General features: G+C 60.4%; 49 protein-coding genes and 2 pseudogenes (1 of these 51 running past the window's edge). 30 read left to right on the forward strand and 21 right to left on the reverse strand.

Going from position 1 to position 57,443, the window contains the following annotated elements; all coding sequences use genetic code 11:
- Window positions 1-1,338: DUF6531 domain-containing protein (locus AC07V4_RS20530; RefSeq protein WP_492638107.1), on the reverse strand; the 1,338-nt coding region annotated here is incomplete at its 3' end.
- Between the two features lie 303 nt (window positions 1,339-1,641).
- Here AC07V4_RS20530 and AC07V4_RS20535 point away from each other — a divergent pair.
- The gene (locus tag AC07V4_RS20535; RefSeq protein WP_492638106.1) at window positions 1,642-2,727 is read left to right on the forward strand and encodes a DUF1615 domain-containing protein; all 1,086 of its coding nucleotides are present in this window, start codon (window positions 1,642-1,644) and stop codon (window positions 2,725-2,727) included.
- Here the strand turns inward: AC07V4_RS20535 and AC07V4_RS20540 are convergent, their stop codons facing one another.
- Entirely contained in the window at window positions 2,728-3,513 is a 786-nt protein-coding gene (locus AC07V4_RS20540; protein ID WP_492638105.1) for a DUF4349 domain-containing protein, read from the reverse strand.
- 157 nt (window positions 3,514-3,670) lie between these two features.
- Here AC07V4_RS20540 and AC07V4_RS20545 point away from each other — a divergent pair, with 157 nt between their 5' ends.
- On the forward strand, window positions 3,671-4,087 hold the full coding sequence (locus tag AC07V4_RS20545; RefSeq protein ID WP_492638104.1) for a PaaI family thioesterase: 417 nt from the start codon (window positions 3,671-3,673) through the stop codon (window positions 4,085-4,087).
- A 218-nt stretch (window positions 4,088-4,305) separates the two neighbouring features.
- Here the strand turns inward: AC07V4_RS20545 and AC07V4_RS20550 are convergent, their stop codons facing one another.
- The 3 genes from AC07V4_RS20550 to AC07V4_RS20560 are packed head-to-tail and all read right to left on the reverse strand — an operon-like array spanning window position 4,306 to window position 6,892.
- Window positions 4,306-5,487, reverse strand: coding sequence for an acetyl-CoA C-acetyltransferase (locus AC07V4_RS20550; protein ID WP_492638103.1), 1,182 nt, complete (start codon window positions 5,485-5,487; stop codon window positions 4,306-4,308).
- Window positions 5,488-5,498: 11 nt separating this feature from the next.
- Window positions 5,499-6,158 carry a CoA transferase subunit B gene (locus tag AC07V4_RS20555; protein ID WP_431751284.1) on the reverse strand — a complete coding sequence of 220 codons (660 nt, stop codon included), beginning with the start codon at window positions 6,156-6,158 and terminating at the stop codon, window positions 5,499-5,501.
- A 35-nt stretch (window positions 6,159-6,193) separates the two neighbouring features.
- A complete protein-coding gene (locus AC07V4_RS20560) occupies window positions 6,194-6,892 on the reverse strand; it encodes a CoA transferase subunit A (RefSeq protein ID WP_058425579.1) in 699 nt (232 codons plus the stop codon).
- 133 nt (window positions 6,893-7,025) lie between these two features.
- On the opposite strand from AC07V4_RS20560, the gene AC07V4_RS20565 reads away from it, so the two are divergent.
- Window positions 7,026-7,928, forward strand: coding sequence for a LysR family transcriptional regulator (locus AC07V4_RS20565; protein WP_431751283.1), 903 nt, complete (start codon window positions 7,026-7,028; stop codon window positions 7,926-7,928).
- Window positions 7,929-7,993: 65 nt separating this feature from the next.
- On the opposite strand, the gene AC07V4_RS20570 is transcribed toward AC07V4_RS20565, so the two are convergent.
- From AC07V4_RS20570 to AC07V4_RS20595, 6 genes are all read right to left on the reverse strand, one after another.
- The gene (locus AC07V4_RS20570) at window positions 7,994-8,323 is read right to left on the reverse strand and encodes a hypothetical protein (RefSeq protein WP_492638102.1); all 330 of its coding nucleotides are present in this window, start codon (window positions 8,321-8,323) and stop codon (window positions 7,994-7,996) included.
- Between the two features lie 432 nt (window positions 8,324-8,755).
- Entirely contained in the window at window positions 8,756-9,649 is an 894-nt protein-coding gene (locus tag AC07V4_RS20575; RefSeq protein ID WP_492638101.1) for an NAD-dependent protein deacetylase, read from the reverse strand.
- 8 nt (window positions 9,650-9,657) lie between these two features.
- Window positions 9,658-10,098 carry a CBS domain-containing protein gene (locus AC07V4_RS20580; RefSeq protein ID WP_492638100.1) on the reverse strand — a complete coding sequence of 147 codons (441 nt, stop codon included), beginning with the start codon at window positions 10,096-10,098 and terminating at the stop codon, window positions 9,658-9,660.
- A 132-nt stretch (window positions 10,099-10,230) separates the two neighbouring features.
- Complete coding sequence (locus AC07V4_RS20585) at window positions 10,231-12,180, reverse strand: DNA topoisomerase III (RefSeq protein WP_492638099.1); 1,950 nt, start codon at window positions 12,178-12,180, stop codon at window positions 10,231-10,233.
- A gap of 228 nt (window positions 12,181-12,408) precedes the next feature.
- Window positions 12,409-14,031 carry an MFS transporter gene (locus AC07V4_RS20590; RefSeq protein WP_492638098.1) on the reverse strand — a complete coding sequence of 541 codons (1,623 nt, stop codon included), beginning with the start codon at window positions 14,029-14,031 and terminating at the stop codon, window positions 12,409-12,411.
- 65 nt (window positions 14,032-14,096) lie between these two features.
- Complete coding sequence (locus tag AC07V4_RS20595) at window positions 14,097-15,743, reverse strand: GMC family oxidoreductase (protein WP_492638097.1); 1,647 nt, start codon at window positions 15,741-15,743, stop codon at window positions 14,097-14,099.
- Window positions 15,744-15,872: 129 nt separating this feature from the next.
- Between AC07V4_RS20595 and AC07V4_RS20600 the strand changes: the two genes are divergently transcribed.
- Window positions 15,873-16,766, forward strand: coding sequence for a LysR family transcriptional regulator (locus tag AC07V4_RS20600; RefSeq protein WP_492638096.1), 894 nt, complete (start codon window positions 15,873-15,875; stop codon window positions 16,764-16,766).
- 133 nt (window positions 16,767-16,899) lie between these two features.
- Here the strand turns inward: AC07V4_RS20600 and AC07V4_RS20605 are convergent, their stop codons facing one another.
- The 4 genes from AC07V4_RS20605 to AC07V4_RS20620 form a co-directional block, all read right to left on the reverse strand.
- Complete coding sequence (locus AC07V4_RS20605; RefSeq protein WP_492638112.1) at window positions 16,900-18,759, reverse strand: DUF3857 domain-containing transglutaminase family protein; 1,860 nt, start codon at window positions 18,757-18,759, stop codon at window positions 16,900-16,902.
- Between the two features lie 156 nt (window positions 18,760-18,915).
- A complete protein-coding gene (locus tag AC07V4_RS20610) occupies window positions 18,916-20,016 on the reverse strand; it encodes a DNA alkylation repair protein (protein WP_492638095.1) in 1,101 nt (366 codons plus the stop codon).
- A 25-nt stretch (window positions 20,017-20,041) separates the two neighbouring features.
- On the reverse strand, window positions 20,042-21,388 hold the full coding sequence (locus AC07V4_RS20615; RefSeq protein ID WP_492638094.1) for a glutamine synthetase family protein: 1,347 nt from the start codon (window positions 21,386-21,388) through the stop codon (window positions 20,042-20,044).
- Window positions 21,389-21,399: 11 nt separating this feature from the next.
- Entirely contained in the window at window positions 21,400-21,957 is a 558-nt protein-coding gene (locus AC07V4_RS20620) for a helix-turn-helix domain-containing protein (protein ID WP_492638093.1), read from the reverse strand.
- Window positions 21,958-22,199: 242 nt separating this feature from the next.
- Between AC07V4_RS20620 and AC07V4_RS20625 the strand changes: the two genes are divergently transcribed.
- Window positions 22,200-23,393 (forward strand): MFS transporter, encoded by a 1,194-nt coding sequence (locus AC07V4_RS20625; RefSeq protein WP_492638092.1) that lies wholly within the window; start codon window positions 22,200-22,202, stop codon window positions 23,391-23,393.
- Here AC07V4_RS20625 and AC07V4_RS20630 read toward each other — a convergent pair.
- Both AC07V4_RS20630 and AC07V4_RS20635 read right to left on the reverse strand, forming a co-directional pair.
- Window positions 23,356-23,628, reverse strand: a complete 273-nt coding sequence (locus AC07V4_RS20630) for a DUF1652 domain-containing protein (protein WP_431753266.1) — start codon at window positions 23,626-23,628, stop codon at window positions 23,356-23,358. The genes AC07V4_RS20625 and AC07V4_RS20630 overlap by 38 nt on opposite strands.
- A 100-nt stretch (window positions 23,629-23,728) precedes the next feature.
- Complete coding sequence (locus tag AC07V4_RS20635; protein WP_492638091.1) at window positions 23,729-25,225, reverse strand: PAS domain S-box protein; 1,497 nt, start codon at window positions 25,223-25,225, stop codon at window positions 23,729-23,731.
- Window positions 25,226-25,401: 176 nt separating this feature from the next.
- Between AC07V4_RS20635 and AC07V4_RS20640 the strand changes: the two genes are divergently transcribed.
- The 8 genes and pseudogenes from AC07V4_RS20640 to AC07V4_RS20675 all read left to right on the forward strand — a co-directional run bounded on the left by AC07V4_RS20640 (window position 25,402) and on the right by AC07V4_RS20675 (window position 34,390).
- Window positions 25,402-26,370: a hypothetical protein gene (locus AC07V4_RS20640; protein ID WP_492638090.1), complete on the forward strand. Its 969-nt coding sequence runs from the start codon at window positions 25,402-25,404 to the stop codon at window positions 26,368-26,370.
- A gap of 78 nt (window positions 26,371-26,448) precedes the next feature.
- Window positions 26,449-27,069 (forward strand): transglycosylase SLT domain-containing protein, encoded by a 621-nt coding sequence (locus tag AC07V4_RS20645; RefSeq protein WP_431753269.1) that lies wholly within the window; start codon window positions 26,449-26,451, stop codon window positions 27,067-27,069.
- A 70-nt stretch (window positions 27,070-27,139) separates the two neighbouring features.
- Window positions 27,140-27,484, forward strand: a complete 345-nt coding sequence (locus AC07V4_RS20650) for an FKBP-type peptidyl-prolyl cis-trans isomerase (RefSeq protein WP_104993266.1) — start codon at window positions 27,140-27,142, stop codon at window positions 27,482-27,484.
- 11 nt (window positions 27,485-27,495) lie between these two features.
- Complete coding sequence (locus AC07V4_RS20655; protein ID WP_492638089.1) at window positions 27,496-28,095, forward strand: GNAT family N-acetyltransferase; 600 nt, start codon at window positions 27,496-27,498, stop codon at window positions 28,093-28,095.
- Window positions 28,096-28,580: 485 nt separating this feature from the next.
- Window positions 28,581-29,297: an MgtC/SapB family protein gene (locus AC07V4_RS20660; RefSeq protein ID WP_431753274.1), complete on the forward strand. Its 717-nt coding sequence runs from the start codon at window positions 28,581-28,583 to the stop codon at window positions 29,295-29,297.
- 302 nt (window positions 29,298-29,599) lie between these two features.
- Complete coding sequence (locus AC07V4_RS20665) at window positions 29,600-30,226, forward strand: response regulator (RefSeq protein ID WP_431753275.1); 627 nt, start codon at window positions 29,600-29,602, stop codon at window positions 30,224-30,226.
- 1 nt (window position 30,227) lies between these two features.
- Window positions 30,228-33,833, forward strand: a pseudogene (locus AC07V4_RS20670) (transporter substrate-binding domain-containing protein).
- A gap of 134 nt (window positions 33,834-33,967) precedes the next feature.
- Window positions 33,968-34,390, forward strand: a complete 423-nt coding sequence (locus AC07V4_RS20675) for a chemotaxis protein CheY (protein WP_492638088.1) — start codon at window positions 33,968-33,970, stop codon at window positions 34,388-34,390.
- Here AC07V4_RS20675 and dkgB read toward each other — a convergent pair.
- The 3 genes from dkgB to AC07V4_RS20690 all read right to left on the reverse strand — a co-directional run bounded on the left by dkgB (window position 34,387) and on the right by AC07V4_RS20690 (window position 37,831).
- Window positions 34,387-35,205, reverse strand: a complete 819-nt coding sequence (dkgB, locus tag AC07V4_RS20680) for a 2,5-didehydrogluconate reductase DkgB (protein WP_492638087.1) — start codon at window positions 35,203-35,205, stop codon at window positions 34,387-34,389. The two genes, AC07V4_RS20675 and dkgB, sit on opposite strands and share 4 nt — an antisense overlap.
- Window positions 35,206-35,309: 104 nt before the next feature.
- Window positions 35,310-35,888, reverse strand: a complete 579-nt coding sequence (locus tag AC07V4_RS20685; protein ID WP_492638086.1) for a helix-turn-helix domain-containing protein — start codon at window positions 35,886-35,888, stop codon at window positions 35,310-35,312.
- On the reverse strand, window positions 35,876-37,831 hold the full coding sequence (locus tag AC07V4_RS20690) for an oxidoreductase (protein ID WP_492638085.1): 1,956 nt from the start codon (window positions 37,829-37,831) through the stop codon (window positions 35,876-35,878). The genes AC07V4_RS20685 and AC07V4_RS20690 overlap by 13 nt, the downstream gene beginning before the upstream one ends.
- 131 nt (window positions 37,832-37,962) lie before the next feature.
- On the opposite strand from AC07V4_RS20690, the gene AC07V4_RS20695 reads away from it, so the two are divergent.
- The 11 genes from AC07V4_RS20695 to AC07V4_RS20745 all read left to right on the forward strand — a co-directional run bounded on the left by AC07V4_RS20695 (window position 37,963) and on the right by AC07V4_RS20745 (window position 51,127).
- The gene (locus tag AC07V4_RS20695; protein WP_492638084.1) at window positions 37,963-38,721 is read left to right on the forward strand and encodes a class II aldolase/adducin family protein; all 759 of its coding nucleotides are present in this window, start codon (window positions 37,963-37,965) and stop codon (window positions 38,719-38,721) included.
- Window positions 38,722-38,763: 42 nt separating this feature from the next.
- Complete coding sequence (locus tag AC07V4_RS20700; protein WP_431753282.1) at window positions 38,764-39,402, forward strand: TetR family transcriptional regulator C-terminal domain-containing protein; 639 nt, start codon at window positions 38,764-38,766, stop codon at window positions 39,400-39,402.
- A 150-nt stretch (window positions 39,403-39,552) separates the two neighbouring features.
- Window positions 39,553-40,344 carry an enoyl-CoA hydratase/isomerase family protein gene (locus AC07V4_RS20705; protein ID WP_492638083.1) on the forward strand — a complete coding sequence of 264 codons (792 nt, stop codon included), beginning with the start codon at window positions 39,553-39,555 and terminating at the stop codon, window positions 40,342-40,344.
- A 21-nt stretch (window positions 40,345-40,365) separates the two neighbouring features.
- Complete coding sequence (locus AC07V4_RS20710; protein ID WP_492638082.1) at window positions 40,366-41,526, forward strand: acyl-CoA dehydrogenase family protein; 1,161 nt, start codon at window positions 40,366-40,368, stop codon at window positions 41,524-41,526.
- A gap of 18 nt (window positions 41,527-41,544) precedes the next feature.
- Window positions 41,545-43,653: an acetate--CoA ligase family protein gene (locus AC07V4_RS20715; RefSeq protein WP_492638081.1), complete on the forward strand. Its 2,109-nt coding sequence runs from the start codon at window positions 41,545-41,547 to the stop codon at window positions 43,651-43,653.
- On the forward strand, window positions 43,643-45,250 hold the full coding sequence (locus tag AC07V4_RS20720) for a 5-guanidino-2-oxopentanoate decarboxylase (protein WP_492638080.1): 1,608 nt from the start codon (window positions 43,643-43,645) through the stop codon (window positions 45,248-45,250). The genes AC07V4_RS20715 and AC07V4_RS20720 overlap by 11 nt, the downstream gene beginning before the upstream one ends.
- A gap of 19 nt (window positions 45,251-45,269) precedes the next feature.
- Entirely contained in the window at window positions 45,270-46,856 is a 1,587-nt protein-coding gene (locus tag AC07V4_RS20725; protein WP_492638079.1) for an ABC transporter substrate-binding protein, read from the forward strand.
- A 147-nt stretch (window positions 46,857-47,003) separates the two neighbouring features.
- On the forward strand, window positions 47,004-47,963 hold the full coding sequence (locus AC07V4_RS20730; protein ID WP_492638078.1) for an ABC transporter permease: 960 nt from the start codon (window positions 47,004-47,006) through the stop codon (window positions 47,961-47,963).
- Window positions 47,964-47,966: 3 nt separating this feature from the next.
- Window positions 47,967-48,794 (forward strand): ABC transporter permease, encoded by an 828-nt coding sequence (locus AC07V4_RS20735; protein ID WP_492638077.1) that lies wholly within the window; start codon window positions 47,967-47,969, stop codon window positions 48,792-48,794.
- Between the two features lie 2 nt (window positions 48,795-48,796).
- Window positions 48,797-50,416 (forward strand): ABC transporter ATP-binding protein, encoded by a 1,620-nt coding sequence (locus AC07V4_RS20740; RefSeq protein ID WP_492638076.1) that lies wholly within the window; start codon window positions 48,797-48,799, stop codon window positions 50,414-50,416.
- 9 nt (window positions 50,417-50,425) lie between these two features.
- On the forward strand, window positions 50,426-51,127 hold the full coding sequence (locus tag AC07V4_RS20745) for an NAD(P)H-dependent oxidoreductase (RefSeq protein WP_492638075.1): 702 nt from the start codon (window positions 50,426-50,428) through the stop codon (window positions 51,125-51,127).
- Window positions 51,128-51,245: 118 nt separating this feature from the next.
- On the opposite strand, the gene AC07V4_RS20750 is transcribed toward AC07V4_RS20745, so the two are convergent.
- The gene (locus AC07V4_RS20750; protein ID WP_492638074.1) at window positions 51,246-52,328 is read right to left on the reverse strand and encodes a 3-deoxy-7-phosphoheptulonate synthase; all 1,083 of its coding nucleotides are present in this window, start codon (window positions 52,326-52,328) and stop codon (window positions 51,246-51,248) included.
- A 610-nt stretch (window positions 52,329-52,938) separates the two neighbouring features.
- On the opposite strand from AC07V4_RS20750, the gene AC07V4_RS20755 reads away from it, so the two are divergent.
- From AC07V4_RS20755 to pgsA, 6 genes and pseudogenes are all read left to right on the forward strand, one after another.
- Window positions 52,939-53,688 carry a carbon-nitrogen hydrolase family protein gene (locus AC07V4_RS20755; protein WP_492638073.1) on the forward strand — a complete coding sequence of 250 codons (750 nt, stop codon included), beginning with the start codon at window positions 52,939-52,941 and terminating at the stop codon, window positions 53,686-53,688.
- Window positions 53,689-54,120, forward strand: a complete 432-nt coding sequence (locus tag AC07V4_RS20760) for a GNAT family N-acetyltransferase (RefSeq protein WP_492638072.1) — start codon at window positions 53,689-53,691, stop codon at window positions 54,118-54,120.
- A gap of 7 nt (window positions 54,121-54,127) precedes the next feature.
- Window positions 54,128-54,322: pseudogene (locus AC07V4_RS20765) on the forward strand (transcriptional regulator); the annotation flags it as partial.
- Between the two features lie 151 nt (window positions 54,323-54,473).
- Window positions 54,474-55,115 carry a response regulator transcription factor GacA gene (gene gacA / locus AC07V4_RS20770; RefSeq protein ID WP_003190387.1) on the forward strand — a complete coding sequence of 214 codons (642 nt, stop codon included), beginning with the start codon at window positions 54,474-54,476 and terminating at the stop codon, window positions 55,113-55,115.
- Window position 55,116: 1 nt separating this feature from the next.
- Window positions 55,117-56,940, forward strand: coding sequence for an excinuclease ABC subunit UvrC (gene uvrC, locus AC07V4_RS20775; protein WP_492638071.1), 1,824 nt, complete (start codon window positions 55,117-55,119; stop codon window positions 56,938-56,940).
- Window positions 56,941-56,972: 32 nt separating this feature from the next.
- Window positions 56,973-57,443, forward strand: the 5' portion of a protein-coding gene (gene pgsA, locus AC07V4_RS20780; protein WP_431752075.1) for a CDP-diacylglycerol--glycerol-3-phosphate 3-phosphatidyltransferase. 90 nt of this gene lie beyond the right edge of the window; only the first 471 of its 561 coding nucleotides appear in the window; the start codon lies at window positions 56,973-56,975; its stop codon lies off the right edge, out of view.

Here is a 57,443-nt window from a genome sequence, read left to right on the forward strand (position 1 = left end):
ATGACTCCAGCCAAACCCTAGCCCGCAATCCACTTCCACCGCACTGGTGCGATACAACCGCGTCCACTCAAACGGCAGCACGCCGTCCAACGTGCCATCGGTAAGGGTCAGCAGTTCCTCGCCGGTCACCATCGATACCGGGCAGCCGTTGGTAACGGTCTTGTCCGCACTGGCGGTGGCATCGCCATTCAGGTTCTTGCCCGAACCGGGCACATCGTCGACAGGCTCTTTCTGCTTCAGCACCGCGTTCTGCCGTGCCCGCCAGCGCATCTGCATCCGGCCTTGCTTCAGCCCGCCGACCACGCCGCGAACCGCCACTGCCTTGTAGCGATCCACGGCTTGCATAAATTTCTTCAGAATCGCAAGCAGGCTTTGAACAAAGCCAACAACGGCGTCAACGAGTCGCGCGCCGTACTTGGCCAGCCGCACACCCAGATAAGCCACACCCGCCGCTGGCAGTGCGATGGCCAACACCGCACCAATCACCAGATCGATCAACAACGAGACCAGAAAACCAGCAGCCACTTCGGCCATCTCGCCCGGAGGCAATGCGTCCAGCCAGATCATCGCCGTGCGCATCATCAGGTACAGCGCCGCCTCATCACTGGCCAGCAACATCGCCTGTTCCATGACCTTGGGGGCATCGGTGGCCACTTGTGCCAGCTTCGCCGCCTCGGCCCCCAGCTGTTCGGCAAATTTCAACGGGTCTTCGAGAATCGCCTGCACCAGCTTGATGCTGTCCCATGCGTCTCTGATCGCCGCCCAACTGCCCGCCAGCATGCCGCTGCCAATCGCACTGGCCGTTGATACCTCCCAATGGGGGCGGAACCCTGCCCACTGTGAGCGCAGCCATTGCTCCAGATCCGCCGTCAGCCCAGCATAGGAGGCGAACAACGCGTCGACCTGTTCGCCTGAAACCCCGCCTTGTACCCGCACCTGATAGCGCTCGCCTGCGGCGCAGTGGTGAGAGCCCTTGCCATGCTCATCCAGCATGACGACGGTAGAACTGCCGTCATCCAGCCCAATGACTTCAACCGGGATATCGCCGATCGGCACGTCATACACCGATTCGAATGTGCTCTCGATTTCCAGCACACCGCCTACCGGGCAACGAGCGACGGTAGAAAAATCCGCATCGGCAAGACTCACAGACTGCTGCGAGGCACCGACCCGCAACACCCGCTCCATCCCCAGCAGCGATGGCATATCCGCCGTATGGCTGACCGAATCCAGCGTCCGCGCATACCAGGCGTCCATCTGTTTTCGGTACTCCGCCAGACTCTGATGAAAGCTATCCAGCTCATGTTCGATATGAGCAATGTGTGCGGCGTGGGTCATCCGTGAGTTCTCCCCACGGAAGGTGCGTCTGAAGTTGCCCAATCAACCCACGCACAAAAAAGAAAAACCATCTGCAATCCCTCGCACTGTGTGATGAGGCGAAGGACTTTGCAGAGGTTTTTTAAGGCGGTATGCAGAGCTTATCTGGCTATAACGTGGGATGTTTCAGTGGCTTGCGTACTCCTCACGCAAACCGCTCGGCACACTCTGTAGTGAGGGGGCGCCCAGCAAATCAGCGAACCCCGGTTAGACTTACCTGTCGATATCCGCAATGCCCGGCCCGTCGCCGTTCAAGGAAGCCCCATGTATCCAAGCCGTCTGATCCTGTGTCTCACCACGTTGTTGGTGCTGGCCGGTTGCTCCACTACGCGCAACCCGCAACAGCCGCCACGCAGCGAGGCTGACGTGAAAGCGCAGATCGTGCGCCTGCTGCCGGCGTCGGTGCCGGACCGCAGTGGTTGGGCTCAAGACATCTACACGGCCTTCGACACCCAGAAGATCTACCCCAGTACCGAAAACATCTGTGCCGTGCTGGCGGTGACCGAACAGGAATCCACATATCAGGTCGACCCACCTGTGCCGAACATGGGCAAGATCGCCCAGGATGAAATCCTGCGTCGCGCCGGCAAGGTCCATGTGCCGGCATTCGTGATTCGCACCACGCTGCAATTGCGCTCGCCAACCGGCAAGTCCTACGCCGAGCGCCTGAGCGCCGCGCGTACTGAGAAGGACCTGAGCGGTATCTTCGATGACTTCATCAGCATGGTGCCGCTGGGCAACACATTGTTTGGCGGCTTCAACCCGGTACACACCGCCGGCCCGATGCAGGTGAGTATCGACTTTGCGCAGCAACATGCGCGGGGTTATCCCTACACGGTGGATGGCACGATTCGCCGGGAAGTCTTCACCCGACGTGGCGGCATGTATTTTGGCATCACTCATCTGCTCGGGTACCCGGTGAGCTACGACCAGCCGCTGTATCGCTTTGCCGATTTCAATGCCGGTTGGTATGCCAGTCGCAACGCCGCATTCCAGGCCGCCGTCAGCCGTGTTACGGGCACCGAACTGGCGTTGGACGGAGACTTGATTCGCTACGGGTCATTGCTGCCGGGCACCACCGAGCTGGCGGTGCGTTCGCTGGGTTCGAAGTTGGATATGCGCAACCCGAGCATTCGCAGCCAGTTGGAGCAGGGCGAGCAGCTGGATTTTGAAGACACCACGCTCTACAAGCGCGTGTTCACCCTGGCCGACAAGGCTGCCGGCAAGCCGGTGCCGCGGGCGATCCTGCCGGGCATCGTACTCAAGAGCCCGAAGATCACCCGCAACCTGACGACAGCGTGGTTTGCCAAGCGGGTGGATGAGCGATACCAGCGCTGTATGAAGCGCTGATCAAGCGCGGCGTTTGACGAACCGGCGCCACAACCCTACCCACAGCCATACGACCGGGAATGCCAGGATCACAAACGGCAGCACATAGCTGGCGCGTTCCAGGGCATCTGCCGTGCCGTTCACCAGATTGTCGCCCAGGTTGCTGAACATCCGGCTGAAGCGCGATTGCTGGTTCGCACCGTCGGAGGAACGGAAGTTGAGGGTGACGCGGTTGGTATCGAGGCGGCGCTGCTGACCGGCGGCGAGTTGGGCCAGTTCCTGCAGCTCGTTTTCGATGGACGCCTGTTCCTTGCTCAGGGCGATCAGGTCGCTGACGGTGATGTCTTTGCGTTTGGCCAGTTCATCAAGGCGCTGCTGCTGGGCTTGCAGGCGCTCTTGGCGGCGATGCACATCATTGACGGCATCGGCCAGGTCTTCGGCGGTGGTGATGCGCTGGCCGAGTTTGCCGCCTTCAGCCGCCATCGCGACCATTGGTTCCACACCCGTGGGCGCGATACGCAGGATGATCTCGCCGCCGTTGCCATCTTCGGTGATGCCCAGAATATTACAGGCACCAAAGCGGGCGGTTTCACAGGCTTCGCGGGTGGCTTGCATGCGCGGTGCGAGCAGGGCACCGGGCAGGGCCAGGGTCAGCTCATGTTCGTAGGCCAGTTGCGCGCCGGCCCGGCCTTGTTCGCCATTGATCACCGTGGCACGGGAGTGGTCCTTGGGCGAGCAGCCGGCCAGGGCCATCCCAGCCAGTAGGATCATGAACAACGGGCGAGATTTGCCGTCCAGATGGCGCATTGCAGTTCCTTGGGGTGTACAGGGGAAATGGACGGCGATTAAACCGGGTCTGGCGGATTAACGCAAAGCATCACGCTGGATTTGCACGGTGGATGTTGGTGGCCGCTGTGTGAGGTCTGGCGTACACCTCAAGCCTGACTCCAAGGATGAACTCGCCATGAACACGCCCGCCGTGCCCGAAGGTTTTGTTTCGTTACCACGCAGCAGCCCGTTGCTTGATTTGCTTGGCCCGGCCTATTGCCGGGGCGAAGGTCTGCAATTGGAAATCGGCCTGCGTGCCGATAACCGCCACGCCAACGGACGCGGCACGGTGCATGGCGGGGTGTTGGCGACCCTGGCGGATGTCGGCATGGGGTATGCGATGGCGTTTTCCAGCGAGCCGCCGCTGCCGTTGATTACGGCGAGCATGACCTTGGATTACTTGGGGGCGGTGCAGGTGGGAGAGTGGGTAGTGGTGCGCCTGGAGCATCATAAGCGCGGGCGGCAAATGGCGTTTGCCACGGTGAGTCTGCAAGTGGGGGAGAAGGTGGTGGCGCGGGCGAATGCGGTGTTTGCGGTGCCCAGAGTTGACTGAGTGCGCAAATCAATTGTGGGAGCGGGCTTGTGTGGGAGCCGGGCTTGCCCGCGATGCAGGCACCTCGGTGTGTGAGTCACACCGCGGTGATGCCATCGCAGCGGTGCGACGATTCGACAAGCCCGCTCCCACATGTGGACTGTGTTTTTTCAGGCATATCCCTTAAAGAAAAGGCCCGGTTTTCGTGGAACCGGGCCTTTTCCATGTTGCGCGTTGAATCAGTTGCGTTCGAGTGCGAGGGCGACGCCCTGGCCGCCACCGATGCACAGCGTCGCCAGGCCTTTCTTGGCATCGCGCTTGATCATTTCATGCAGCAGGGTCACCAACACGCGGCAGCCTGACGCGCCGATTGGATGGCCGATGGCGATGGCGCCGCCGTTGACGTTGACCTTGTCAGCGTCCCACTCCAGCTCTTTGCCCACCGCCAAGGATTGCGCGGCGAACGCTTCGTTGGCTTCGATCAGGTCCAGGTCACTCAGTTTCCAGCCGGCTTTGTCCAGGCAGCGGCGTGTCGCCGAGACCGGACCAATGCCCATGATGGCAGGGTCCACGCCCGCATTGGCGTAACTGGCGATACGTGCCAACACCGGCAGGCCGAGGGCCTTGGCCTTGTCGGCGCTCATCAGTAGCACCGCAGCGGCGCCGTCGTTGAGGCTTGAAGCGTTGCCGGCGGTCACGCTGCCGTCTTTCTTGAACGCGGGTTTGAGCTTGGCCAGGGATTCGGCAGTGGTGCCGGCGCGAGGTTGCTCATCCACGGCGAAGGCCACCGGGTCGCCTTTACGCTGAGGGATCAGGATCGGCGTGATTTCATCGACAAAACGCCCTGCTTCAATAGCAGCAGTGGCCTTTTGTTGCGAGGCAGCGGCGAACGCGTCCTGGGCTTCACGGCTGATGCCGTACTTGTCCACCAGGTTTTCGGCGGTGATGCCCATGTGGTAGTCGTTGAACGCATCCCACAGGCCGTCGGTGATCATGCTGTCGATCATCTTGGCATGGCCCATGCGCAAACCGGTGCGCGCGGCAGGCAAGACGTAGGGCGCCAGGCTCATGTTTTCCATGCCACCGGCAATGATCACGTCTGCGTCACCGCAACGGATGGCCTGGGCGCCCAAGTGCAGGGCCTTGAGGCCCGAGCCGCAGACCTTGTTCAGCGTCAGGCTTGGCACCGCGTGGGGCAGGCCCGCCAGGATCGAGGCCTGGCGGGCCGGGTTCTGGCCGCTGCCTGCGGTGAGTACCTGGCCGAGGATCACTTCATCCACCTGGGCCGGGTCCAGGCCGGTCTGCTCCAGCAGGCGACGGATCACTGCGGCGCCCAGTTCAGGTGCCGGGATATTGGCCAGCGAACCCTGGAAGCTGCCCACGGCGGTGCGGGTGGCAGCGACAATCACGACGTCTTGCATGGAATCTGTCCTCACTGGAATTGCATTTCTGGAACGTGGTCCGGGACGATCAGTTTACCGGCGGTCTTGCTCACAATCTCTTCAACGCTGACGCCAGGTGCGCGTTCCTTGAGGACAAAAGCGCCATTTTCAATTTCCAGGTAGGCCAGGTCCGTCAATACACGCTTGATGCAGTTCGCGCCGGTCAATGGCAGGCTGCATTGGCTGAGCAACTTGGACTCACCGTCCTTGGACGCGTGGGTCATGATCACGATGATGTTTTCCGCACCGGCCACCAGGTCCATGGCACCGCCCATGCCTTTCACCAGCTTGCCGGGGATCATCCACGAGGCGATGTTGCCCTGTACGTCCACTTCAAATGCACCGAGTACGGTGAGGTCGACGTGGCCGCCGCGAATCATCGCGAAGGACTCGGCGGAGGAGAAGATCGAGGCGCCGATGCGCGCGGTCACAGTCTGTTTGCCGGCATTGATCATGTCGGCATCGATGGTGTCTTCGGTCGGAAACGGGCCCATGCCCAGCAGGCCGTTTTCCGATTGCAGCATGACTTCCATGCCTTCAGGAATATAGTTGGCCACCAGGGTCGGAATGCCGATGCCGAGGTTGACGTAGTAACCGTCCTGCATTTCGCGGGCGACGCGTTGGGCCATTTGTTCGCGGGTAAGAGCCATGTTTTTTTCCTCTTATTGTCTGGGCTGGAGGCGGATTACTTGCGCACGGTGCGCTGTTCGATGCGCTTCTCGAACGTGCCGCAGATGATCCGGTCGACGTAGATACCAGGGGTGTGGATCTGCGCCGGGTCCAGCTCGCCCGGTTCGACGATTTCCTCGACTTCGACCACGGTGATCTTGCCCGCAGTGGCGGCCAGCGGGTTGAAGTTCTGGGCAGTGTGGCGATAAATGACGTTGCCGAAGTGGTCGGCTTTCCAGCCTTTGACGATGGCGAAGTCGCCGGTGATGGACTCTTCCATCAGGTACGGGCGACCGTTGAATTCGCGGGTTTCCTTGCCTTCGGCAACCGGAGTGCCGACGCCGGTGGCGGTAAAGAAGGCCGGGATACCGGCACCGCCTGCACGCATTTTTTCCGCCAGGGTGCCTTGGGGGGTCAGTACCACTTCGATTTCGCCGCTGAGCAGTTGCTTCTCGAACAGGGCGTTTTCACCCACGTAGGACGCGATCACTTTGCTGATCTGCTTTTGTTCCAGCAGAACGCCCAGGCCGAAACCGTCGACACCGCAGTTGTTGGAAACCACAGTCAGGTCGCGGGTGCCTTTGCGCTTGATCTCGGCGATGAGGTTTTCCGGAATGCCACACAGGCCAAAACCACCGGACAGCACGGTCATGCCGTCTTCCAGGCCTGCCAGCGCTTCTTCATAGGACGCCACGCGTTTATCGAAACCTGCCATATGCACCTCTTTTATTGTTTGTGGGCCAGCCAATGAACCGAGTGTTGCGCTGAAGCATTGATTTGTTAAGTTGTTTTTTAAGGTTGATTGATTTAAAAAACAGCATAGTTGCCTGGCCGTTTGGAGTCGCCTCATGACAGTTAAACAGATGCGTGCCTTTCTCGCTGTGGCCCAAACCTTGAGTTTTGCCGCGGCCTGCGAGCGCCTGCACCTTTCCCAATCGGCGCTGAGCCTGACCATCAAGGGGCTGGAGGAAGGGTTGGGCGGGCGCTTGTTCAGCCGCAACACCCGCAACGTTGCACTGACCCCTGAAGGCGAATCGCTGTTGCCCCTGGCTCGTCGTCTGATTGCCGACTGGGACAACGCCGAAGACGAACTGCGCCAGCGCTTCACCTTGCAGCGTGGACGGGTGACCGTCGCGGCGATGCCGTCGTTCGCAGGCAACCTGTTGCCGCCGATTCTCAAGATATTTCGCGAACGTTACCCCCACGTGAATGTGACGGTGCATGACCTGATCAATGAACAGGTGCTGGAGATGGTCCGCGACCGCCAAGTGGAGCTGGGCGTTGCGTTCGAGCCTTCAGAGGGGTCTTCGTTGGCGTTTACGCCGCTGTACCTGGACCGATTTATCGCGGTGGTGCCGGCTGATTCACCCTTGGCACAACGTACCGAGATCGATTGGAAAACCCTGCTGGAGCAGCCGTTCATTACCTTGCAGCGGCCTTCCACGGTGCGGGTCATGCTGGAGGAGCACCTGGGCGCCTTACAGATGAAACTGCCGGTAGCCCTGGAAAGCCATCAGTTGGCGACTGTGGGCAAAATGGTTGCCACTGGGTTGGGGGTCAGCGCCGTCCCCGCATTATGTGCGCGGCAGATGGAGGAGGCGGGCGCTCATTGCATCACTTTGAGTGACCCGGTGATCGAACGCCCCATTGGCGTGCTGACCAAGCCAGGGCATGAACTTTCAGCGGCGGCACAGGTGCTGTTTGATATTTTTCGGGATGAAGCCGGGAAGGGCAGGTTTCCGACTTTTTGATTGTGCCAGATACAAAAATGGGAGCTGGTAAACCAGCTCCCATATAAGTGAGTACTACTGAGTCGTTAGTAGTAACGGTCGATCACTTTAACTTGCGAGTTGTCTTTGAAAGACGCCCAGGCATTGTTAAGTGTGTCGAACACTTGCTCGATAAAGTTGCGATCAGCGGCAGCCTTCTTGCCGACATAACCCTGGCCACGGCGATACATCTTCAGGCGCGCCGCCAGTTCACGGTTATTGCGGTCGAACTCGGCTTCTTCGGTATGGGGCGCCAGGCAGTCGATTTTCACTTCGCCCGATTTACCCACCCACAGGATATGGTCGTCGAGTGTGTCTTTCTGCGCTGCGAACATCTCAGCCAATTCTTTGATAGTTGGTTGGTTGTTCAGATTCATGTGTAAGCCCCTTGACCAGTTGGCGATCTATCAATTGATTCGTGGTTAGTTGTCTCCGGTTCCGAAAACCGGGCGTCAGCGACTGTCTGCCGAATACGAGCAGGGTCTTGAACCTGATGCATGTAGTCTTGCTGATGAACTGCTACGCAATGGTTTCATAACGAAGACAAGCAGCGTTTTAGCTCCTTGTACCGAACCTTGCGGGTCGGTCAGCTTCATCAATCTGCCTTGTGGGCAGTGCACATCCGGAAAAAACAACTCGGCGGTCAGACGAGCTTGTTCAAAACACTGGTTACCAACGCTCCCGATCCGGGAGACGTCTCGATAATGCAAGGACAAAAAGGTTACGTCAACGGTTATGTAGTGATTTTTTTAAAGCACTACATAAATCGTTGTGGGGACGGGAGAATGCGGTAAAACGTGACTTGAGCGTCATTTTTTGGAAGGGAGGTCGAGGTCAACAGTGGCTGTAGTGAGCGGGCATTTCAGTCGTTCGGCCAGCAGGGGCAACAGGTGCTCGCATGAGGCTTCGATCTTTATCTGTAGAAGCTCATCACCACGGGTCTTGCCCAGGTTGATGGCAATCACTGGTTTGCCTTGCTCCACCATCGCCTTGCACAGGCGAAACGCTGAATAGGCCATCAGCGATGAGCCTACCACCAGCAACCCCTCGGCGTGTCCTACGGCAGCCATGGCTTTGGCAGCGGTGGCTTGGGCCACGTTCTCTCCAAAAAACACTACGTCTGGTTTCAGCCGTTCGCCATTGCAATGGGGGCAGTGGGGGACATGGAAGCGCTCCTCAAAGGCGGGGTCCAGCAGTGTGTCGCCGTCGGGAGCCTGTACGGCATCGACACTCGCCAGGTACGGGTTCTGATCCTCCATCACCCGCTGGATCACATCGCGCTCGCAGCGCTGCTGGCAATCGAGGCACAGCACACGACGCAGGCTGCCGTGCAGTTCAATCACATCATGGCTTCCAGCCTGATCATGCAGCGCGTCGACGTTTTGCGTGATCAAACCGCTGATGCGCTCGTCGCGCTGCAATGTGGCCAGCGCAAGATGGGCCTTGTTCGGCTGCGCAATACGTACCCGTGGCCAACCCAGCATGGCCCGCGCCCAATAACGACGTCGCGCCTGCGCAGTGGCCAGGAACTCCTGGTACATCATCGGCGGCTTGCCCCGGCGTACGCCTTCGCTGTCGCGATAATCGGGAATGCCCGACGACGTGCTGATCCCCGCACCGGTCAGTACCAGAAAGCGCCGTTCGGCCATGGCGCGGTGCAGGGGCTCGAGGTGGTCTTCTTGATGTTCCGGCGTGTCCAGCATGGGTTCCCCTATTCGCCGCGGATGTACTGCTCCAGCTGTCTGATCAGGTCCGCTTGGTCGGCAATGGCTTCTTTCACCAAGTCGCCGATGGACAGCAGACCCAGCAGTTTGCCGTCTTCGACCACAGGCAGGTGGCGCAGGTGACTGTCGGTCATGATGTTCATGCACTCATCGACCTTTTTATGAGTGTCGACGGTGATCACCGGAGAGCTCATTACCTCATGGACTTTCGTAGTCACCGACGACAGCCCCTTGAGCATGATTTTACGTGCGTAATCCCGTTCGCTGATGATCCCGACAACTGCGCCTTCCTTGACGACCGGCAAAGCCCCGACGTTTTTCTCCGACATGCGGACCAGTGCTTCAAATACGGTGTGGTCCCATTGGATGGTATGGACGTCCTGGTTTTTCTGGTCCTTGGCTTTCAGCACTTGTGCAACGGTTTTCATGGCGGCCACTCCGGTGTTGTTGTTAGGAAGTCAGCAGGTCCCCTACAGAATCCTAGACGGACTACGGTGCCGCAAGGCCCAAAGCGGCGCTAAACCCGTCGAAAAACGTCATTCGCCGGATTTTTTTGATGGTTATCCGGCATTTGTCGGCTTTTTCCCCCGCTTGGGTGCGGCTGCCGTCTTGCGTGGCGCGCTCTTGCGTTTCTTTTTCCAAGGGGGGGCACCTCGACCTGCCGGGCTGGCCGGGCCGGTGATGGTCATGCGCATGTCGTTGCAACGAGCCACTTGTTTGCTCATCCAGGCCGCTTGTTTGGCGACGAATTCTTCCAGGCTCATTTCCCCGCTTTGCACCATGTCCAGCGCCTGTTCCCAAATGGCGGTAGTGCCGGGGTCGGCGATGGCGCGGGGTACGGCGTCGATCAGGCTGAATGCCGCCGGGGTGGCAGAGAGCGCCTTGCCGTTTTTCACCAGATAACCACGGTCCAGCAGCCCCTGGATAATTCCGGCACGGGTGGCCTCGGTGCCGATACCGGTGGTGTCCTTGAGCTTTTGCTTGAGCAGTGGATCTTCCACCAGCTTGGCGACGTTTTTCATGGCCTTGATCAGGTCGCCTTCGGTGAAGGGTTTGGGTGGCTGGGTCCACAGGTCTTTGAGATTGACCTTGGCCACGTTGTAGTCCTGGCCTTGCACCAACGTCGGCAACGCTTGTGGGGCCGGTGCTTCGCGGCCTTTGGCGGGGGCCAGCGCTTCTGGCAAGGCCCGCTTCCAACCCGGTTCGATGATGACTTTACCGACCGCGCGCAACGCCTGGCCTGCACAGTCAAAGTCCGCCTGAGTGCGATCGTATTCGTGGTTGGGCAGGAATTGCGCCAGGTAACGCGCGCGAATCAAGGTGTAAACCGCCCGGTGTTTGCCGGTCAGTTGCCCGACATCCTTGCCGGCACCCGTGGGAATGATGCCGTGGTGGGCGCTGACCTTGGCATCGTTCCACGCCCGCGAGCGTCGTTGGGGGTCGATATGCGGCATCAGTTCGTTCACCGCCGCATCTGCACGGCCCAGCGCGGCGAGAATATGCGGGGCGTCACCGTGCTGGCTCAACGGCAAGTAGCCGCAATCACTGCGCGGGTAGGTAATGACCTTGTGGGTTTCGTAGAGCGACTGGGCGATATCCAGGGTTTCCTGGGCACCGAGGCCGAGTTTCTTTGAACAGATCTCCTGCAGGGTGCCCAGGTCGAAGGGCAGAGGCGCCACCTCGCGCATGCGTTCGGTGCGCAGCTTCACTAATCGGGCTGTGGCGGCATTGCTCATGGCGTCGGCCGCTTCCCGCGCCAGCTGTGGGTTGAGGCAACGGCCCTGGTCGTCGCAGGCATCTTCGGCTGCGCGCCATTGGGCGGTGAAGGTCATGCGCTCGTGGCGCAGGTCGACATCGATGGCCCAGTAAGCCACGGGTACGAAGTCGGCGATGCTACGGTCGCGGTCCACCACCAGGCGCAGGGTCGGCGTTTGCACCCGGCCTACCGGCAATACGCCCTGATACCCGGATTGGCGTCCGAGCAAGGTGAACAAGCGACTCATGTTCATGCCGATCAACCAGTCGGCGCGGGAACGGCCGAGGGCCGAGTGATACAGGCTGAAGGTTTCGGAGCCGGGCTTGAGCGCGGCCAGGGCCTTGCGGATGGAGGCGTCATCCAGCGCCGACAGCCACAACCGCTGGATCGGCCCGCGATAGCGGCAATGCTCCACCAGTTCACGGGCGATCATTTCGCCCTCGCGGTCGGCGTCGGTGGCGATCACCAGCTCGTGGGTTTCCCCCAGCAAACGCTTGACTGCCTTGAACTGGCTGGCGGTCTTGGGCTTGACCAGCATCTTCCATTTTTCCGGGACGATCGGCAGGTCGGCCAGCACCCAGCGTTTGTACTTGGCGTCGTAGGCATCCGGTGGGGCGGTTTCCAGCAGGTGGCCGATGCACCAGGTGACCGTGACCCCATTGCCCAGCCAACACCCGTCGCCGCGCCGGCTGGCGCCGAGTACGGCCGCGATATCCTTGGCCTGGGAGGGTTTTTCACAGAGGTACAGCCGCATGGTCATCACATCAGATCGGGTTGATGCCTTGCAGGATGCTTAGTCGGAGGGATTTGAGCAATCATTATCTGTATGGATGTACAGCAATTTGTGTGGGCGCCACAAAACAAAATGTGGGAGCGGGCTTGCCCGCGATGGCGGTGTATCAGTCAACACAGTTGCGACTGAGCTACCTCATCGCGGGCAAGCCCGCTCCCACAGGGGATCTGCTGTGTTCAGGCGAACAGGTCAGTTGTTATCGATATCCACATGCCGCGTTTCCTTGAGGCAGAACAACCCCACGACCAAGCTCACCCCGGTCACCACCACCGGATACCACAAGCCATAGAAGATATCGCCGGTGTACACCACCAAGGCAAACGACACCGTCGGCAGGAACCCGCCAAACCAGCCATTCCCGATATGGTAGGGCAGCGACATCGAGGTGTAGCGGATACGCGTCGGGAACAGCTCCACCATCAACGCCGCCAGCGGGCCGTAGCACATGGCGGCAATCAGGATCAGCGCCACGATCAGTACCACCACCATTACTTTATTGACCTGGGCCACATCCGCCGATGTCGGGTAACCGGCCAATGTCACCGCGCCGCGCAGGGCGGCTTCGTCGAAACCGTCGATGCGTACATCACCCACGCTCACCTGCACCGGGCTGCCCGTCGGGGCGGCGGCGCTGTGGTATGGCAAACCCTGTTTGACCAGGAAGGTCTTTACCTTGTCGCACGGACTGTCAAAACGCGCCTTGCCCACCGGGTCGAACTGGAAGGTGCAGGTGGCAGGATCAGCCAGCACGGTGATTGGTGCCTGGCGGCTGGCCTGGTCCATCGCCGGGTTGGTGTAGTGGGCCAGACCCTTGAAGATCGGGAAGTAAAGCACCGTCGCCAGCAACAGGCCGAGCATCAGCACCGGCTTGCGGCCGAGCTTGTCCGACAGCCAGCCAAACAGAATAAAGAACGGCGCACCGATCACCACGCTGATGATCAGCAGCATATTGGCCAGGGCAGGGTCCATCTTCAGGAATTGGGTGAGGAAGAACAGCACATAGAACTGCGCGGCATAGAAAGTGACCGCTTGCCCACCGTTGATGCTGAACAGGGCAATCAACACCACCTTGAGGTTTTCCCATTTGCCGAAGGATTCACGGATCGGCGATTTACTCGCCTTGCCTTCCTCCTTCATCTTCAGGAACGCCGGCGACTCATGCAGGCTCATGCGAATCCAGGTGGAAATGCCCAGCAGCACGATGGAAAACAGGAACGGAATACGCCAGCCCCACACCTCGAACTGGTCACCTGTGAAATAACGACAGGCCAGCACCACCAGCAATGACAGCAGCAGCCCAATGGTGGCGGTGGATTGAATCCAACTGGTGTGCAAACCGCGTTTGCCAGCGGGAGCGTGTTCGGCCACGTAAGTGGCCGCGCCACCGTATTCACCGCCCAGTGCCAGGCCCTGCAGCATGCGCAACACGATCAGGATGATCGGCGCGGCGATGCCAATACTGGCGTAGTTCGGCAACAGCCCGACGCAGAAGGTCGCCACGCCCATCAGGATGATGGTGACAAGGAAGGTGTATTTGCGCCCGATCATGTCCCCCAGGCGGCCGAACACCAGCGCGCCGAACGGCCGCACCACAAAGCCTGCGGCAAAGGCCATCAAGGCAAAGATAAACGCGGTGGTGTCGTTGACCCCGGCAAAGAACTGCTTGCTGATCACCGCCGCCAGGGCGCCGTAGAGGAAAAAGTCATACCACTCGAACACCGTGCCAAGGGATGAGGCGAAGATGACTTTCTTTGAATCGTTGTTGGTGCTCGCGTCGATTACCGAGCCCAAGGGTTGAGCATGTTCTGACATCGGGTAGCCCTCACAGTGATTATTTATTGTTGTTCCACTGTCGGCGCCGGGTACGGCGCCGCTATTCAGATTGCATGTACCAGTTCGTTCGCAGGTGCGAGGCTCCTTGTATTCGGCGACAGGATCAGCTGCGCGGCTTTCTCAGCGATCATCAGTGTAGGTGAGCAGGTGTTGCCGGACGTGATGCGCGGCATGATCGAGGCATCGGCGATGCGCAGGCCGGGTACGCCATGCACCCGCAGTTGCGCGTCGACCACAGCGTCTTGGTCAGCGCCCATGCGGCAGGTGCCCACCGGATGGAAGATCGTGGTGCCGATACGTGCGGCGGCTTCGTGCAGTTGTTCTTCGGTTTGCAGCGTGTCACCAGGCAGGTATTCCACCGGGTTGAACGGGCTCAGCGCCGGAGCGGCCACGATCCGTCGAGTCAGGCGAATCGCGTCGGCGGCCACCCGCAGATCTTCCGGGTGGCTGAGGTAGTTGGGCCGGATCAACGGGGCATCCGCCGGGTTGGCCGAACGGATATCGACGCGGCCACGGCTTTGCGGGCGCAGGTCGCAGACCGATGCGGTAAACGCCGGAAACCCGTGCAGCGGTTCGCCAAAACGCTCCAGGGACAGCGGTTGCACATGGTATTCAAGGTTGGCCGAGGTCTGTTCCGGGCCGGAGCGGGCAAACGCGCCAAGCTGGCTTGGCGCCATCGACAATGGGCCGCTGCGGTCATACAGGTAGCGCAGGCCCATGCCCATCTTGCCCCACAGGCTGCCTGCGATCTGGTTCAGGGTGCGCGCGTTTTCCAGCTTGTAGATCAGGCGCAGTTGCAGGTGATCCTGCAGGTTACCGCCGACTCCCGGCAGTTCATGCAGCACATTGATACCCAACGGCTTGAGCACATTCGACGGGCCAATCCCCGAGCGTTGCAGGATGCCCGGCGAGCCCACGGAACCGGCGCACAGCACGATTTCCTTGCGCGCTTTCCAACTGACTGGCTGGCCATGCTGACGCCCGACAACGCTGGATGCCCGGCCGTTTTCCAGCAACACACGATCGACTTCCACCTCGGTCAACACGGTGAGGTTGGGCCGCTGGCGGATCGGCTTGAGAAACGCCTTCGCCGCGTTCCAGCGCACGCCGGCCTTCTGGTTGACCTGGAAATAGCCGCAACCTTCGTTATCGCCCTGGTTGAAATCACTGACCGACGCAATACCGCTTTGCGCCGCCGCATCGCGAAAGGCATCCAGGATCGGCCAGTGCAAGCGTTGCTGTTCAACGCGCCACTCGCCGCCGTCGCTGTGGAACGCCGAGTTGCCGGCAAAATGGTTTTCGCTCTGCTTGAACAGCGGCAGCACGTCTTGCCAAGCCCAACCCGAGTTGCCGGCAGCGGCCCAGCCGTCGTAATCCCTAGCCTGGCCGCGCATGTAGATCATGCCGTTGATGGACGAGCAACCACCCAGCACCTTGCCTCGCGGGTAACTCAGCGCACGGCCTTGCAGGCCTTCCTGGGCTTCGGTCTTGAAGCACCAGTCGGTACGCGGATTGCCAATGCAGAACAGATAGCCGACGGGGATATGAATCCAGGGGTAATTGTCACGGCCACCGGCTTCCAGCAACAGGACGCGGTGGGCGGGGTTGGCGGACAGCCGATTAGCCAGCAGGCAGCCGGCGGGGCCAGCACCTACGACGATGTAATCGTATTCAGCAGTTGCTATGGGCATCTGGGGTCTCGCTTGTTTTTCTTATTGGCTCCATCCTAGTTGTTAGTTTTCGTCTTAAAAATGTTAGTTTTTACCCAGCTGCTGTGCGTTTTTAAACAGCGTGGGCCAGACTTGGACAAGGGAGGCGAGATGTTCGACTGGAATGACCTGCGGTATTTCCTTGAGTTGCAGCGCAGTGGCCGCCTGCTCACCGCCGCGCAACGCCTGAAGACTACCCACGCCACCGTGGCCCGGCATATCGAAGCCATCGAAAAGAGCCTCGGCACGGCGCTGTTCGTGCAGCATGCCCAGGGCTACGAACTGACGCCTGCCGGCGAAGCCCTGCTCAAGCACGCCGAAGCCATGGAAAACGTCGCGTTGCTGGCCGAAGACGAACTCACCCATTCGGCCGCGCCCTTGGGCAAGATTCGCCTCGGCGTGGCTGAAGGCCTGGGTGTGATGTTCCTGGCCGGGCGCATGGGCGGGCTGTTCGAGCGCTATCCCGGGCTGGAAGTGGAGCTGGTGGCGGTGCCGCGCTTTGTCAGCATCCTCAACCGCGAAGCGGAAATCAGCATCCACCTCGAACGCCCCAGCGTCGACCAACTCGTCACCCGCAAGCTCACCGACTACCGCCTCGCGCTCTACGCCAGCCGTGCCTACCTGGACCGCCACCCGCCCATCGAAAAACGCGAAGACCTCGCCGCTCATGCATGGATCGATTACGTGGACGACCTGCTGTTCAGCCAGGAACTGAAATTCCTCAGCAGTTTCTGCCGCAACCCTAAAGTGGTGTTCCACAGCACCAGCGTGATCGCCCAGCACCAGGCGGCGCGCTCGGGGTTGGGGATCGCGGTATTGCCGTGCTTCATGGCAGCGGGGGACCCGGATTTGGTGGCGTTGTTGCCAGGGGAGAGTATCCAGCGCAGTTACTGGATCAGCTCAAGAAGGGAGTTGCACAAATCTGTGCGGTTGCGGGTGTTGTGGGATTACGTGGTGGAGTTGTGTGCACGTGAGCAACGCTTGCTGCTCGGCGAATCCCACTGAAGAAACCGGCTAAAAAATGTGGGAGGGGGCTTGCTCCCGATAGCGGCCGGTCAGTCAATGCATCTGTGACTGAGCCACCGCCATCGGGGGCAAGCCCCCTCCCACAATTGGAGTGCGTTGTGTCAGATGAGGTTTAGAGCTTCACCACCTGATGCACCTGCTCGGCACACGCCCGCGCATCCTTAATCATTTTGCCGAACGCTTCACTGGCAATCTCATCGTGGCTCAGCCAGCGCTTTTTCTGGCTGAGGCGGTAGTGATAGCGCAGTTCGCCGTCTTTGAGCGTACCGTCCAGGTCCATGTCGTACCAGGGCGAGCGTACTTGGCAGCCGGGAATCGCTTTCTCCATCTGCCCGCCGGTGAGGGTGATGGTGTAGTCGTTGGTTTCGGGGTTGCCCAGGTACAGCTCGGCTTGTTGCCCCTGGCGGCGGTAGTTGATGAAGCCGTCCCAGCGCTCTTTCAAGGATTGGTCGGTGTAGATGTAATCGTTCGCCAGTTTTTCCAGGGCGCGCTGGTCGTGCAGGGTGGCGTTGACGGTGTAGCCGTCGTGCACGACGAAGGCAGTGGGCTCGCGGGTGATGTGGCAGTCGCTGATCTCGTTGCCGAAGTTGGCGCAGATGTTCTGGTCGGTGGCGGTGGTGCCTTGTTGGCGGTCGGCGACGCTCAGTTGCATCAGCGGCAAGCGGCTGAAGGTGATGGTGGCTTGGGTCGCGCCGTTGCCCTGTTTGTCGAACTGTACTTTTTTGTCCCGGCGCAGGGTGGTTTCAGGACGTTCCAATGGGATGTGTTCTTCGCGGACTTGACCCTGAGCATCGTTGACCAGCACCCAGCGGTCCTGGATGTCCGGCATGACTTGGCCTGGGGCGAACACCGGGTTGGTCGGGTCGAGCCACCACACCTGACCGTCCACTTCGGCGCGTACGATGGCGTGGTTCGGGGCGAGGGTGCCGGGGATGAGTAACGATTCGACCACCTCGCCACGGCTGATCCAGGCGGTTTCGGCCTTGATACCGCTGGCCTTGAGCATGGCGGTCAGCAGGATCGCCAAGTCTTTGCAGTCACCATAGCCATGCTCCTCGATTTCCGCGAGGTTGAACGGCACGTAGCCGCGCTCGGTGGCGCGCCAGTCGCCCAGGTAGCGGTAGTGATCGTTGATGTGCTGCATCAGTGCGGCGACTTGCTCAGCCGGTGCCAAGCTGCGTGCAGCGGTGACGGCGGCAGCACTTTGCGCGGGCAGGTTGGCGCCGAGGATCTGGTTGTAGCGTTGGGCGAAGTCACCGAAATAGGCCTGGCGATCCAGGGCACTGCCCACTTCCAGGCGCGGGATGCGCAACAGTGCGGCGCTGGAGGCTTCGTTGATGTAGTTGAGATAGGCCGGCGCTTTCTGCACCACGTCCAGGGTCTTGCCGTTGGCCGAGGGCGTTACTTTAAAACCGTCGAACAGTTCGCTGCGCCATTGGATAGGTCGCTCGGCGGTAAAGCGCGCCTTGAAGCGGTCGCGCCGTGCGGCGCTGGGGCCGAACTTGAGGGCGTAGTGAAACTGAGTCATCAGCGGTTTCGCAGGATTATGTTCGCGCACGGTCAGGCGGATCTGCGTGCCGACACGCAGGTTGGGGAAGGCCAGCGATGTCTGCTTGTCGCGGCTGAAGCCCTGGTCCGGGTTGGGTGCGGTGCGGGTGTCGATCTGCGCGGCACCCAGGGCGACTGGCTTGGCGCCGGGCTGGGTGGACGCTGCGCTGATCACTTCAAAGGTGTCGCCTTCGGAGTAGTCGAAGTCGATGCGCGACAGCATCTCGCGACCGTTGGGCTTGAGGATGGTGTAGTGGTACGTGGTGGTGCAGTCGGTGCTGGCGTCACGGTTGAAGTGGCAGTGCAGCTCGGTGTCGCTGGCCAGCGGGGCTTCGGCCATAGGTTGCAGTGCAGCGTAAGTGGACTGGGCAGCGAACCCCAGACTGAGGGCAAGCAAGGGGCGGTGAAACGAAAAACGGTGCAAACGGTACATTGGCGCCTCGGGTGACACAGTGGAACAACTACCCGACGGGTAGTGAGAAGGCGACAGATGATAATTGATCGCAACAACAAAAGCCAGGATTGTTCGACAATCTGTCTGGCTGTAAGGCCCGAGATAGAGCCTTTTCTTTGATTTGTGTCAGGGTTTTCGCAGTTCGAACTCGGCGCTGGCGAGCTTCTCGCCATTGATCAGCACATGCACCGTGTGTCGGCCGGGGTAGTGCTTGCGTGTGGTCAGCTCGCGGATATGTTGCTCGCGGCGAATACTGTGATGTTCCCCCGCACCGAGGGTAAATGCCTTGAGTTTGAAGACCTTGGCGGCGCTGTGGCCGGCACTTTTTATGTAGTCGATGGCGTAGTCCACCACCAGTTTTTGCGCAGTGGCGGCGGTGGATTCCAGGCTGAAGGACAGACTGATGCGTTCACCCAGGTTGATCACCGCTGGGGTGACTTTCAGCTGATGAATCTTCACTTCGGCCTTGGCGCCCGCGCCCATGATTGTCAGCGCGCGGGTGTTGCCTTGCTTGATCAGGCTGCGCAGCGCATGGCGGGCGATCCAAGCCGTGTGGGGGTTCTCCAGCGACCAACCTTCGATCAGGCTGAGCACCCAATCCGGATGGTCCTTGGTGATGTCGTTGAGGTGGTTGGCCACCGACTTGCGCACATACAGGCTGGGATCGGCCTTGAGGTTGTCGAGGATCGAGGCGCACAGCTCGGGGTTGGCTTGCACGTGCGCCAGGCGAAACGACCACGGCAGGCGCGGGCGCGAGCCTTCGCTGGCCAGGCGCCGTACATGTTCGTTGTCGTCCAGCGACCAGGCTTGCATCACTGCCAAGGTGCGTTCGAAGTCATCCAGCAGGAAATGGCGGATGGCAAATTCGGCGGAGCCAAAGGTCGTGAAATATTTGAGCGCCGCCATCGAGCGCGTGAAGTCGTCGCGCCCGTAACTGGCCACGTAGTGTGGCAGGAACAGGCTGACGAACCCGCTGTTCAGGCGCGGTGCCAGCGCATAAAGCAGCTTGAGGGTGTGCGGGTAATCCAGCGGGATGATCGCCTGCAGGCTCTCGCTGACCCGTGCCATGCGCTGCATCACCGACAACTCGGCGAGCCCGGCCGTGGCGTGCTTGAGGAAGCCCTTGGCGTCGAAGTCCGGGTACACCGCCGTCATCTCGGTGGCGATGTGTTGCAGGCGTTCGACGTTGAAGATTTCCTTGAGGGCCGGGGCGCTTTGGTCGGTCATCGGTGAGTCCATGCAGGTGAGCGGGTCAGAGAAACCAGCGATATTCCCGTGCAGCAATCTCTTGCTGGAAGGCCAAGTGATCCTGGCGTTTGTTCTCGCAATACACGTCGATAAATTCGCCGCCCAGTTTATCGCGCAATACCGGTTGATGCTGCATGGCGCGCACGGCATCGAGCATTTCCAGGGGGAAATCCGTGCCGCTGGTGCGGTCGTCATTCAGCGGCGCGATGGGATCGCGCTTGGCTTCAAGGCCATGTTCCAGGCCAGCGAGAATCGCTGCCAGTACCAGATACGGATTGGCATCGGCACTGGCCAGGCGGTGTTCGATCCGCAAGTTGCGCGGGTCGGATTCGGGAATGCGCACGCACGCGTCGCGGTCCTCAAAGCCCCAACTGGCGCGGGTCGCCGCATTGACCGTACCGCCCAGGCGGCGGAAGGCGTTGTGGTTGGGCGAGAAGATCGGCATGCAATGCGGCAGCAGTTCCAGGCAACCGGCCACAGCATGACGCAGCGGCTGTTGCTGGTGCGCCGCCAGCAAGTTGTTGCCCGCCGCATCATAAAGGCTCACGTGCACATGCATGCCGCTGCCGGGGTATTGCAGGTACGGCTTGGCCATGAAGCTGGCGCGGTAACCGTGTTTGAGTGCTACGCCACGGGTACTGCGGCAGAACAGGGCGGCCCAGTCGGCGGCGCGCAGGCCGTCGTCCAAGTGGCCGAAATTGATCTCGAACTGGCCGGGGCCGATCTCGGCGGTGATCACCGTGATGTCGATACCTTGGTCCTTGGCGGTTTGTGCCATGTCGTCGAGCACTTCGTTGAAGCGCGACAGGCGCTCGATATGCAGGTTAGGCTGGTCATCGGCGTCGTCGCTCAACGGGTCGCGGGCGAATTGCGGCAGGCCGTTGTTGAGCTTTTTATCGAACAGGTAGAACTCCAGTTCAAACGCCACCACCGGGTGTATGCCCTTGTGTTGCAGGCGTTCCAGCACCTTGGCCAGCACTTCACGGGGTTCGAATTCGATGGGCGCTTCGGTGCCGTCCGAGGTGATCAGCATCTGGCCCAGCGGCTGGTTTTCCCAGGTGACGGGTTTGAGCGTGCCCGGCACCAAGCGGCGGTTGGCGTCCGGATCGCCGTCGTTGAAGCAGTAATCGCCGATCTTGAACAACCCACCCTGAACCCCCAGCAGCACGGCGTTTTGCGGCAGCTTCAGAGGGCTGCCGGCGGCGACTTTTTCGAGCATCTCGACCGGGTAGCGCTTGCCGTAGAAATGCCCGGGGATGTCGAGGGCGATCAGGTCGACATAACGCACGTCGGGGTGGTTCTGGCGAAAGGTCCGTACTTCGGCCAGCAACGTCGAGGAATGGCTTTTCACGGGTGCAGCTCCTAGTTGTAAACCCACAATACGCGGGCGGGCAGGTCGGTCAGATTGGCGTAGCGACAGTGGGCGAAACTGGCCAGGTGGAAGCTGTCACCCGGGCCGAGGGTGACCGCGTCGGCCTCACCTTCCACCCACAACGTCAACTCGCCTTCCAGCACAAAACCGGCCTGCTCGGCGCGGTCGCTCATGGTCTGTTCACCGCTATTGGCGCCGGGCGCGAGCAGGCTGTCGAGCATCGAGAATGCGCCGTTCATGCTCGGAGAGACGAGGATGTCGGTGATGCCATTGGCGTAATACACCGTACGCCGTTCGTTGGGGCGGGTGATCCAGTCCACGGCCTTGGGTTTGGGCTGGCTGTAGAAGTAGGTGGTGGGCACGTCGAGAGCGTGGCTGATGGCGGTGAGGTCGGCCACGGTCGGGCGCGACAGGCCGCGCTCTACCTGGGACAGGAAACCCACCGAACGCTCGATTTTTTGCGCGAGTTGGGCCAGGGTGAGTTTCTTGTGTTTGCGCAGGTCGTGGATCAGCGCGGCCAGGGCGGCGAGTTCTTCTTGTGGGGTCATGAAATTTATTTCGATAAATTTCATGAAAAAATACATAGATTATTTCACGCTGGCAATGGGGATGACGCTGCAAGCGCTTTTATTCGAGCTGGAGCAAATGCACCACGCGCTCAGATGTGGGGCGGTAGCGGAGGGTGTTTGATCAGGGTACACCCGTTAAAAAATGACCTGCCGTTGTGCCCTGCTCTTGGGGTAAGGTAACCGGCCAAAAGGGTCGCGTTACCTTCTAAAAAGAGAGCAGGATGCTTGCCACAATAAGAAACTACCCCCGCACCGTTAACCTGTTGCTGTCCGCCACGTTGATGCTGACGTTGGCCAAGGCGATCACATTTCCGTACCTGGTCATTTACCTCACCCGCCATTTCGGCCTCGACATCACCCAGGTTGGCCTGGTGATCGGCAGTTCGCTGATCATCGGCTCGCTGCTCAGTGTCTACGGGGGCTTTCTCGTCGACCGCATCAACAGTTATCGCCTGCTGCTCGGCTTGAGTGTGCTGTTTGTACTGGGCTTTATCGGCACGGTGCTCGCGGGGAATATCTGGGCCTTCTACAGCTGCCTGATCCTGATCAACCTGGCTTACGCCGTCATCGACATCGCGGTGAAGGCAGGCTTTGCCAGCCTGTTGCCGGAAGACGCGCGCAGCGAAGTGTTTTCCATCAAGTACACCCTGACCAATATCGGTTATGCGGTGGGGCCTGCTTTCGGGGCCATGGTCGCCAAAATGGATATCGGCCTGCCGTTCATCCTGTCGGCGCTGTTGGGGGCGGGTTTTTTCCTGCTGTATTGGCGCTGGGGTGATCGCACGTTGACCACCGTCGATGTCACGCAGAAGCCGGTGTCGTTCATGGCAGTGGGTCGCGTGCTGCTGCGGGACCATCGCCTGGTGTGCTTCACCCTCGGCGGCGTGCTCAGCGCCGTGGTGTTCGGCCAGTTCACCGCGTGGCTGTCGCAGTACCTGGTGACGACCACTACGGCGGAATACACCTACACCGTGGTCAGTGCCGTGCTCACCACCAACGCCGTGGGTGTCATTGCCTTGCAGTATGTGATTGGCCGGCGCATTTCCCACCGGTATCTGAGCCAGTGGTTGGTCGCTGGGCTGGGCATGTTCATGTTGGGCTTGATCGGTTTTGCGTTGTCCACCAGCGTGCTGTGGTGGGTGCTGGCGATGGCGGTGTTCACCGTGGGGGAAATCATCGTGTTTCCGGCCGAGTACATGTTTATCGACCGGATCGCTCCGGACCACCTGCGGGGCATGTATTACGGAGCGCAGAACTTGTCCAACCTGGGCGCGGCCCTGGGGCCGGTGTTGTGCGGGCTGGTGCTGGCCAGCCTGCCGGCCCACACCATGTTCTACATGCTGGGGGCGTTTATCGTCGGGGGAGGGGTGTTCTATTTCATTGGGGCGTCGTTGAAGGCAAATCATCCAGCGTGAGCTTGCCCACGTTGTTGCTTTCCAGTTCGTAGCGCAGCTCTTCCACCATTTTTGCCACTTCTTGCGGGGTCTGCAGCCGGTTGGTGCTGATCCCGGTGACCACCAGGTCGACCCGGCCGGTGTCGGCGTCGAAGACCTTGAGGGTCAGGGATGCATCCCGGCACAGGGTGAATTCGCAGGTCAGCGGCGACAAGCCTTCTTCGATGCAGTTGCGCAGTTGAGAGACGGTAAACATGCTGGTTCCTTCAGGACATAAACGATGCCTTGAAGGTTATGGACTAGCCTGCGCCGCTATAAGGCGAATTCGCACTAGCCGAACTAGTGCATTTGCACTTTCAGGGCTTGTTTTTCAGGCGCAATTCACCGGCAAACAGCCCGCGTTCACGGGCCCAGACAATCGCCGCACTGCGGCTATGCACCCCCAGTTTGGAGTACACCGTGGCGACATGGTTACGCACGGTGTTGGGTGCCAGTTTCAGGCGTGAGGCGATCTCCTTGTCGGCCAGTCCTTCGCAGATCAAGCCCAGCACATCGCGCTCACGGGCAGTGAGGTCGGTGAAGGCTACGTTGGGCAGGTTGGGGCTGTTGACGCTCTTGGCGTTGGCCAGTTTTTCGATCAGGGTCTGGCTGAACCAGGACGCGTCCTGCATCACTTCCTCGATGGCCGCCACCAGTTCCAGTTCCGAGCGTTTGCGTTCGGTGATGTTCATCAGTACCAACAGGTAGCAGGGCACATCCTGGATGACCACGGTGTCGGCGGAAACCACGCAGTCGATCACTTCATTACCTTTTTTGCGCACCTTCAGGTCATGACCTTCCAGGTTGCCGGCTTTTTCCAGGCTGGCGAACATCTGCGTACCGGCTTGGGGGCTGTCGATAAAGTCGATGTCTTCGATGGACTTGCCGATCAGCTCTTCACTGATGTACCCGGTGATGCTCATAAAGGCTTCGTTGATATCCACCACCTGGCGGTTGTCGGCGCTGCACACCAGGGTCGGCACCGGTGTCAGTCGAAACGACTTGGCGAAGCGTTCTTCACTCTGGCGCAAGGCAATTTCGGCCTTGCGCCGTGGCTCCAGGTCCATGAACGAGAAGAGCATGCAGTCTTCTTCGTTCATGTCCAACGGCTGACCGGCGACGATCACCAGTTTGCTGCCGCCGTTGGGCAGCCTCAGTTCGGCCTGCATCTGCGGGATGGTTGCGCCTTCTCCCAGGCGCTCAATGGCCAGGTCCTTGCGCTCGGCCTGTTCCAGTACGTCCAGTTCATACACGGATTTGCCGATCACCTGGTCGCGGTTGTAGCCGGTCATCTCTAAAAAGCCCTGGTTGACCTTGATGTAGCGCAGGTCGCTCAGGCGGCAGATCACGGCCGGTGCGGGGTTGGCATTGAACGTCTTTTCGAAGCGCTGCTCGGCGCTGGCCCATTCGGTGGCATCGCTGAGGATCAGCACCAGCAATTCAGGGTTACCCGAGGTGTCGTTGAGCACCAGGCTGCGCAGGCGGTGCACCCAACTGCGCTCATCGTTGGCGGTGGGCATGACTTCCACGATGACGTCGCTGAACTCTTCGCCGTCGGCCACGCGGCTGAGGGGGTAGCTGTCCAGTTGCAGCGGATGGTTGTTGCGATAGCGTAAGGCGAAGCGCTTGGCATATTCCTGGTTGTTGGCCCCCAGGTCCTTGACCTCGCTGACCCCGTGCATGGTCAGCGCCGCTTCGTTGGCCCAAAGAATGGTCTGGTCGACTTCGGCCAGAATTACCCCATCGGACAGCCCGGAAATGATCTGCTGTAGCTGGCGGCGGTTGGTTTCTTTGGCAAGAACGTCCTGGGTCATAGGGTCTCCGGGGTGTGGGTGCATGGGAGTACGACACCCGGGCTTCAGGATAGTGCAGGGCGATTCCCTTGCGCGGGGTGCGAATGCACCAGATGGTCTGGTGCATTTGAGCGGGGACGCCGGGCAGCAAGCCCCTCCAGACTGAAACGGTCAATCACTGTGTCAAAGGATCGAACATGACCACTGTCTATGAAACCAACCGTTCACCGTTTCGCGTGTCCTGGAGCTCCGTCCTGGCCGGTAGTGCAATTGCCCTGGTGACTTACCTGGTGCTCAGCGTGTTGGGCACCGCCATTGGCGCGAGTGCCGTCAACCCGATGGAAGCGGGTAACCCGTTGCGTGGCTTCGGTACTGGCGCCGGTATCTGGCTGTTTGTCTCGACGCTGTTGGCGATTGCCGCCGGCGCGTTCGTGGCCGGGCGTACCGCACCGGATCGCGGCGGCCTGCACGGCGTGCTGACCTGGACCCTGACGACTTTGCTCACCACTTGGCTGTTGGCGGCATTAGCCTCCAGCGTCGTCGGTACAGCGGGCAATGTGGTGGGCAAGGGACTGTCCGCTGCCGGCAGTGGTATTGCCGCCGTGGCGCCGGGTATCAGCGACAGCGTCAAGCAGCAGTTGGACGAGCAGGGCATTCACCTGGATTGGAACAGCCTGCAGGGCCAACTCGACACCTTGCTCAAACAAAGCGGCAAGCCTGAATTGGACCCGGCCAACGTCGAGCAAAAAGCCGACCAGGTTGCAGCGGATGGCAAGCAATCGGCCACCGAAGCGGCGACCAGCCCAGCCCAGGCTGGCGATGCGCTGAAGCAATGGTTCGAACGGGTAAAAGCATCCGGTGAACCAACGCTGAATGCGGCGGATAAGGACGCCCTGATCAACATCGTGGCGGCCCGTACCGGCAAGAGCAAGGCCGAGGCCACCCAGATCGTCGACAACTACGCCCAGGCCTATCAGCAAGCGGTGCAAAAGGTCGCTGAATTGAAACAACAGGCCGAACAAAAGGCCCGTGAAGCCGGTGAAGTGGCGGCCAAGCAATTGTCCCGCGCGGCTTGGAGCACCCTGGCGATGCTGTTGTTGGGCGCAGCCTTGAGCTTCTTTATCGGTCGTATGGCGCTGACAACCCGTCGTGTACCTTTGGCTTAAAGCGGTTGGCGGCAAGGACGCCGCGTCAATGAACGCGTAAAATGCCGGCTTTTTACGCGTATCACGCAAAGGTGCCCCTTGAGCGCAGGCAAAGCCGTCGGACTGTTATTACTCACCTCAATGCTGGCGGCGTGCGGCACTTCGCCGCCACGCACGCCCAATGACATCTGCGGCATCTTCCGCGAAAAGGACGACTGGTACGACGCCGCCAAAGTCACGCAAAAGCGCTGGGGCGTGCCGATCCAGGTGCCGTTCGCCATCATGTATCAGGAATCCGGCTTTCGACAGAACGCCTTGACGCCGCGTAAATACCTGTTGTGGATCATCCCCTGGGGCCGCGTCTCCACAGCCGCCGGCTATGCCCAGGCCAAAGATGAAGTGTGGAACGACTACCGCAAAAGCACCGGCCGCAGTGGCGCCAGCCGCCAGGACTTCGACGACGCCATCGACTTCGTCGGCTGGTACATGGACAAGACCTACACCATCAACGGCGTATACAAATACGACGCCTACGGCCAATACCTGAACTACCACGAAGGCTGGGGCGGCTACCGCCAACGCACCTACGCCGCTAAAGCCTGGCTGCCTCCGGTAGCCAGCAAGGTGCAGGCGCGCTCGCAGATGTATGCGGCGCAATATGCCGGTTGCAAGGATGATTTGGGGCGGGGGTTCTGGAGTCGGTTTTGGCATTGGCTGTGAGAGGCTGTACTTGCCAAGCTCAGCCAATTCTGGGAAAACCCCCAACCTTTGCGTCTACAACGAGAACCCCATGAGCACTGATGAACTCCAGATCACCGACATCCGCCCCGGCACCGGCAAAGCCGTGGTCAAGGGGGCGCTGATTACCACTCAGTACACCGGCACTCTGGAAGATGGCACAGTGTTCGATTCGTCCTGGGAGCGTGGCAAGCCGTTCCAGTGTGTGATCGGCACCGGTCGGGTGATCAAGGGCTGGGATCAAGGATTGATGGGCATGCAGGTGGGCGGCGTGCGCACCTTGTTCGTGCCGGCGCACCTGGCGTATGGCGAGCGTTCGATGGGGGCGCATATCAAGCCCAACAGCAATCTGCGCTTTGAGATCGAGTTGCTGGAAGTGCTGACACGAGATGATTGAAGGGGATGGACATGGACGTTGATGATCAGGTGATACCGGAGTGCTCCATCGAAGGCGTTCGAGTGGTCGAGTTGTTCGGTCGCGATGCGGACGAGTTGCAACGGCTTTTCGAGCGGGAGCCGGATTATTTCATCGCGGTGAATGGCGAACCGGCGACGCCGACTGAGGCGCACGACGAGATGCAGGGGTATCTGCCCGCAGGCTGGAGTTGCAGCCGGATGTACTGGCTGGGTTACCGCGATGCTGACGATCAACTGGTCGCAGTGGTGAACATTGCAGCGGACTTGCTGGCGGCTGGGGTGTGGCATATCGGGTTGCTGTTGGTCGACAAATGCTTGCATGGCACCGGCCTCGCTCAGCGGTTGCATGGCGATCTTGAAGCGTGGGCTGTGAGGCTCGGCGCCCAATGGCTGCGGTTGACGGTGGTCATCGGCAATACCAGGGCCGAGCGTTTCTGGCCCAAGCTGGGTTATGTGCAGGTGCGTACCCGTGAGGGCATCACGATGGGGCGGCGGGTGAACCGGGTGTCAATACAGATCAAGGCGTTGGCCGGCAGGCGGGTTGATGATTACCTGGCCATGGTGGCGAGGGATCGACCGGGCGAACCCTGAAAATCGCCTGTCTGAACTGACCCTGAAGAATCGTCTCATTCACCATGCGGATACTTTCCTACGGTTTACTCCTCCGCAAACGGGGCGTAAGCTTCGCGCGTTTTCATCAATAGCGGAGACCCTCAGTGGGTACTTGTTCGAGTGGCAGTTGTCGGCCGGTTTCTGTAACCGGCACATACTTGGCAAGGTAACGCGCATTCTTCCGATGCCGTTGTCTCGCCCTAGATAGCGAGAAGCGGCATCCCGGCAGCGGCCAGCCCTGGCACCTGCCCGAATCCCTCTCATCGACGCTGATCAGCACCAGGTTCAACCTGGGATGTTGCGTATGCGCCCGTCTTTTGCGACGGGCGCAGCGTGCTGCTCGATCCTTGACATCATCCCGTTTCCACTCGTGTGGTATGGGTTGATGCCAACACACCGTGCCCCGGTGGTGAAGGGTTTCCACATCCGTAAGTTTGGCGGGTAATGAGCAGGGAAGAATCCTTATGCAAGCAATCAACAACATCAACCTCAACTCCCTTGTGGATACCGTGGTCAGCCTCACCGCAGCGTTTATCCTGGGTGGCCTGATCGGTTTTGAGCGTCAGTACCGCCAGCGCACGGCGGGTCTGCGTACCAACGTGCTGGTAGCGGTGGGGGCGGCGATTTTTGTCGATATGGCCAACCGCCTCGGTGGCGCGGAAGGTGCGGTGCGCGTGGTGGCGTATGTGGTGTCGGGCATCGGCTTTCTGGGCGCGGGCGTGATCATGCGTGAAGAGGGCAATGTGCGCGGGCTCAACACTGCTGCGACGCTCTGGGCTTCGGCGGCGGTGGGTGCCTGTGCCGGTGCTGACCTGATCCTCGAAGCCCTGCTGGGCACGCTGTTTGTATTGGCAGCCAACACGCTGCTGCGGCCGATCGTCAATAACATCAACCGCCAGCCACTGGATGTAGTGTCAGCGGAGGTCACCAATATCCTCTATGTCATTGCGCGGCGTAGCCAGCAACAATCGGTGATGGTGCTGCTGGAAGCCGAGCTGGCACGGTGCAACTACCCGGCCAGTGACGTCGACGTGCGGCCGTTCGGCAGTGAAGAAGTAGAAATCGAGGCCACCTTGGCCGCAACCTCGGTCGACGGTGACGAACTGGATGCGCTGGTGGCGCGTATTTCCATGTCGACGCTGGTGGTGCAAGCCTTCTGGAGCCCGAGTACCACCGACTGACCTGCCTATGAAAAACCTGGTTGATCCGAAGATTGACTGGGTTTTGCGAGGATAAATCCTACACTTGATCAGGATTATCCCTTCAGATTAAGCATCATTGTGTTGTTAAGGTTGCGCACTTACGGCTGGCGGGCCTTAGGGTCTGGCTTCACGTGCCCGTGGTGTTTTCAATTGAAGGAGCCCCGGCAGCGCCTGTTAATTGCCCTGAGTGTGCGCAGTGCCATTCGTCGGAACTGTCATTTCTCACAGGTACCGAGGTTCTGTGTGGTGTGAAAGGGTGCTCTGTTCACTTAGAGGGTTTTATGATCAAAGCATTAATTGTGGATGACCATCCGTTTATCCGGTCGACAGTCAAGCATCTGTTGAAGAAATCAAATTACGATGAGATCTACGAAGCGGGCAACGGCGCTGATGCCATGCAGCTGGCGCGGGAGAAACGCCCCGACCTGATCATCCTGGATCTGGCGATGCCCAAGCTGGGTGGGTTGGAAGTGATCAGCCGGATCAAGGCGCTGGGCTTGCCGTGCAAGATCCTGGTGCTCACCTCGTACCTGGCGGTGTTTTTTTCCACCCGCTGCATGCGTGCCGGCGCCATGGGGTTCGTCGCCAAGACCGGTGAACTGGACGAGTTGCAAAAGGCAATCGAGGCAATCAAGGCCGGTTACAGCTGCTTCCCCAGCATTCCAACCAGCACGGTGAACCGCGATGATTTGCAGGTCACGGAGGCGGCAATGGTGGCGGCATTGTCGGACCGTGAGTTGACGGTGCTGCAGAAGCTTGCCTTGGGCCTGGGCAACAAGGAAATCGCTGAAGACATGCTGCTGAGCCACAAGACCATCAGCACCTACAAGACTCGGCTCAAAGAGAAGCTGCGCATGTCTTCGGTGGTGCATCTGTCCAAGTTCGCTCAGCGTAATCATCTGATCTGATATGAACATCACCGCGTTGATGAGGTTCGCCGCGATCTTGTTGGTGAGCCTGTCGCCCATGTTCGCGGCCGCACTGGATGAACCGCTCACGCTGCGGCTTTTGGGGCACTCGCGTTTAGAGCATACCTACGCGGTGCTGCCTGAAACCGACTGGCGCTGGTTACGCGAACGGCGAACGCTGGTGATGGGGGTGTCTGCCCCTGATTACGCACCTTTTGACCAGACCAATAACAACGACGAACTCGAAGGGATCACCGCCGATTATGCCACTCTGGTCGGGCAGATCCTGAACATCCCCATCGAGGTGCGACGCTACGATACCCGTGATGAGGTCATTGAAGCCCTCAAGCAAGGTGCCGTGGACTTCCTCGGTTCAGCCAATGGCTATGAAGCGGCCGACTCCAAACTGCTCCTGTCTCGTTCCTACGCCAATGATCAGCCCACGTTGGTGACCCGCACCGGTGACAGTCAGGCACTGAGTGACGATCTGGCGGGCAAGCGCATAGCGATGCTCTACCACTATATGCAGCCGGCTGCGGTGCGGGCCTTCTACCCTCGTGCCCAGTTGGAACTGTACCCCTCGAGTTTCGAAGCCATCGGCGCCGTTGCATTTGGCCGCGCCGATGTGTACCTGGGGGATGCCATCAGTAGCAGTTACCTGATCAATCGCAACCATCTCAATAATGTGCGGATGGCGGATTTTTCAGCCCTGGAAGTCAACCCTTTCGCCTTCGCCGTCGCCCGCGACAATACACGGCTGCTACCCATTCTCAACGCAGTATTGGCGGCGATCCCGGCCAGCGAGCAAATGGAAATCCAGCGTCGCTGGAGCGGTGGCAGTGTCGGGATTTTTGGAACAGGCCGACTGCACTTGAGCGTCAGCGAGCAACGTTGGTTGCAGAAGCACCCACGGGTCAAGGTGGTGGCGCTCGGCAAATTCCTGCCGTTGTCGTTTTTCGATGAGCAAGGAGAGTTCGAAGGGTTGAGCGCCGATGTGTTATCGCGCATCAGCCTGCGCACCGGCTTGAAGTTCGATATGGTCCCGGGCAGTTCAATGCCGCGCCAGATCGACCAGGTCAGTATGGGCACGGCGGACATGCTGGCGGTGGTGACGCCCAGTGTCGAGCGCGCCGAGAAGGTACGTTTTACCAGACCCTACGTCACCAGCCCCTTTGTGTTGGTGACCCGCAGTGATGAGCACAGTCCGATCACTATGGAGGATATGGTGGGTAAACGCCTGGCACTGATCCCCGGTAATGGCCTGCGCGATGCGATCAACCAGAATTTCCCGGGGATTGTATTTGTCGACGTTGAGAACCCGGAGCAAGCCATGGCGTTGGTGGCCAGCGGTGATGCAGACGGTGCGGTCAATTCGTTGATCAGCGCGCGTTACCTGATTGGGCGTTACTACCGCGGCCGTTTGCGGGTTACCAGCACGGTCGGCTCCGAGCCTGCGCGCATCACGTTTGGGGTGAATCGCAGCCAATTGGAGTTGTACTCGATCCTCGACAAGGCATTGCTGAGCATCACTCCAGAGGAAATGGATGAATTGATTGGCCACTGGCGCAGCGACATCATCATCGAGGACAGCTATTGGTTGCTTCACCGTAACGCGATTATTCAGGGGTTCGGGCTGGCTGCGCTGTTGCTGGTGGTCTCGCTGGGGTGGGTGTTCTATCTGCGCAGCCTGATTCGCAAGCGCGTTCAGGCAGAACGTGCGTTGAGCGATCAGATGCGGTTCATGAGTGTCTTGATCGACGGCACACCGCACCCGATTTATGTACGTGACCGGCAAGGGCGGCTGATGGCTTGCAACAATGCCTATCTGGACGTATTCGGCTTCAAGCTTGAAGACGTGATCGGCAAGACTGTGGTGGAAACCGATACCGGTAACTTACCGCAGGCCCAGTTGTTTCATGATGATTACCTGCGTTTGATGGCCGATGGAGAGCCGCAGATTCATGACCGGATACTCAAGGTGCCCAATGGTGACGTGCTGACTATTTACCAGTGGATGCTGCCGTACCGTGATGGTGACGAGCAGGTGGTGGGCATGATCGCCGGTTGGGTGGATGTGAGCGAGCGTCAACGGCTGCTGGGCCAGTTGCAGGAAGCCAAGGACGATGCCGATGCCGCCAACCGTGCCAAGACCACCTTTCTGGCGACGATGAGCCACGAGATCCGCACACCGATGAACGCGGTGATCGGCATGATCGAACTGGCCCTGAGAAATGCCGAGTAGGGCAGGGCCGACCGTGATGCGCTGGAGGTGGCATCGGTCGCTTCGCGCGGCATGTTGGAGTTGATCGGCGATATTCTCGATATCGCACGGATCGAGTCCGGGCACTTATCGCTGGCATTGCAGCCGGCCAATCTGCATGAATTGTTGGCATCGGTGGTGCGCGTGTTCGAGGGACTGGCGCGGGCCAAGGAGTTAGTGCTGCACGTCGAACTGGACGCTATGAAGGGACACGCAGTGATGGTTGACCCGCTGCGCTTCAAACAGGTGATGTCCAATTTGTTGAGCAATGCGATCAAGTTCACTGCCCGGGGCCAGGTGACGCTCAGCGCCCAGGCCACGGTCGAGGGCGACCATTTGAACGTGCAGTTATGGGTACAGGATACCGGTATCGGCATCAGTGCCCAGGATCAACAACGGCTGTTCAACCCTTTTGTCCAGGGCAGCAACAGTGAGCAGTCGGCCCGCAGCGGTTCTGGCCTGGGGTTGGTCATCAGTCGCAACCTGTGTGAAATGATGGGGGGGCATCTGCACCTGAGCAGTGTGCTGGGGCAAGGCACTCGGGTGGATGTGATGTTGACGTTGGCGAGCACCGCTGCAGTACCTGCCCAGGCTTTACCTGCGGCTGCGCCGACCCAGGCGTTGAATATCCTGGTAGTGGACGACTACCCGGCCAACCGCCTGCTGCTGGCTCGGCAGCTGAGCGTCCTGGGCCATCACATCACCACGGCTGAAGACGGTATTCAAGGTTTTGAGCAGTGGCAGAGCGGGCACTTCGACGGGGTTATCACTGATTGCAATATGCCGTTTAAAAATGGCTATCAGTTGACGCAAGATATTCGTGCACAGGAGCGTGCGCAGGGCTTGATACCGTGCCTGATCCTTGGGTTCACCGCCAACGCCCAGCCTGAAGAAACCGAGCGCTGCCGGCAGGCGGGCATGGACGGGTGCCTGTTCAAACCCACCGGGCTTGAAGATTTACGCGCCGCGTTGGCACCGCGCACCACGAGCCTTTCCCCGCAAGAGGCCACGGCATTTGATCTGAGTACGCTGGCCGCGTTGGCCGAGGGCGATCCCCACGTACTTGAAGAATTACTGATGCCATTACTCGACAGCCTCCAGGCTGATCGCACGCTATTGGTATCGCTGCAACGCCAAGCTGACTTCGCCAGGTTGCACGACCTCGCCCATCGTGCCAAAGGCGGGGCGCGGATGGTCAAGGCGCACGCGGTGATCCGTGGCTGTGAAACATTGGAAGCGGTGTGTGAAAGGCGGGACCGTGAGGCACTGGGTGCTGCGGTCAAGGAGGTGGGCGACGCGATCGATGATTTGCACCGTGGCCTGAGTATGTATTGCAAGCAGCTTTGACCACCGTTGATGGTCATTCGGTAAATTTGGGAGAACTCCTACACGAACGGGGAACATGCCTGATTTTGTCTTCGAAGTATGTCTGGAAAATGAGCGGCACTCACTGACGAGTATTGCCAGCCCAGGGACTTGCCATGCCGAACAAAGCACTGACCATCCTGATTGCCGATGAACAGCACCTGCAACGGCTGTACATCGAAAAAATGCTCAACCGGTTGGGGTATTACCGGATCGTTTCGGTGCAAACCTTTGACGAGGTCCAGATTCTCACGGCCATTCCGGCCGAACCCTTCGATGTGCTGATCATCAACGCCGGGCTGGCGGCTGGCGCCGATGGGCCGAACCCCCAGGTCCACCATGTGCTGGTCTACGACCATTTAGACCTGGGCGCACTCGCCGGTACAACGCCGGCGGTGCTGGTACGCCTTCCGGGTGTGCCGGACAACGTCAACCTGGAACACTTCATGGACATCATCGACCCACCCGAGACCACTCAAGGCCTGCGGGTGTTGCCGTGGCTGCGGGAGTTATCCCGAATGCCTGTGACAGGGGGTTAGTCCCACTTTGGCGCGATGCCTTTGGGGCTGGTCAAGCGGTGCCCGCGTTCCAGGCTGGCAATCTGTGCCATGTCGGCCGTGCTCAAGGTCAGTTGCAGGGCCTGGAGGTTGCTGGCCAGGTTGGCGCGTTTAGTTGACGACGGGATTACCGCGTAGCCCTGCTGCATGGCCCAGGCCAGAGTGACTTGCGCCGGGGTGGCCTGATGGCGTTCGGCAATCTGCTGGATCACTGGGTCCTTGAGCACTTCGCCGTAGGCCAGGGTCATGTACGACGTAATCTGGATGCCATGGGCGGTGGCGAAATCCACCACCTTGCGGTTTTGCAGGTAGGGATGCAGTTCGATCTGCTGGGTGGCAATGTTCTCGGCGCCTACGGCGGCAATGGCCTGCTTCATCAGGTCGATGGTGAAGTTGGAGATACCTATCTGGCGCGTCAGGCCCAAGCGCTTGGCTTCGAGCAACTGCCCCATGAACTCGGCGACGGGCACCTGGTTCTCCGGCGATGGCCAGTGGATCAGGGTCAGGTCCAGGTACTCGGTTTTCAGTTTGCGCAGGCTTTCCTTGAGGCTCGGGATCAGTTGGCCCTCGGCGAAGTTGGCGATCCAGATCTTGCTGGTGATGAACAGCTCATCACGCGGCACGCCACTGTCGGCAATGGCCTGGCCGACTTCCGCTTCGTTCTCGTAGATCTGCGCCGTGTCGATGACGCGGTAACCCAGTTCCAGGCCAGTGCTGACGGAATCTATGACGACTTGGCCTTGCAGGCGGAAAGTGCCAAGGCCAAAGGCCGGAACGTTTTGTGCGGGAAGAGACATCGGTAACTCCTGAAGGGCGATAAGCAATGGCGTCGAGTATCCGCCCGTCGTTCTTTCGGAAAAACCGTTGAATCCGAAAAGGACTCTTGACCGTAAGTCACGAATCAAAACGTCGGTGGCGTGATGACCCAGATCACCCGCGTATCCACCTTGCCTGGGTTGCCATACCGATGGGGCTCACTGCTGGCGAAGCTGAAGCTGTCACCCTCACTCAGCAGAAAGTGCCGCTCACCCACCCACAACTCAAAACATCCACTCAATACGTAGCCGGCTTCTTCACCCTCATGGCTGTAGCTCTGCTGACTGTAGGTGCCAGGAGGAAAACACGAGTGCAGCATCTCCAACTGGTGGTTGGGCAAAGGCGTCAGCAACTGGTCGACGATCCCGTCTTCATAGCGGATGCTCTGGCGGTTGTCCTGGCGCACCACATAGCCTTCATCCGCCGGGGCCGGGGCGTTGTCACTGGCGAAGAACCACTGGATAGTCACGTCCAGGCTGCGGGCGATATTGAACAACGCCGGAATCGACGGATACGCCAGGTTGCGTTCCAGTTGGCTGAGATAGCCCGCGGTCAGTTCACTCGCCTGTGCCAAATCCGTCAGCGTCATGCCGCGCGCCTTGCGCAAGCCACGGATGCGCGTGCCGAGAAACAGGGGCTGGGATTCGTCGTTCAAAGGTTCCACGCTACTTTGAGTCCTTCGTAAATGGCTTCTTCGGCGGTGCGCGGCGCCAGACAGTCGCCGATGCGATCAAACGGCACCAGTCCCTGCAGCTGCGCGCCCAGAGTGTCCACCGGCTGGTGGCCCTGGCACAACACCAGGCTGTCGATATTCTCCAGCAGCATCGGCTCGCCGCTGGCAGTGTGTTGCAGGTAGACCGTGCTGTCGTCGCAGCCGTAGAGGCGGGCGTAAGGGATGATCGGGATACCCAGCCGATGCAATTCGCCGGCGAGTTGATCGCGCACATACAGTGGCAGGTTTTCGCCACAGTGGGTGCCGTTGACTGCCAGTTGTACCTGATGCCCGGCGCGTACCAGGCGTTCGGCAATGCCGGGACCGATCCAGTCGCAACGCCAGTCGACCACCACCACGGAGCGGCCCAGGCTGACTTGATCGCGCAATACCTGCCAGGCATCCACCACTTGCAGTTCGCCGCCTTGTTCGAAGCTTGGCCAGTAAGGCTCGGCGCCGGTGGCAATGATCACGTGATGAGGTTGCGCCTGTTCCACCAGGGCACGATCCACTCGGGTGTTGCGCACCACCCGCACCCCGGCCAACTCCATCTCGCGTTGCAGGTTGGTACTGGCGCCGCCGAACTCGCTGCGCCTTGGCAACAATTGCGCCAACAGGATTTGCCCACCCAGTTGGCTACCCGCTTCGTACAGCGTCACCTCATGGCCCCGTTGCGCCGCCACGACCGCTGCCTTCATCCCCGCCGGGCCTCCGCCGACCACCATGATGCGTTTTCGCTTCTGTGCGGGTTGCAGGTGGCTGAACATCAATTCGCGACCCGTTTCAGGATGCTGGATACAGGAAATCGGCAAGCCTTTGTGGAAGTGGCCGATGCAGGCTTGATTGCAGGCAATGCATGCCCGTACATCTTCGACACGCCCCTCCAGGGATTTGGTCGGCATCAGCGGGTCGCAGATCAGTGCACGGGTCATGCCGCACACATCCGCCTGGCCCCGCGCCAGGATTTGCTCGGCCTCCTGTGGCTGGTTGATCCGACCGGTCACGAACAGTGGAATCGACAGGCTGGCCTTGAACGTCGCGGCTTCATCCGCGAGGTAGGCAGCGGCAATCGCCATCGGCGGCACGATATGGATCGCACCGCCCAGGGACGCCGAGGTACCGGCGACGATATGCACATAGTCCAACTGAGCCTGCAGGCTTTGCACGGCTTCCAGGGATTCGCTTTCGGTAAGGCCCTCGGCGTCGCGCTCGTCGGCGCAAATGCGCAGGCCAATGATGAATTGCTCATCGGTGACGGCCCGCACCGCCGCGATGATTTCCCTTAAAAAACGCAAGCGTTGCTCAAGCCCACCGTTGTAGCCATCGGTGCGTCGGTTGACCCGTGGGTTGAGAAACTGCGCTGGCAGATAGCCGTGGCTGGCGACCACTTCCACACCGTCAATCCCGGCCTGATACAGGCGTCGGGCCGCCGCGGCATAACCGGCCACGATCTCATCGATCATCGATGTTTCAAGCGCTCGTGGCATCACTCGAAACCGTTCGTTGGGCACCCCCGACGCCGAATAAGCCACGGCCAGCAAGCCGTCGGCCGACTCCATGATTTCTCGCCCCGGATGGAATATCTGCGACAGCACCACTGTGTCGTGAGCGTGGCAGGTCCTGGCCAGTTCGCGGTAGCCCTCGATGCAGTCATCGTCGGTGGCCATCAGTACGTGAGAGGTGTAGCGGGCGCTGTCATGCACCCCGGCAACCTGCAGCACAATCAGGCCCACGCCGCCTTCGGCCCGTGCCCGGTGATAGGCGATCAATTGTGGGTTGACCCGATTGTCGGTGGGCATCGACGTGTCATGTCCGCTGGACATGATGCGATTTTTCAGGCGCTTGCCCCGCAGTTGCAGGGGCTCGAACAGATGGGGAAAGGCAGCGTGCGACATGGTGCGGATACTCCAGGCGCTGTTATTGTTATTTTTCTATAGGAGGCGAGTGTCAGTAAAAAATCAACTTGTTTTTTTACTGGGCCCTGGATTAGCGTCACCCTCACCATCCCCATGCCTGGAGAATAAAAATGACTCACTCCACCGAGCAGCAACTGCGCGAACAACTGGCGGCCTGCTACCGACTGATCGCCCACTACCGCATGAGCGACCTGATTTTTACCCATATCTCGGTGCGGATTCCCGGGCCCGAACATCACTTCCTGATCAATCCCTACGGGCTGATGTTCGATGAAGTTACCGCGTCAAGCCTGGTGAAAATCGACCTGAACGGGCATGCCGTGGAGCCTTCGCCTTATGCGGTGAACCCGGCCGGTTTTGTCATCCACAGCGCGATCCACGGCGCACGCGAAGACGCCCAGTGCGTGCTGCATACCCACACGCGTGCCGGGTGTGCGGTGGCCGCATTGGAGTGCGGGTTGTTGCCGGTGAACCAGATCTCCATGGAGTTCTACGGCAAGGTGGCTTACCACGACTACGAAGGTGTGGCACTGGATATGGACGAGCAACGCCGACTGGTTCAGGACCTGGGCGACAAGCCGGTACTGATGCTGCGCAACCACGGGTTGCTGACGGTGGGTGAAACGGTCAGCCAGGCATTTCTACGCATGTATTACCTGGAAAAAGCCTGTGATATCCAGATCGCCGCCCAGGCGTGCGGCACGCTGGTGTTGCCGTCTGCCGAGGTTTGCGCCTACACCGAACAACAATTCAATAACCCGGGGCGGCCGCTGGATGAAGGCGAGTTGAGCGACCCGGACGCCATGCAACTGGCCTGGGCGGCGTTGCTGCGGATGCTGGACCGAGTGTCGCCGGGTTATCGTGACTGAGGTAGAGTCATGGCTGCCGACTCAACCGAAGGAACACGCCGCATGACCCAGGAAACCCGTTTCTCCCGAATGGACCCGGAAACGCGCAAGGCGAATCTGGTCCAGGCGACGCTCACCTGCCTCAAACGGGATGGTTTCCAGGGCGCCTCGATCCGCAAGATCAGCGCCGAGGCCGGGGTGTCGGTGGGACTGATCAGTCATCACTATTCGGGTAAGGATGAATTGGTGGCCGAGGCCTATCGCACGATCACCGCCCAGGTCATGGGTCTGTTGCGCGCGAACATGGCCAAGGCGCTGCCGCAGCCTCGGGAGCGGCTGTCGGCGTTGTTCAAGGCTTCGTTTTCCGCTGAATTGCTCGACCCACAATTGCTGGATGCCTGGCTGGTGTTCTGGGGGGCGGTCAAGACGGCGCCGGCGATCAACCTGGCCCACGAACACTCCTATGGCGAGTACCGCACCATCATGCGCTCGGCCTTGACCGACATGGCCAGGGAGGAGGGCTGGCAGCATTTCGATGCCGACCTCGCGGCTATCGGCCTGAGTGCATTGCTCGATGGGCTGTGGTTGGAGTCGGGGCTCAACCCCGGCACGTTTACGCCGGAGCAGGGCATCCAGATCTGTGAAGCTTGGGTCGACGGCTTGCAGGGCGCGGGCCGCCAACGTTATCAGCTCAAACCCTGAACCCCTTCTTCGCCGCCTGGACGCAAGGTTCAGGCCGGTCTTTGCCCGCTGAAAATATTTGCAGTTTGCCGATTGCCTCCTTGCTGAACACTCGTTTAGTATCTCGCCATGTCGCACCCCTCACGCCAAATAAAATAATTCGAGGACGCCATGACTACCGATTCGCCCGTGCTCAACCAAGTGCAAGCCGGCGTTGCCTGGATCACTCTCAATCGTGGTCCGCAACGCAACGCATTGGACATCCCGACCCTCAAGTACCTGCATCGCTTGCTCGACACATTCAACGCCGACCCCGGCGTGCGGGTGGTGGTGTTGACTGGCAGCGGCCGCAGTTTCTGCGCCGGTGCCGACCTGGCGGAGTGGGCTGATGCCGAAGCCCGTGGCGCCCTGGAAACCTACGGTTGGACTGAAACCGCCCACGCCCTGATGACCCGCCTGCACAGCCTCGACAAACCCACGATTGCCGCGATCAACGGCACTGCGGTCGGTGCCGGGATGGACCTGACGCTGTGCTGCGACCTGCGCGTCGCCGCCCAATCGGCGCGCTTCAAGGCGGGCTACACCAGCATGGCGTACTCGCCGGACGCTGGCGCCAGTTGGCATTTGCCGCGACTGATCGGCAGCGAACAGGCCAAGCGGTTGCTGTTCCTCGATGAACTGTGGAGCGCCGACCGCGCGCTGGCTGCCGGGCTTGTCGGCGAAGTGGTGGCCGATGAACAACTGCACCCTCACACCCTCGAATTGGCTACGCGCCTGGCCAACGGCCCGACTTTCGCCTTCGCCCAGACCAAGAAACTGATCCGTGACGGCGCCGAGCGCAGCCTCCCCGAACAGCTGCAGGCCGAGTTGGCGGCTGGCCTGTTGTGCGGCCGAAGCGCCGACGGTGCCGAAGCGCTGCGTGCCTCCATGGAAAAACGTCTCCCGATTTTCTCCGGCCAATAAGAACAACACACAGGTAGCGCCATGAATTTCCAACTCAGCCAAGAACAAGACATGTTGGTGGACGCGGTACGCAGTTTTGTCGCCAAGGAATTATTGCCCCATGAAGAGGCGGTGGACCGGGCCGACGCCGTTTCGCCGGAATTGGCCGCGCAGATCCGCGACAAAGCCATCGCCGCTGGTTTCTACGCCTTCAACATGCCGGAAGAGGTTGGCGGCGGTGGCCTGGATTACCTGTCCCAGGCGCTGATCGAGCGTGAGTTGTCCAAGGTCTCATGGGCGCTGCATGTGTTCGTCGCCCGGCCGTCCAAGATCCTGATGGCCTGCACCGGCGCGCAGATCGGCGACTACCTGTTGCCTTGCGTGCAGGGCAAGAAAATCGACTGCTTCGCCCTGACCGAGCCCGGTGCCGGTTCCGACGCCAACGCGATCAAGACCCGCGCCGTGCGCAGTGGCGATGATTTCGTGATCAACGGCAGCAAGCACTTCATCAGTCATGCCGGGCACGCCGATTTCGCCATTGTGTTTGCGGTGACCGACACCTACGAACACAACGGTCGCCAACGCAATGCGGTGACGTCATTCCTGGTGGACCGTGGCACCCCCGGCATGACCATTCGCCGTGGCCCCAAGTGTGTGAGCAACCGTGGTTATCACACCTATGAAATGTTCTTCGACGACTGCCGCGTCCCCGCGTCCCAGGTGCTCGGTGAAGTGGGTAAAGGTTGGGACGTCGCCAACGCCTGGCTCACCGCCGGCCGCGTGATGGTCGCTGCCAACTGCGTCGGCCAGGCCCAGCGTGCGTTGGACGTGTCGCTGCAATGGGCGGCGGACCGCAAGCAGTTCGGCCAACCCATCGGCACTTATCAAGGCGTGAGCTTCAAACTGGCCGACATGGCCACGCAGATTCGCGCCGCCGAACTGTTGACCCTGCACACCGCCTGGAAGATGGACCAAGGCAGTATGACCGACGGTGAAGCCGGCATGGCCAAGCTGTTTGCCAGTGAAGCCCTGGGCAAAGTCGCTGATGAAGCCGTGCAGATATTCGGTGGTATGGGCTTGATGGATGAAGGGCCGGTGGAGCGCATCTGGCGCAACGCACGGATCGAGCGGATCTGGGAAGGCACCTCGGAAATCCAGCGCCACATCATCGCCCGTGAACTGCTGCGGCCACTGTTGCGCTGATTGGCGCGGAGAACGCTTATGTCCCAGGCTATTCGCGACAACCTCAAGCGCCTGCTGGCGCCCCGGCACTTGGCATTCGTCGGCGGGCGCAGCATGGCCCGTGCGCTCAAACGTTGTGCCGACGGTGGTTTCAGCGGCCCGATGTGGCTGGTCAATCCGCAGCATGACAACCTCGATGGCATTCCCTGTGTGCGCCGCATTGCCGACTTGCCGTGCGGCCCGGACGCGGTGTTTATCGCCACCAACCGCGAGCTCACGCTGGCGTGCGTTGCCGAGCTGGCGGCCATCGGGGCCGGGGGCGCAATCTGCTACGCCTCGGGGTTTGCCGAAACCGGCGCCAGTGGTGCAGCGATGCAACAGCAGCTGTTAACTGCGGCAGGCGACATGGCCTTGCTTGGCCCCAACTGCTACGGCCTGCTGGACTACTTGCACAGCGCGGCACTGTGGCCGGTGGCCCACGGCGGTAAAGCGGTGGAGAAGGGCGTGGCGGTGCTGACCCAAAGCGGCAACTTCGCCTACAACCTGTCGATGAGCGACCGTTCGTTGCCGGTGGCCTATATGGCCTCGGTGGGCAACCAAGCGCAATTGGGCGTTGCCGAGTTGATGGATGTGCTGCTCGATGAGCCGCGCGTCACTGCCATCGGCCTGCACCTGGAAGGCTTGAAGAATGTGCCGGGGTTTGCCCGTGCGGCGCACAAGGCGCTGGAGAAGGGCATTCCGATCATCGCCCTGAAAACCGGCGTGTCGCAGATCGGTGCCGAGTTGGCGCTGAGTCATACCAGTTCGTTGAGCGGCTCCGATGCGTTGTACGACAGCCTGTTTTCGCGGCTGGGCGTCATTCGCGTCAGCGGGCCGGTGAGTTTCGTCGAAACCCTGAAGGCCGCCGCCTGCGGCAATCTTCCTGGTGGCAACAGCCTCATCGCGTTGGCCTGCTCGGGCGGTGACGCGGGGCTGATCGCCGACTACGCCGAACGCAATCACTTGGCTCTGCCGGCACTGGACGATGACCAGCGTACTGAGCTGGCCCAGGTATTGCCCAGCTATGCCAACCTGGTCAACCCGCTGGACTTCACCACCGCCATCTGGGGCGACCGTGAAGCGCTCAACGCTATGCTCGACACCGCCCTGCGCACCGACGCCGACGCGGCGATGCTGGTGTTGGATTACCCGGCTGAATTTACCGGCGAGCGCAAGGAGTGCGACCTGTTGCTGGCGCTGTTCTGCGATGCGCTCAAGCGCCATGGCAAGAGCGGCTTCGTCACCTCGGCCTTTCCCGAGTTGCTGCCGGCTCATGCCCGCGAGCGTCTGCATGCCCAAGGCATTGCCGCGCTGCAAGGTGTAGAAGATGCGCTTACGGCTTGGGGGCGGATTGCCGACTATCAACGCCATCGTTGCGTGTTGCTGGAGCGGGGTGAGTCGATCCTCGTTCCGCTATGTCCGCAGGCCCTGGCAAGCCAAGGCGTGGCCCTGGATGAGTGGGCATCGAAGCAGGCGCTGCGCGCTTTTGGCTTGAACACTCCCGAGGCTGTGTTGAGTACGCCGGAACACGCGCTCAGTGATGCGCAACGCCTGGGTTACCCGTTGGTGCTCAAGGCTGTCAGCGCCGAGCTACCCCACAAGACCGAAGCGGGTGCCGTGGTGCTGAACCTGCAAAACGGCATGGCCCTGACCGCTGCGCTTGCGCAGATGCGCGAGCACCTCGGTGCGTATGCACCCCATGTCGCATTTGACCGTTTGCTGTTGGAAGCCATGGCCACGCCACCGCTGGCTGAGTTGATCGTGGGTATCAAGCGCGAAAACAACTTTGGCCTGGCCCTGGTCATCGGCGCCGGGGGCATCCTGGTGGAACTGCTCAAGGACAGCCGCAGCCTGCTGCTGCCCACCACCGACGATGCCATCCGCCACGCCTTGCTCAGCCTGCGCAGCGCCGCGTTGCTGCAAGGCTTTCGTGGGCGTGAAGTGGCGGATATGGACGCGCTGGTGGCGGCTATCCGCGCGGTAGCTGACTACGCCTGCACCCACGTCGGGCAGTTGTTGGAGCTGGATGTGAACCCATTATTGGTCAATGCCCGGGGCGCTACAGCGGTCGATGCATTGATTCGTCTAGGAGATGACCATGCACGATAAGACGATGACAGGCGGCCAGGCTCTTGTGCGCTTGCTGGCCAATTATGGCGTCGACACGGTATTCGGCATCCCCGGGGTGCACACCCTGGAGTTGTATCGCGGCCTCCCCGGCAGTGGCATTCGGCATGTGCTCACACGCCATGAGCAGGGCGCCGGCTTTATGGCTGACGGTTATGCGCGGGTAAGCGGCAAACCGGGCGTGTGTTTTGTGATCACCGGTCCGGGTGTGACCAATGCCGCCACGGCCATCGGCCAGGCCTATGCCGACTCGATTCCGATGCTGGTGATCTCCAGCGTCAACCACACCGCCAGCCTCGGCAAAGGCTGGGGCATCCTGCACGAGACCCAGGACCAGCGAGCGATCACCGCGCCGATCACGGCGTTTTCAGCGGTGGCGCTGAGTACCGAAGATTTGCCCGAACTGGTTGCCCGTGCTTATGCGGTGTTCGACAGCGAGCGGCCACGGCCGGTGCATATTTCGGTGCCATTGGATGTGTTGGCGGCGCCGATCAAAAGGGACTGGAGCCACGAGGTGGTGCGCCGCCCTGGACGGGGTCTGCCATCGGCCGAGGTGCTGGAGCAAGCGGTGGTCAAGCTCGCGGCAGCCAAGCGCCCGATGATCATTGCTGGTGGCGGTGCGCTGGCGGCGGGCGAGGCCTTGCAGCGCTTGAGTACGCGACTGGCCGCGCCGTTTTTCACCAGTGTCGCCGGTAAGGGACTGCTGCCGAGCAATGACCCGCTGAATGCCGGCGCTACACTGTGCGTCGAGCCCGGCTGGCAACTGATCAGCGAGGCCGATGTGGTGCTGGCCGTCGGTACCGAGATGGCCGACACCGACTATTGGCGCGAGCGTTTGCCTATCAAGGGCGAGCTGTTGCGTGTGGATATCGACCCGCGCAAATTCAATGATTTTTATCCCTGTGCCGTGGCGTTGCGCGGCGATGCTCAGCAGACGCTATTGGCGTTGCTGGAACGCCTGCCAACACCACCACGTAACGCTGACGTGGCCATGCAAAAGGTCGCGGCATTGCTTGAGGCCATCGAGCTGGGCCATGGCCCTTTGCAGTCCATCCACCAGGCCATTCTCGATCGCATCGAAGCCGAGCTTCCCGCCGACGCCTTTGTCAGCAGCGACATGACCCAATTGGTCTACACCGGCAACTATGCCTATCGCAGTCGCGCGCCGCGCAGTTGGCTGCATCCCACCGGCTACGGCACCTTGGGCTACGGCCTGCCCGCAGGCATCGGCGCCAAATTCGGCGCGCCGCATCGGCCGGGTTTGGTGTTGGTGGGCGATGGCGGTTTTCTCTACACCGCTCAGGAACTGGCCACCGCCGTTGAAGAGCTAGACAGCCCGTTGGTGGTGCTGCTGTGGAATAACGACGCGCTTGGCCAGATCCGCGACGACATGCTGAACCTGGACATCGAACCCATCGGCGTACTGCCGCGCAACCCGGATTTTGCGCTGTTCGCCCAGGCGTTCGGCTGCACGGTAAACCAACCCAGGAACCTGGATGAATTGCAGACGGACTTGCGCAACGGTTTCAAACGCAATGGCGTGACCTTGATCGAGCTGAAACACGCCTGTGCCTGTTGACCTTTAGAGGAGCAAGACCATGAGCGAAAACAACAACAAAATGACTCAAGCGATGCACCGACGGGACTTTCTCAAGCACAGTGCGGTAGCGGGTGCGGTGGCGGCGGCGTTGTCCATGGGCCTGCCGTTGCAGGCGTTCGCTGAAGAGGCAGCGCCCAAGTCGGGCGGCGTGTTGCGTCTGGGCCTGGCCGGGGGCAGCACCACCGATTCGCGTGACCCTGGCTCCTGGGTCGACACGTTCACCTTTGTCGGCTTTTCGGCGGTGTACAACACGCTGACCGAAATCGCCGTTGACGGCACCGCCATTCCTGAACTCGCCGAACGCTTTGAATCTACCCCGGATGCGCGGGTGTGGACCTTCCATCTACGCCCGGGCGTGACCTTCCATAACGGCAAAAACCTCACCGCCGAGGATGTGGTTGTTTCGATCAACCACCACCTGAGCAAAGACTCCACCTCAGCGGCCAAGACCGTGCTCGGCGATGTTGCCAGTGTCAGTGCCAAGGGCAGTGATGCGGTGGTGTTCGAGCTGCATTCGGGCAATGCCGACTTCGCTTATGTGGTCGCCGATTACCACCTGGTGATCATGCCCGCCAAGGACGGCGTGGCCGATTGGCAAGCCGGCGTGGGCACCAGCGGCTATCGCCTGAAAAGCTTCGAGCCCGGCGTGCGCATGGACCTGGAGCGCAACCCCGACTACTGGAAGCCTGGCCGGGCACATTTCGCCAGTGCCGAGCTGTTGGCCATCGCCGACGGCGCCGCGCGGGTCAATGCGCTGGTCACCGGGCAAGTGGATGTGATCAACAAGGTTGACCTGAAAACCGTGGCCTTGCTCAAGCGCAACCCAAGCCTGGTGATCGAAGAAACCAAAGGCGCCCAGCACTACACCTTCCCGATGCTATGCGACAGCAACGAATTCAAGAACAACGACATCCGCATGGCGATGAAGCATGCGATCAACCGCGAAACGTTGCTCGCCTCGGTGCTGCACGGCTATGGCCTGGTGGGTAACGACCACCCGATCCAGCCCGGCAGCCGCTTTATCAACGCGGCTCTGGAGCAACGCGCCTACGATCCGGACAAGTCGCGCTTCTATCTGCGCAAGGCTGGCGTGGACGCCCTCAAGGTGCGCCTGCAAGCCTCCGACGCCGCCTACACCGGCGCGGTGGATGCCTCAGTACTGTTCAAGGAGCAAGCGCGCCAGGCCGGTATCGATATCGACGTGGTACGCGAGCCAGCCGACGGGTTCTTTTCCAATGTATGGATGAAGCAGCCGTTCACCACCTCGTTCTGGTACAGCAGCCTGACCGCCGACCGCATGTTCAGCATCGGCTACGCCAAAGGCGCGGCCTGGAACGAAACCCACTGGGACAACACGCGCTTCAACCAACTGCTCACCGCCGCCCGTGGCGAGATGAACGCGCCACTGCGCCAGGAGATGTACAACGAGATGCAGGCGTTGTGCAGGGACGATGGCGGGGCGATTGTGCCGCTGTTTGCCAGCTCCGTGGCGGCGCGTTCGAACCGGGTAATGCATGGCACGCAAACGGCGCCCTATGGTGAGTTGGATGGTCTGCGCTTGATCGAGCGGTGGTGGCAGGCATAGAGACCTCCAAAACCATGAAGATCCCATGTGGGAGCGGGCTTGCCCGCGATAGCAGTAGGTCAGCTAGCCCATCTGTTAACTGTCAGAACGTAATCGCGGGCAAGCCCGCTCCCACATTTTCGACAGTGTCCAGTCAGGGAAAACCAAATGAATAGCTTGTTGAAACTGGTCCTCCAACGCCTGGCCCTCGGCCTGCTGTCGCTGTTCGCTGTCTCGGTGATCATCTTCCTCGCCGTAGGCATGCTGCCCGGCGACATCGCCCAGGCCATGCTCGGTCAGTCCGCCACACCTGAAACGGTGGCAGCCTTTCGTGCGCAATTGGGTCTGGATCTGCCGCCACTCACGCGCTTTGTGCAATGGCTGCTGCGCCTGTTGCACGGCGATCTCGGTGCATCATTGGCCAACCAGCGACCCATCGCCGAGCTGATCGGTGCGCGCTTGGGCAATACGCTGAGCCTGGCGACATTGGCGGCACTGGTCTCGGTGCCCACGGCCTTGGTGCTGGGGATGCTTGCGGCGTTGTATCGCAATAGCTGGTTTGACCGCCTGCTCAACACCTCGGCATTAAGCGCGGTGTCGTTCCCCGAGTTCTTTGTCGCTTACCTGCTGATCCTGGTGTTCTCGGTGAAGCTCGGCTGGTTCCCGAGCTTGTCCAACCTGGCGCCGGATGCGTCCCTGGGCACGATCCTGGAACGTTCGGTATTGCCGGTGGTGACCCTGAGCCTGGTAGTGATCGCACAGATGATGCGCATGACCCGCGCCTCTTTGATCAACCTGCTCGCCAGCCCCTATATCGAGATGGCCCGGCTCAAGGGCATCCGCCCGTCGCGGATTATCTGGAAGCACGCTTTGCCCAATGCGCTGGCGCCGATCGTCAACGTGGTGGCGCTGAACCTGGCGTATCTGGTGGTGGGGGTGGTGGTGGTCGAGGTGGTGTTTGTCTATCCAGGTCTGGGCCAATTGTTGGTGGATTCGGTGTCCAAGCGCGACATTCCGGTGGTGCAGGCCTGCAGCCTGATCTTTGCCGCCACCTACATCCTGCTCAACACCGGGGCGGACGTGTTGTCCATCGCCAGCAACCCACGCCTGATGCATCCGAAGGGGTAGACCATGAGCCTGTTGAGCCACGTAACCAGGGCGCCGTTGAGCGCCAAGTTCGGCCTGCTGATCATTGTGTTGTACATCGCGGTGGCGCTGTTCGCCCCGTTGCTGGCGCCCTATGGCGAAACCCAGGTGGTGGGCGAGGGCTTCGCGCCGTGGAGCGACCAGTTTTTGCTGGGCACCGATAACCTGGGGCGCGATATGTTCAGCCGCCTGGTATACGGTGCGCGTAACACACTGGGCATCGCGTTCCTGACCACGACACTGGCGTTTTTGCTGGGAGGCTTGAGCGGCCTGGTGGCGGCGATCAAGGGCGGTTGGATCGACCAGGGTTTGTCGCGGGTGGTGGATGTGCTCATGGCCATCCCGCAACTGATCTTTGCGTTGTTGATCCTCAGTGTGGTGGGGACCAACGCCACCTCGCTGGTGCTGGTGATCGCGCTGCTGGATTCGACCCGGGTGTTTCGCCTGTCTCGCGCCGTGGCGATGACCGTGGTGGTGCAAGACTTCGTCGAAGCTGCACGCCTGCGAGGCGAGGGCTTGTGGTGGCTGGTGACACGCGAAGTGCTGCCTAATGCCGCCGCACCGCTGATTGCCGAATTCGGCCTGCGTTTCTGCTTTGTGTTCCTGTTCATCAGCGCGTTGTCGTTCCTGGGCCTGGGTATTCAACCACCGACTGCCGATTGGGGCAGCATGGTCCGCGACAACGCGGTGTTGATCACCTTTGGTGATATCAGCCCGCTGTTGCCGGCCTTGGCGGTCGCGTTGATCACCGTCAGCGTGAACTTTGTCGTTGACTGGGTGCTGCATAAATCCAGCGGCCTGAAGGAGTGTTGAGGATGGAAAAGCCATTGCTGGAAGTCCGCAACCTGCAGATTGAGGGGCATTACGAAGAGGCCTGGCATCCACTGATCAAGGGCATTGACCTGACCTTGCAGCGCGGCGAGGTGTTGGGGCTGATCGGCGAGTCGGGGGCGGGCAAGTCCACACTCGGCCTGGCGGCGATGGGTTACGCGCGGGACGGTTGCCGGATCATCGGTGGCTCAGTGTGTTTTGACGGTATTCAGTTGCTGCATGCCAAGCCGGAAACGCTGCGCCAGTTGCGCGGCTTGCGTATCGCCTATGTGGCGCAAAGCGCAGCAGCGTCCTTCAACCCGGCCCATCGCCTGATCGATCAACATGTGGAGACGGCGGTGATCAACGGTGGTATCAGCCGTGCCCGCGCCGAGCGCGAAGCGGTTGAACTGTACCGCGTGCTGCGCCTTCCCAACCCCGAGACCATCGGCCAGCGCTATCCTCATCAAGTGTCCGGCGGGCAGTTGCAGCGGGTGATGACGGCGATGGCGATGGCCTGTCATCCCGACCTGATCATCTTCGATGAACCCACCACGGCCCTCGACGTCACCACCCAGATTGAAGTGCTGGCGGCGATCCGTGATGCGGTGAAAACTTTTGGCAGTGCCGCGCTGTACATCAGTCACGACCTGGCGGTGGTCGCACAGATGGCCGACCGCATCATGGTGCTGCGTCACGGCAAACTGGTGGAAGAGGCCGACACCCGCAGCATGCTCAGCCAGCCGCAGCAGGACTACACCAAATCCCTGTGGGCGGTGCGCAGTTTTCGTACGGAGCCCAAGGTGTGCCCGGCCCAGGAAAGGCCGTTACTGGAGGTGCGTCAGGCGAGCGCCAGCTACGGGCATCAACCGGTGCTGCATGAGGTGTCGATGCAGCTTTACCGTGGTCAGACCCTGGCGGTGATTGGCGAGTCGGGCAGCGGCAAAAGTTCTACTGCACGCCTGATTACCGGGCTGCTGCCGGCCACGGCGGGGCACGTACTGTATGACGGCGAGGCGCTGCCGGTGGATTTTCGGCAGCGCAGCAAAGAGCAGTTGCGGCGTATCCAGATGATCTACCAGATTCCCGATACCGCACTGAACCCACGCCAGCGCATCGTCGATATTATCGGCCGGCCGCTGACGTTCTATCTGGGGCTGAGGGGCAAGGCGATGCGCGCCCGCGTTGCCGAGCTGCTGGAGATGATCGAACTGGACCCGGCAACGTTCATGGAGCGCCAGCCACGGGAACTGTCCGGTGGGCAGAAGCAGCGCATCTGCATTGCTCGTGCCCTGGCGGCCGAGCCACAGGTGATCATCTGTGACGAAGTGACTTCGGCCCTTGATCAATTGGTGGCCGAGGGCGTGCTGAAGCTGCTCAACCGCATTCAACAGCAACTGGGCGTGGCCTATCTGTTTATCACCCACGACGTTGCTACTGTGCGGGCGATTGCCGATGAAGTGGTGGTGATGCAGCGGGGCAGGGTGGTGGACCACGGCAGCCGCAGCACGATTTTTACCCCGCCGTATCAGGACTACACCGGTCTGCTGTTTTCATCGGAGCCGGAGATGGACCCGGACTGGCTTGATCATTTGCTGGCCCAACGGGCCGCGCACACCGCTTGAGGAGTTCACATGAAGGTTTTGATTGTTCACGCGCACCCTGAACCGCAGTCGTTTACGGCTGCCTTGCGTGACCAGGCCGTCGCCACGCTGGAAGGCCAGGGACATGCGGTAAAGGTCAGTGATCTGTACGCCATGCAGTGGAATCCGGTGGCGTCGGCGGCGGACTTTTCGTCACGGGAAAACCCCGACTATCTGGTGTACGCTCTGGAGCAGCGTCTGGGTGTCAAGAAGCAGTCGATCGCAGCGGATATCCAGGCTGAGCTGGACAAGCTGTTGTGGGCCGACCTGCTGATCCTCAACTTTCCGATCTTCTGGTTCTCGGCACCGGCGATGCTCAAGGGCTGGATCGACCGAGTGCTGGTGTCGGGTGTGTGTTATGGCGGCAAGCGTTTCTACGACCAGGGTGGGTTGGCGGGCAAGCGGGCGCTGGTCACGGTGACCCTGGGCGGGCGTGAGCATATGTTCGGCGAGGGCGCGGTGCATGGGCCGCTGGAAGACATGTTGCGACCGATCCTGCGCGGTACGCTGGCGTACGTGGGGTATGACGTGCTGGCGCCGTTTGTGGCGTGGCATGTGCCGTACATCAGTGCTGAGGCACGGCAGGATTTCCTGGTGGAGTACGAGCAAAGGCTACAAGGGTTGGCGGATGATCAGCCCCTGATGTTCCCAAGGCTGGCACAGTTCGATGACGCGCTGTACCCCCTTTCTTGAGCCGAACACCGTTCAAGTGTGGGAGCTGGCTTGCCTGCGATAACGGTACATCAGCTACAGATTTGTAGCCGGACACGCCGCCATCGCAGGCAAGCCAGCTCCCACATTTTGATTTTCATCAACCAGTAATGGTGTGTTGTTGGCGCAAACGTTCTGCCGCACTGCGCAACAGTTGCTCGGTGCCGTCCCAGCCCAGGCAACCATCGGTCACCGACACGCCGTACTTCATCGACGCGCTCAACGGCTGGCAGCCTTCGAACAGGTGGCTTTCGAGCATCATGCCGATCAGCGATTTGTCGCCCTGCAAGCGCTGTTCCAGCACTTCGTTGAATACAGCGGGTTGACGTAGCGGGTCCTTACCGCTGTTGGCATGGCTGCAGTCGACCATGATCCGCGCCGTCACCTTGGATTTGGCCAAGTCGAGCTTCACCTGCGCCACGCTTTGCGCATCGTAGTTCGGTCCACGGTGACCGCCGCGCAGTACCAGGTGAGTGTCGGGGTTGCCGGGGGTCTGGATGATCGCCGGATGGCCCTGGCTGTCGACACCAAAGTGGCGATGTGGGTGAGACGCCGAGCGCATCGCATCACAGGCGATCGCGACGCCGCCGTCGGTGCCGTTCTTGAAGCCCACGGGCATACCCAGGCCGCTGGCCATCTCGCGGTGGATCTGCGATTCGGTGGTGCGTGCGCCAATCGCGACCCAACTGAGCAGGTCATCGAAGTAGCCAGCGGCCATGGGTTGCAGCAGCTCGGTGGCGACCGGCAGGCCCAGGCGCAGCATTTCGCGCATCAGCTCGCGGGACAGGGTGAGGCCGGCGGCCATGTCATCGCTGCCATCCAGGTGTGGATCGTAGGCCAGGCCTTTCCAGCCGATGGTGGTGCGCGGTTTTTCGACGTAGGCGCGGATCACCAGCAGCATCTGGTCGCTGACTTCCAGGGCCAGCTTCTTCAGATTGCGTGCGTATTCCATGGCCGATTGCGGGTCGTGGATCGAGCACGGGCCGACAATCACCAACAAGCGTGAGTCTTCACCATTGAGAATGGCGCGCACGGCTTGGCGATGGGCATGGACTTGTTCATTGAGGAACGGGCTGAGGGGGAGCTGGTGCTTGAGCTCAAGAGAGCTGGGCAGGCGCTGAGTCAGGGCTTCATTGGCGCTGTTCAGGTTCGAAACGGGCAGAGCGGCGGTGGCAGAGTTCATATTCAAGGCTTCCTGGGCAAGCGGCGGGCTGTTCCCGCGCGCTCTGCCCTACTGGGGTGTTCGACAATTGGCCGTATTGGCTACGCGTGTTGGCTTGCCACCAATAGGTGACCGATCGGAGGCGGCAGGCTGTCCCGAACGGAGCTTGCTAAATCGCCATGCAGTGGAAGTGTCGTAGCGGTAATAGGTGGCGTAGTTCATGTCGTATGTCCTTTAAGTGTTCTTGCTGAATAGGTGAGGGCCTGAAAAAACAAAACCCCCGGTCGGGGAGCCGACCGGGGGTTAGATTTCTCTGGTAGGCGACCCCTTGAGTAGTGGGCGCCGATTTCAGGTATCAGGCGCGCCAGTGGCTAAACCAATACCCAAAATAAAAGCTTACAGCTGCGCTCGAACCGCACGCACGGGGAGCCGATACCGAGCGCTGGGCGCTGGCAGCAGGGCAAACCTGAGTGTGGGTGAGTTGCAACATGGTATGTCTCCAAATGATGGGGGGAGCTTACTAGAGGCACGCAGGAGGATTCAATCAGTAATTTCTATCGCACAGGGGGACCGAGTGCTATGGGTCGAGATATGCTTGTCATACTTTTACAATGATTGCTGGGACGCGACTATGACTGCCTTGACCCTTGCTGCCGCTCAAACCGTCTCGATCGCAGGCGATGTGGCGGCCAATATCCAGCGGCACCTGTCGTTCATGCGCGCGGCTGCCGAGCACGGTGTGCAATTGCTGGTGTTTCCGGAACTGTCGTTGACCGGGTATGAACCTTCATTGGCCGCCGAATTGGCGATTGCTCCCGATGACGCGGTACTGGCGACGCTGCGCGAGATGGCGCGGGAATTGAGATTGACGGCGGTGGTCGGCATGCCGATTCGCCTGGCACCTGAGGCGGGTGTGTTGATTGCTGCGCTGGTGATGGGGGCGGACGGTTCTCTTGCGGTGTACACCAAGCAGCACCTTCATCCTGGCGAAGAGGCGGCGTTTGTTCCGGGGCACGGTGGTGCGGCACTTGAACTTGGGGATGAGCGGGTTGCGTTGGCGGTGTGCGCGGATTTTTCCCACGCGAGCCACCCACGTCAGGCGGCTGAGGCGCACGCGACTGTCTATGCCGCGGGTGTGTTGATCAGCGAAGGTGGCTACGTAAAAGACAGCGTTTTGCTCCAGGGGCATGCGGCCGAGCATGGCTTGCTGGTGTTGATGGCTAACCATGGTGGCCCATCGGGTGGCTATGTTTGCGCCGGTCGCAGTGCCATCTGGGCCGCTGATGGCGGTTTACTGGCCGCGGCACCTGGCGTAGGTGATGCGCTGGTGATTGCTCGTCGCGATGGCGCGGTGTGGGCTGGCCAAGTGGTAGCTCTCTGAATGGCGTTCCATCTGCGCCCCGCGACGGACCAGGACCTACCGTTCGCACGAACCCTGACTTATGAGGCCATGAGCGGTTATTACCTGCAATACGGCCTGGTGTGGTCCAACGATGGCTTCGATGTCGCCTGGGCGGGCCGCGAAAACTGGCTGATCTGCAATGACGATGCGGTGCTGGGTTTTATCAGTTTGAGCCGCGACAGCAGAGCGCTCTATATCCGCGAGCTACATATGCTCGAGGCATGTCGTGGGCTGGGCGCGGGCAGTTGGGTTTTGGAGCAGATGGCGCTCAAGGCGCAGGCACTGGGAGTGTTGCGTTTGACCGTGTTCAAGACCAACCCGGCCAGGAGACTCTATCTGCGCAGCGGTATGAGGATCGTCGGTGAAGAGCACTGCTTCTGGAGGATGGAGCGCGTCTGTCAGTCAAGCTAAACCCTATGTTCTGTTCGTGTTAACCGGAACTGCCACACCGATTCAACTGGATCACTTGAGCCGGATTGAAGAGAAAGTTCAGGGCGATTACCGCGCAAGGTTCAAGGAAGATCAGGATGCGATTCTCCGCCTGACCTCTACCTTGGCCGAGCACTCTTCTATGGTGAATGGCAAAACCAAGCCGCAACCCCAGGATTCCTGACCTTTCGCCCAGCAAATTAAGCCAGCCACCACGCGGCGGTTGGCGTCTGGGTATTCAAACTCTATATATATGACGCTTGCAGCTAGGTCTGTGCCTTGGTTTTTTGCTAAGGTGTTCAGCAACCTATAAGACCATATCGCGAGGTGTCTGCTTGATTAGGGTGCTAGTAGTCGATGACCATGATCTCGTTCGTACAGGCATTACACGAATGCTGGCTGACATCGATGGCCTGCAAGTAGTCGGCCAGGCTGAGTCAGGGGAGGAATCCCTGATCAAGGCCCGGGAGTTGAAACCCGATGTGGTTTTGATGGACGTCAAGATGCCAGGGATCGGCGGTCTTGGTGCCACTACCAAATTGTTGCGCAGCCATCCGGACATCAAAGTCGTGGTGGTCACTGTGTGCGAGGAAGATCCCTTTCCAACGCGTCTGCTTCAAGCGGGCGCAGCGGGATACCTGACCAAGGGCGCAGGCCTGGCGGAGATGGTGCAAGCCATTCGCCTGGTGTTTGCCGGCCAACGGTACATCAGCCCGCAGATTGCCCAGCAGTTGGCGATCAAGTCATTTCAGCCCACCAGTGACTCGCCGTTTGACGCCCTGTCGGAACGGGAAATCCAGATCGCCTTGATGATCGTCGGTTGCCAGAAGGTGCAAACGATCTCCGATAAGCTGTGCCTATCGCCGAAAACGGTCAACACCTACCGCTATCGTATCTTCGAGAAGTTGGCCATCAGCAGTGATGTTGAATTGACCTTGCTCGCGGTGCGCCACGGCATGGTGGACGCCAGCGCCTGACATGACCACACCGTTTGATCCGAGTGCCTTTCTCTCGACCTGCAGTGGCCGCCCCGGCGTATACCGCATGTTCGACAGCGAGGCACGACTGCTGTATGTCGGCAAAGCCAAGAACCTGAAGAACCGCCTGGCGAGCTACTTTCGCAAGACCGGTCTTGCGCCGAAAACCGCTGCCTTGGTGGCGCGTATCGCCCAGGTCGAAACCACCATTACCGCCAATGAAACTGAAGCGCTGCTGCTTGAGCAGACGCTGATCAAGGAATGGCGGCCGCCCTATAACATCCTGCTGCGTGACGATAAATCCTACCCCTACGTGTTTTTATCTGACGGCAACTTCCCACGCCTGAGCATTCACCGTGGTGCGAAGAAGCAGAAGGGCAAGTATTTCGGCCCGTACCCCAGCGCCGGCGCTATCCGTGAAAGCCTGAGTTTGCTGCAAAAGACTTTTTTTGTGCGTCAGTGCGAAGACAGTTTTTACAAGAACCGTACGCGGCCGTGCCTGCAATACCAGATCAAGCGCTGCAAGGCGCCCTGCGTGGGCTTGGTCGAGCCGGCAGAGTACGCTGAGGATGTGCGACATTCCGTCATGTTCCTTGAAGGGCGCAGTAATGCGCTCACCGATGAGCTCTCGGTGTCCATGGAGCAAGCCGCCAGCACCCTGGATTTCGAACGCGCCGCTGAGCTGCGTGATCAGATCTCCCTGCTGCGTCGTGTCCAGGACCAGCAAAGCATGGAGGGCGGTACCGGCGATGTTGATGTGATCGCCGCTTTCGTCAACCCGGGCGGTGCCTGTGTGCACCTGATCAGCGTGCGGGGCGGACGGGTGCTGGGCAGCAAGAATTTCTTTCCGCAGACCGGTATCGACGAAGACGTCGCCGAAGTCATGGCCGCGTTCCTGGGCCAGTACTACGTCAGCAGTCCAGAGCGCGACTTGCCGTCGGAGCTGATCGTCAACGTGGTACATGAAGACTTCCCCACGCTGATCGAAGCGATCCATGAACTGCGCGGTCGCGAGCTGGACATCAGTCACCGCGTACGCGGTACCCGTGCACGCTGGCAGCAATTGGCCGTGACCAATGCCGAACAGGCCTTGGGCGCGCGCCTGGCCAATCGACAGCACGTTGCCGCTCGTTTCGACGCCCTCGCCGAGGTTCTTGACCTGGACGAGCCACCGCAGCGACTGGAGTGCTATGACATCAGCCACTCCAGCGGCGAGGCCACGGTGGCCTCCTGTGTGGTGTTCGGACCGGAAGGGCCGATCAAATCCGATTACCGGCGCTACAACATCGAAGGCGTCACCGCAGGCGACGACTACGCCGCGATGCATCAAGCCCTCACGCGACGCTTCAGCAAGTTGAAGGACGGGGAGGGCAAACTGCCCGATATCCTGCTGGTGGACGGCGGCAAGGGGCAGTTGTCCATGGCCCGTGACGTGCTCAACGAGCTGGCGGTGCCCGACCTGATCCTGCTCGGCGTGGCCAAGGGCGCCACGCGAAAGGTCGGTTTCGAAACGTTGTACTTGAATGATGCCGCCCATGAGTTCACTTTGAAGGGCGACTCACCCGCACTGCACCTGATTCAGCAGATCCGTGACGAAGCCCACCGTTTTGCCATTACCGGTCACCGCGCCCGTCGCGGCAAAACCCGGCGAACCTCAACCCTGGAAGGGGTGGCGGGGGTCGGTCCGACGCGGCGTCGCGACCTACTTAAACATTTTGGTGGCTTGCAGGAGCTATCCCGTGCCAGCATTGACGAAATAGCCAAAGCACCCGGTATCAGTAAAAAGCTCGCTGAATTGATTTATGCCAATCTGCATAGCGAATAGAATGCCTTCTCACCTCGTAGCCAGTTGTGCCGATGAATATCCCTAATCTGATCACCGTTCTACGCGTCCTGCTTATCCCGATTTTCATTTTGCTGTTCTATTTGCCTTACGAATGGAGCTATGTGGCCTCCAGTTCGGTGTTTGCCTTCGCCGCCGCCACTGACTGGCTCGATGGCTATCTGGCCCGCCGCCTGGAACAGAGCACGCCGTTCGGCGCGTTCCTCGACCCTGTGGCAGACAAGCTGATGGTCGCTGTCGCCCTGGTCCTGCTGGTACAGGAACATGGCAACCTGTGGCTGACCTTGCCGGCTGCGGTGATCATCGGTCGCGAAATCGTGGTCTCGGCCTTGCGCGAATGGATGGCCGAAATCGGCGCCCGTGCCCATGTCGCCGTGTCGAACATGGGTAAATGGAAAACCGCTGCGCAAATGCTCGCCCTGGTGATCCTGCTGGCCAACCCGTCGGACTTTTCGTTCTGGGTGCTTATCGGTTACGCCTTGCTG

The organism is Pseudomonas sp. GW821-FHT03A09 (assembly GCF_059421065.1).

Bases quoted from the DNA above. Each gene is read 5' to 3' on its own strand.
- AC07V4_RS20735 (WP_492638077.1), top strand. From the start codon at position 47,967: ATGAGCCTGTTGAGCCACGTAACCAGGGCGCCGTTGAGCGCCAAGTTC.
- AC07V4_RS20740 (WP_492638076.1), top strand. From the start codon at position 48,797: ATGGAAAAGCCATTGCTGGAAGTCCGCAACCTGCAGATTGAGGGGCAT.
- AC07V4_RS20640 (WP_492638090.1), top strand. From the start codon at position 25,402: ATGACCACTGTCTATGAAACCAACCGTTCACCGTTTCGCGTGTCCTGG.
- AC07V4_RS20760 (WP_492638072.1), top strand. From the start codon at position 53,689: ATGGCGTTCCATCTGCGCCCCGCGACGGACCAGGACCTACCGTTCGCA.
- AC07V4_RS20570 (WP_492638102.1), bottom strand. From the start codon at position 8,323: ATGAATCTGAACAACCAACCAACTATCAAAGAATTGGCTGAGATGTTC.
- AC07V4_RS20750 (WP_492638074.1), bottom strand. From the start codon at position 52,328: ATGAACTCTGCCACCGCCGCTCTGCCCGTTTCGAACCTGAACAGCGCC.
- AC07V4_RS20560 (WP_058425579.1), bottom strand. From the start codon at position 6,892: ATGGCAGGTTTCGATAAACGCGTGGCGTCCTATGAAGAAGCGCTGGCA.
- AC07V4_RS20620 (WP_492638093.1), bottom strand. From the start codon at position 21,957: ATGACCCCACAAGAAGAACTCGCCGCCCTGGCCGCGCTGATCCACGAC.
- AC07V4_RS20720 (WP_492638080.1), top strand. From the start codon at position 43,643: ATGCACGATAAGACGATGACAGGCGGCCAGGCTCTTGTGCGCTTGCTG.
- AC07V4_RS20730 (WP_492638078.1), top strand. From the start codon at position 47,004: ATGAATAGCTTGTTGAAACTGGTCCTCCAACGCCTGGCCCTCGGCCTG.
- dkgB (WP_492638087.1), bottom strand. From the start codon at position 35,205: ATGTCTCTTCCCGCACAAAACGTTCCGGCCTTTGGCCTTGGCACTTTC.
- AC07V4_RS20540 (WP_492638105.1), bottom strand. From the start codon at position 3,513: ATGCGCCATCTGGACGGCAAATCTCGCCCGTTGTTCATGATCCTACTG.
- AC07V4_RS20725 (WP_492638079.1), top strand. From the start codon at position 45,270: ATGAGCGAAAACAACAACAAAATGACTCAAGCGATGCACCGACGGGAC.
- AC07V4_RS20545 (WP_492638104.1), top strand. From the start codon at position 3,671: ATGAACACGCCCGCCGTGCCCGAAGGTTTTGTTTCGTTACCACGCAGC.
- AC07V4_RS20580 (WP_492638100.1), bottom strand. From the start codon at position 10,098: ATGAAAACCGTTGCACAAGTGCTGAAAGCCAAGGACCAGAAAAACCAG.
- AC07V4_RS20710 (WP_492638082.1), top strand. From the start codon at position 40,366: ATGAATTTCCAACTCAGCCAAGAACAAGACATGTTGGTGGACGCGGTA.
- AC07V4_RS20690 (WP_492638085.1), bottom strand. From the start codon at position 37,831: ATGTCGCACGCTGCCTTTCCCCATCTGTTCGAGCCCCTGCAACTGCGG.
- uvrC (WP_492638071.1), top strand. From the start codon at position 55,117: ATGACCACACCGTTTGATCCGAGTGCCTTTCTCTCGACCTGCAGTGGC.
- AC07V4_RS20555 (WP_431751284.1), bottom strand. From the start codon at position 6,158: ATGGCTCTTACCCGCGAACAAATGGCCCAACGCGTCGCCCGCGAAATG.
- AC07V4_RS20675 (WP_492638088.1), top strand. From the start codon at position 33,968: ATGCCGAACAAAGCACTGACCATCCTGATTGCCGATGAACAGCACCTG.
- AC07V4_RS20700 (WP_431753282.1), top strand. From the start codon at position 38,764: ATGACCCAGGAAACCCGTTTCTCCCGAATGGACCCGGAAACGCGCAAG.
- AC07V4_RS20565 (WP_431751283.1), top strand. From the start codon at position 7,026: ATGACAGTTAAACAGATGCGTGCCTTTCTCGCTGTGGCCCAAACCTTG.
- AC07V4_RS20550 (WP_492638103.1), bottom strand. From the start codon at position 5,487: ATGCAAGACGTCGTGATTGTCGCTGCCACCCGCACCGCCGTGGGCAGC.
- AC07V4_RS20650 (WP_104993266.1), top strand. From the start codon at position 27,140: ATGAGCACTGATGAACTCCAGATCACCGACATCCGCCCCGGCACCGGC.
- AC07V4_RS20755 (WP_492638073.1), top strand. From the start codon at position 52,939: ATGACTGCCTTGACCCTTGCTGCCGCTCAAACCGTCTCGATCGCAGGC.
- AC07V4_RS20695 (WP_492638084.1), top strand. From the start codon at position 37,963: ATGACTCACTCCACCGAGCAGCAACTGCGCGAACAACTGGCGGCCTGC.
- AC07V4_RS20630 (WP_431753266.1), bottom strand. From the start codon at position 23,628: ATGTTTACCGTCTCTCAACTGCGCAACTGCATCGAAGAAGGCTTGTCG.
- AC07V4_RS20635 (WP_492638091.1), bottom strand. From the start codon at position 25,225: ATGACCCAGGACGTTCTTGCCAAAGAAACCAACCGCCGCCAGCTACAG.
- AC07V4_RS20705 (WP_492638083.1), top strand. From the start codon at position 39,553: ATGACTACCGATTCGCCCGTGCTCAACCAAGTGCAAGCCGGCGTTGCC.
- AC07V4_RS20595 (WP_492638097.1), bottom strand. From the start codon at position 15,743: ATGCCCATAGCAACTGCTGAATACGATTACATCGTCGTAGGTGCTGGC.
- AC07V4_RS20715 (WP_492638081.1), top strand. From the start codon at position 41,545: ATGTCCCAGGCTATTCGCGACAACCTCAAGCGCCTGCTGGCGCCCCGG.
- AC07V4_RS20660 (WP_431753274.1), top strand. From the start codon at position 28,581: ATGCAAGCAATCAACAACATCAACCTCAACTCCCTTGTGGATACCGTG.
- AC07V4_RS20610 (WP_492638095.1), bottom strand. From the start codon at position 20,016: ATGACCGACCAAAGCGCCCCGGCCCTCAAGGAAATCTTCAACGTCGAA.
- AC07V4_RS20585 (WP_492638099.1), bottom strand. From the start codon at position 12,180: ATGCGGCTGTACCTCTGTGAAAAACCCTCCCAGGCCAAGGATATCGCG.
- AC07V4_RS20590 (WP_492638098.1), bottom strand. From the start codon at position 14,031: ATGTCAGAACATGCTCAACCCTTGGGCTCGGTAATCGACGCGAGCACC.
- AC07V4_RS20600 (WP_492638096.1), top strand. From the start codon at position 15,873: ATGTTCGACTGGAATGACCTGCGGTATTTCCTTGAGTTGCAGCGCAGT.
- AC07V4_RS20655 (WP_492638089.1), top strand. From the start codon at position 27,496: ATGGACGTTGATGATCAGGTGATACCGGAGTGCTCCATCGAAGGCGTT.
- AC07V4_RS20745 (WP_492638075.1), top strand. From the start codon at position 50,426: ATGAAGGTTTTGATTGTTCACGCGCACCCTGAACCGCAGTCGTTTACG.
- AC07V4_RS20625 (WP_492638092.1), top strand. From the start codon at position 22,200: ATGCTTGCCACAATAAGAAACTACCCCCGCACCGTTAACCTGTTGCTG.
- AC07V4_RS20535 (WP_492638106.1), top strand. From the start codon at position 1,642: ATGTATCCAAGCCGTCTGATCCTGTGTCTCACCACGTTGTTGGTGCTG.
- AC07V4_RS20575 (WP_492638101.1), bottom strand. From the start codon at position 9,649: ATGCTGGACACGCCGGAACATCAAGAAGACCACCTCGAGCCCCTGCAC.
- AC07V4_RS20665 (WP_431753275.1), top strand. From the start codon at position 29,600: ATGATCAAAGCATTAATTGTGGATGACCATCCGTTTATCCGGTCGACA.